We start from the raw sequence: 55,185 nt of genomic DNA on the forward strand, positions 1-55,185 counted from the left end.
GGGGTGCACGCAGGCCCCGGCGCCCTTGGTGCGCACGGCTTCCGCGAAGGCCCGCGCGCGGGAGGGCTCGGCCCGTACGGTCTCCCAGGCCCGCCGGATCCGGGCGTAGTCGACGTCGTTCATCCGCCCGGCCCCGACCTCCCCCCCGAGCACCTCGGCCACCTCCCCCATCCCGGCCTCCCGCACCTCGGGCCATCCGGCCGGGTCCTCGGGGCCGCCCGCCTCGGGCGCCCGGGGGGCCGGGACGGCCGCCTTCGCGGCGCGCAGGGCGCGGCTGCCGAGCAGGCGGCCGCCCAGCTCGGGCCAGCGGCCCAGGCGCCCGAAGCCGATCAGCAGGGTGACCGCGACGATGGCGTACCAGGTGTACGCGGCCACGACGGACGGGAGCGTCCCGGCCCAGGAGTCGGGGGTGAACATGTACAGCGGCCAGAGCCAGAACCCGCCGAGGTAGCCGTTCCAGAGCAGCGACCACAGCAGCAGCCCGGCCAGCAGTGCGATGAGCGCCCCGCTGACCAGCTGGCGGGTCGGGGTGCGCTCGGGCTCCTCGGCGGCGCGCGGCACGTGTCCGTAGGACCAGACGCCCGGCCCGTCGGAGGTGCGCGGGGTCCGCAGCCAGGCGGCGAGGGTCGGGCCGGTGTTCGGGGCGCGGGAGGGCTTCGGGGGGAGGCCGGGCGGGGGGCCGGCCGGGCGGGGGACGTGCCCGGCGCCCGGCGCCCGCCTCGCGTCGGTGCCGTGCGTGCCGTCGGTGTCCATGAAACCCCTGCCCCCTGCCCGTAACTGCGCTGCGCTGCGCGCTCAATCTAGTGGCCGGGGGCGCCGGCGGCCCGTACCCCGGCATGATCCAAGAAGGCACGTGCCGCGTCCTTCCTATGGCCGTCACGGACAAGGACACGCGGACACCACTCCCGAACGGAGCATGCCTTACCCCCTCCCCCGGGCCTAGCCTGCGGACAAAGACACAAGTGCGTCCGAAAACACCCCCCAGGAGCCCTCTATGACCGCTGTCCCGCAGGAGCGCCGTATCGTCACCGCGATCCCCGGCCCCAAGTCGCAGGAGCTGCAGGCCCGCCGCCTCGGCGTGGTGGCAGGCGGCGTGGGCTCCGTGCTCCCCGTCTTCACGGCCCGCGCGGGCGGCGGCATCATCGAGGACGTCGACGGCAACCGCCTGATCGACTTCGGCTCCGGCATCGCCGTGACCTCGGTCGGCGCCTCCGCCGAGGCCGTCGTGCGCCGCGCCTCCAGCCAGCTCGCCGACTTCACCCACACCTGTTTCATGGTCACCCCGTACGAGGGCTACGTGGAGGTCTGCGAGGCCCTCGCCGAGCTCACCCCGGGTGACCACGCGAAGAAGTCGGCGCTGTTCAACTCCGGCGCCGAGGCCGTCGAGAACGCCGTCAAGATCGCCCGTTCGTACACCAAGCGCCAGGCCGTCGTCGTCTTCGACCACGGCTACCACGGCCGTACGAACCTCACGATGGCGCTGACCTCGAAGAACATGCCGTACAAGCAGGGCTTCGGACCGTTCGCCCCCGAGGTCTACCGCGTCCCCGTCGCCTACGGCTACCGCTGGCCCACCGGCGCCGAGAACTGCGGCCCCGAGGCCGCCGCCCAGGCGATCGACCAGATCACCAAGCAGATCGGCGCCGACAACGTCGCCGCGATCATCATTGAGCCGGTCCTCGGCGAGGGCGGCTTCATCGAGCCCGCCAAGGGCTTCCTCCCGGCGATCGTGAAGTTCGCCAACGAGAACGGCATCGTCTTCGTCGCCGACGAGATCCAGTCCGGCTTCTGCCGCACCGGCCAGTGGTTCGCGTGCGAGGACGAGGGCATCGTCCCGGACCTGATCACCACCGCCAAGGGCATCGCGGGCGGCCTGCCGCTCGCCGCCGTGACCGGCCGCGCCGAGATCATGGACTCCGCCCACGCGGGCGGCCTGGGCGGCACCTACGGCGGCAACCCGGTGGCGTGCGCCGGTGCGCTCGGCTCCATCGAGACCATGAAGGAGCTCGACCTCAACGCCAAGGCGAAGAAGATCGAGTCCCTGATGAAGACCCGCCTGACGGCCATGCAGGAGAAGTACGAGATCATCGGCGACATCCGCGGCCGCGGCGCCATGATCGCGATCGAGCTCGTCAAGGACCCGGTCTCCAAGACCCCGTTCCCGGAGGCGGCCGGCGCGCTCGCCAAGGCCTGCCACGCCGAGGGCCTGCTCGTCCTCACCTGCGGCACCTACGGCAACGTGCTCCGCTTCCTGCCCCCGATCGTCATCGGCGAGGAGCTGCTGAACGAGGGCCTGGACCTCATCGAGGCCGCGTTCGCGGCCATCGGCACGGACATCTGAGCGAGCGATTGAACACAGGACCCTATCGGTACCGCCGGTAACGGTCGGGCACTGTGAAGAAGATGTGGGGGGCCGATGGCAGGACCGCATTCCTGCTGTCGGTCCCCTTTTCGCTGCCGTACGGTTTCTGCAGATGAGTGAGACACCCCGCTCCCGGGAGACCGGGGGCGACACCAGTACCGGGCTTCCCCAGCGCCGCACTGGGCATGCGTTCGCGCACACTCCTCACCGATCGGACAGCCGTCCGCCCCAAACCCCCCGGGGCGCACGGCAACCCGATCCGGGCGGCCGTCCCGGAACCATCCCCCCTGTTCCGGGACGGCCGGCCACTCTCCTCCTCCTCGCGGCCCTGTGTGCGGCCCTCTTCGCCCTGATCACCTGGCAGGTCCTCGTGTCGGGGCCGCTGCTGACGCCGGATCACGAGCTGAGCCGCGCCCTCGTGCGCAGCGTCCCCGACGCGGTCACCGAGCGCCTCGCGGACCTCGGCAACATCCCCGTCGCGCTGCCCGTCCTGCTGCTGGCCATGGCCCACGCCCTTCGGCGCGGGGCCCGCAGGGGCGTGCTCGCGGCGGCTTCGGCCATGGCCCTGGTGCCCGCGCTGGTCGTCCCGTTCAAGGAGTGGACGGCCCGTCCGGGGCCCCTGGAGCCCTGGGCCGCCGGGTACTTCCCCTCGGGCCACACCGCGACCGCCTTCGTCGCGTACGGGTGCGCGGCCCTGCTCGTACGGCCGTACGCGCGCCGGAAGTGGCGGACGGCCGCGACGGCCGCCGCCCTCGTCCTCACGGGGGCCACGGCCGTCGGGCTGGTCCTGCGGGGCTTTCACTGGCCGCTGGACGTGGTGGCCAGCCTCCTGATGTGCACGCCCCTGCTGCTCGCGGTCAGGTCGTCCTGCCGTAGTAGCCGTCGAAGTTCTTCGAGAACTCCCAGGAGCCGAACCGGTCCCAGTTGATGGACCAGGTCATCAGGCCGCGCAGGGCGGGCCAGGTGCCGTGGGTCTGGTAGCTGCCGCAGTTCGCCTGCTTGGTCAGGCAGTCCAGCGCCTTGTTCACCTCGGCGGGCGTCGTGTGGCCGTTGCCCGCGTTGGTCGTCGCCGGCAGGCCGATGGCCACCTGCTCCGGGCGCAGCGCCGGGAAGACGCGGGAGGCGTTGCCCGCGACCGGGAAGCCGGTGAGCAGCATGTCGGTCATGGCGATGTGGAAGTCGGCGCCGCCCATGGAGTGGTACTGGTTGTCGAGGCCCATGATCGATCCCGAGTTGTAGTCCTGGACGTGCAGCAGGGTGAGGTCGTCGCGCAGGGCGTGGATGACCGGGAGGTACGCGCCCGCGCGCGGGTCCTGGCCGCCCCAGGGGCCGGAGCCGTAGTACTGGTAGCCCAGCTGCACGAAGAAGGTCTCCGGGGCCATGGTCAGGACGAAGCCGGCGCCGTACTTGGCCTTGAGGGTCTTCACGGCCGAGATCAGGTTGACGATTCCGGGCGTGGTGGGCGCCCGGAAGTCGGTGTCGCCCGTGGCCAGGGAGAGGGAGTGGCCCTCGAAGTCGATGTCGAGGCCGTTGAGCCCGTATTCGTCGATGATCTTGCTGACGGAGGAGACGAAGGTGTCGCGGGCGGCCGTGGTCGCGAGCTGCACCTGGCCGTTCTGGCCGCCGATGGATATCAGGACCTTCTTGCCCGCCGCCTGCTTGGCCTTGATCGCCGCCTTGAACTCCGCGGCGGTCTCCACGTTCGGGCACTGCGCGACCGGGCAGAGCTGGAAGCGGATGTCGCCCGAGGTGACGGAGGTGGGCTCGCCGAAGGCGAGGTTGATGACGTCCCAGGAGGCGGGCACGTCGGCCATCCGGACGTAGCCCGAGCCGTTGGCGAAGCTCGCGTGGAGGTATCCGACCAGGGCGTGGGCGGGCAGGCCGCCGCCGCCTCCGCCGCCGCTCGTGGTGGTCACCGTGACGGGCGCGCTCCTGGGCGACTCCCCTGCCGCATTCACGGCGCTGACCTGGAAGGCGTACGCGGTGGACGCTGTCAGGCCGGAGACCGCCGCGGAGGCCGCGGTGACGGAGAGTGGCGCGGCGCTGTCCCGGTGCACCGTGTACGAGGTGGCTCCGGGCACCGCCGACCAGGACAGGGACACCGAGGTCGACGAGACGGCGTGGCCCGTCAGGCCGGTGGGGGTGGCTGGGGGCTGGGGCTGGCCGGGGCCGCCGGGGTCGGGGCCGACCAGGGTGAGGTCGTCGGTGAGGTGGGCCGGCTGGCCGTACCAGCCGTGCGTGTAGACCGAGACGGAGGTCGTGGAGGGGCCGGTGCGGAAGCTGGTCGTGAGCTGCTTCCAGGCCCCCGGGCTCTGGGTCCAGGCCGAGACGTCGGTGGTCCCCGTGCCGGAGGCTCCGAGGTAGACGTACGCGCCCTGCACCCAGGCAGTGAGCGTGTACGCGGAGTCGGGCTTGACGGTGACGGTCTGGGAGCAGCGGGCGTTGTCCTGGCCCGCCGGGGTGGCCTTGAGGGCGGAAGTCCCGCCGTGGACGGGTGTGGTGACGAGGGCTCCGCTGCCGGCGGAGCAGCTCCAGCCGTCGAGGCCGGACTCGAAGCCGCCGTTGCGGATCAGGTCGGCGTCCGCCGCCGCGGCGGGCGGTCCCGCGGCGAGGAAGCCGGCCACCGCGAGCGCGGCGGCCGTGAGGAGGGACGTGGCTCTGCGCACAACTGCCTCCGGAACATGGGGGGGATGGAGCCAGACCGCTGGGGATCGAGCAGCGGCGCCCAAGATGGTCCAGACCAATGCTCCTGTCAAGACCTGCGGTCCCCGCGTGCCACCACGCGCGCCGCCGCCTCGTGCATCGCGAGCTCCAGCACCACCGGATCGGTCAGCGTGCCCTGCCCGTCCGGGAGCACCAGCCAGCGGACCCCGCCGGTCGCCCGGCCGGGGTACGGGACGACGATCCAGGTCCCGCGCCCGGCTCCCCGTACGCCCGTGCCGATCCAGCGGGACGCCGTGCCCGGGGGTACGAAGAAGCCCAGCCGGCCGAACACGGTGTCGCCGCGCCGCGTGGTGCCGAAGTCGGCGAGCACCGGGCCGGGCCGCTCCAGGAGCAGCTTCAGCACGTCGAGGGTGGCCTGCCCCAGCTCCCCCGGCAGGATCAGCACGTCCCATTGCCGGCCGGCGGGCAGGAGCACGACCCCCAGGGGGTTGCGCTCCCACTCCCACCGGCAGACATCGGGGTCCGGCGCCACCGACACCAGCCATTCCACCGCCGCTTTGGCCCCCGGGATCGCCATCGCCCGGCCTCCGTTCCCTGTCCGTAGGTGAGGGGTTCTCACCTGGAGAGAGCGGGGCCGGGCGGGGCTATGACGCGGGTTCCTCTACTCCGTGGTGGTGAACCGGGTCACACGGTGATCAAGGGTGTGCGCCGGGGGCGCGTGCCCGTCGGACGGGTCAGCTGTCGAAACCGAGCCCGAAGCGGTCCAGCGTCCTGAGCCACAGGTTCCGGTGCCCGCCGCGCGCGTCCGCGCGGGCCAGCGACCACTTCGTCAGCGCGATCCCGGTCCAGGCGAAGGGCTCGGGCGGGAACGGCATCGGCTTGGACTTCACCATCTCCAGCCGGGTGCGCTCTGTGTCGAGCCCGTCCAGCAGGTCCAGCATCACCTCCGCGCCGAAGCGGGTGGCGCCCACTCCGAGCCCGGTGTACCCGGCCGCGTAGGCGACCTTCCCGGCGTGCGCGGTGCCGAAGAAGGCGGAGAAGCGCGAGCACGTGTCGATCGCGCCGCCCCAGGCGTGGCTGAACTTCAGGCCCTCCAGCTGCGGGAAGGCGGTGAAGAAGTGCTCCGCGAGCTTGAGGTAGGTCTCGGGGCGGTGGTCGTACTCGGAGTCGAGCTTCCCCCGGTACGGGTAGATCGCGTCGTAGCCGCCCCACAGGATCCGGTTGTCCTTGGTGATCCGGAAGTAGTGGAACTGGTTGGCGCTGTCGCCCAGCCCCTGCCGGTTCTTCCAGCCGATGGCGGCCAGCTGCGCCTCGTCCAGCGGCTCGCTCATCAGGGCGTAGTCGTAGACGGGGACGGTGAAGGGGCGGATCCGGCGGACCAGCGACGGGAAGATGTTGGTGCCCAGGGCGACCCGGCGCGCGAGGATCGTGCCGTACGGGGTCTGCACGGTCATCCCGCGGCCGGCCGCGGCCAGCTTCAGGCCGCGCGTGTTCTCGTAGATCCGCACGCCCAGGTCCAGGCAGGCCTGCTTGAGGCCCCAGGCCAGCTTCGCCGGGTTGAGCATGGCGACGCCGTCACGGTCCCACAGGCCGGCGAGGAAGGTCGGGGAGTCCACCTCGGCGCGCAGCGCCTCGCCCTCCAGCCACTCGGACCCGCCCGCGAGTCCGAGGCGCAGCGCCTCCTCGTGGAGTTCGCGCAGCTCCTCCACCTGGTGCGGTTCGGTGGCCACGTCGATCTCGCCGGTGCGCTCGAAGTCGCAGTCGATGCCGTAGCGGGCGACCGCCTCCTCGATGGCGTCGAGGTTGCGGGCGCCCAGCTCCTCCAGCCTGGCGAGCTCTTCGGGCCAGCGGGCCAGCCCGTTGGACAGGCCGTGGGTGAGGGAGGCGGCGCAGAAGCCGCCGTTGCGGCCGGAGGCGGCCCAGCCCGCCTCCTTGCTCTCGATCAGCACGACGTCCCGGTCCGGGTCGCGCTCCTTGGCCAGCAGCGCGGTCCACAGCCCGCTGTAGCCGCCGCCGATGACCAGCAGGTCGCACCGCTCGTCGGTGGTGAGCGCCGGCTGCGCGGCGGGCTTGCCGGGGTCGTCCAGCCAGTACGAGACCGGCTTCGCTTCGGAAAGGGATTTCGCAACACTACGCATGGCGACTGGGGCCATGGCTTCCAACTCCCTACAGGGGTCTACTTCGGTTGTGCCTTCTTGCGGCGGTTGCCGACCATCTGGCCGGCCAGGACCACCAGCACCGCGATGACGAACATCGCCGTGCCGATGACGTTGATCTGCACGGGCGTACCGCGCTGGGCCGATCCCCACACGAACATGGGGAAGGTGACGGTGTTGCCCGAGTTGAAGTTGGTGATGATGAAGTCGTCGAACGAGAGCGCGAAGGAGAGCAGCGCGCCCGCCGCGATTCCGGGGGCCGCGATCGGCAGGGTGACCCGTACGAAAGTCTGCACCGGTCCGGCGTAGAGGTCGCGCGCGGCCTCCTCCAGCCGGGGGTCCATGGACAGCACGCGGGCCTTGACGGCGGCGACGACGAAGCTGAGGCAGAACATGATGTGGGCGATCAGGATCGTCCAGAAGCCCAGCTGGATGCCCATGTTGAGGAAGAGCGCGAGCAGCGAGGCCGCCATCACGATCTCGGGCATGGCCATCGGCAGGAAGATCAGCGAGTTGACCGCGCCGCGCCCCCGGAACCGGTAGCGCACCATCGCGAACGCTATGGCGGCGCCGAGCACGGTCGCGCCGAGGGTGGCCCAGAGCGCGATCTGGAGGGAGAGCGAGAGGGAGCCGCACATGTCGGCGACCCCGCACGGGTCCTTCCAGGCGTCGAGCGAGAACTCCTGCCAGGCGTAGTTGAACCGCCCGGTGGGGTTGTTGAAGGAGAAGACGGTGACGACGACGTTCGGCAGGATCATGTAGGCGAGCGTGCCGAGACCGGCGATCACCACGAGGTTGCGGCGGAGCCAACGCATCAGACCAGGTCCTCCGTCCCCGCTCGGCGGATGTAGATGGTGACCATGATCAGCACGATGGCCATGAGGATGAACGACAGCGCGGCCGCCGTCGGGTAATCGAGGATCCGCAGGTACTGCGACTGGATGACGTTGCCGATCATCCTGGTGTCCGTGGAGCCGAGCAGCTCGGCGTTGACGTAGTCGCCGCTCGCCGGGATGAAGGTGAGCAGGGTCCCGGAGACCACGCCCGGCATGGACAGCGGGAAGGTCACCTTGCGGAAGACCGTGGCGGGGTGGGCGTACAGGTCCCCGGCCGCCTCGTGGAGACGGGTGTCGATGCGCTCCAGCGAGGTGTAGAGCGGAAGGATCATGAAGGGGAGGAAGTTGTACGTCAGACCGCAGACGACCGCGAGCGGCGTGGCGAGCACGCGGTCCCCCTCGGTCATGCCGAGCCAGCTGGTGACGTCCAGGAAGCCGATGTTGTTGAGGACGCCGACGACCGGGCCGCCGTCGGCCAGGATCGTCTTCCAGGCCAGGGTGCGGATCAGGAAGCTGGTGAAGAACGGTGCGATGACCAGCACCAGCAGCAGGTTGCGCCAGCGGCCCGCCTTGAAGGCGATCAGGTAGGCCAGCGGGTAGCCCAGCAGCAGGCACAGCACGGTCGCGGTGCCCGCGTAGAGCAGGGAGCGCAGGAACTGCGGGAGGTAGTCGGTGAGGGCGTCCCAGTAGGTCTGGAAGTGCCAGGTGACCTTGAAGCCCTCTTCGAGGGAGCCGGTCTGCACCGAGGTGGAGGCCTGGTAGACCATCGGCAGTACGAAGAAGACCAGCAGCCACAGGATGCCCGGGAGCAGCAGCCAGTACGGGATCAGGCGCTTCTTCAGGGACGGCTTGTGGACCGGGGGTTCGGCCGCCACCGCGACCTCGGGCAGTGCGGCGGGGGCGGTCATGCGCTCTCCTCGACCGTCTCGATCCCCGCGTCGATGGCCTGGGCCGCGTCCAGTCCGAAACTGTGCTCCGGGTTCCAGTGCAGGATCACCTCGGCGCCGGGCACCAGGCGGGAGTCCCGCTCGATGTTCTGGACGTACACCTCCAGCTCGGGGCACACCTGGCTGTCGATGACGAACTGGGTGGAGACGCCGATGAAGGAGGAGTCCGCGATGCGGCCGGCCACCTTGTTGAGGCCCGCCGCGATGGAGTCCTCCTCGTCCGCGCGGACCAGGGAGATCTTCTCGGGACGCACCCCGACCAGCAGCTTTCCGCCGGCGCGGGGTGTGGTCGCACAGCGCGCGGCGGGCAGCCGGAGCTTGGTGCCTGCCGAGCTGACGATGACGTCCGCGGAGCCGGCCTCCAGGACCTCCGCCTCGATGAGGTTGGAGGTCCCGAGGAAGTTCGCGACGAAGGTGGTGCCCGGGTTCTCGTACAGCTCCGCGGGGGCGCCCAGCTGCTCGACGCGGCCGCCGTTCATCACGGCGACCGTGTCGGCCATGGTCATGGCCTCCTCCTGGTCGTGCGTGACGTGCACGAAGGTGATGCCGACCTCGGTCTGGATCCGCTTGAGCTCCAGCTGCATCTGGCGGCGCAGCTTGAGGTCGAGGGCGCCGAGCGGCTCGTCGAGGAGAAGTACCTGCGGGTGGTTGATGAGCGCGCGGGCGACGGCGACGCGCTGCTGCTGGCCGCCCGAGAGCTGGTGCGGCTTGCGCTGGGCGAACTGGCCGAGCTGGACCAGCTCCAGCATCTCGTCCACCTGCTTCTTGACGGACTTGATCCCGCGGCGGCGCAGCCCGAAGGCGACGTTCTCGTAGATGTTCAGGTGCGGGAACAGTGCGTAGCTCTGGAAGACCGTGTTGACCGGGCGCTTGTACGGGGGCAGATGGGTGACGGCCCGGTCGCCGAGGTGGACCGTACCGGTGGACGGCTCCTCAAGACCGGCGATCATGCGCAGGGTGGTGGTCTTCCCACAGCCCGAGGCGCCGAGCAGGGCGAAGAAGGAGCCCTGGGGGATGGTGAGATCGAGCGGGTGCACTGCGGTGAAGGAGCCGTAGTGCTTGCTGATCCCGGCGAGGCGGACGTCGCCGCCCGCGGTCTTGTCAGTCATGGGCCTGGGCCTTCGGTGGTGGTGTCGTCGGAAGAGTGCGGTGCGGGTGCGGGCCCGGTACGGGGTCCGTCAGGCTCCGATGAGCTTGGCGAACTTCTCTTCGTACGCGGTCTCTTCCTCGCTGGTGAGGGAGCGGAAGGAGTGGGCCTTGGCGGCCATCGCCTTGTCCGGGACGATCAGGGGGTTCTCCGCGAGGGCCGGGTCGATCTTGGCCAGCTCTTCCTGGACGCCCTCGACCGGGCAGACGTAACTGATGAAGGCGGCCAGCTGCGCGGCGATCGGCGGCTCGTAGTAGAAGTCGATGAGCTTCTCGGCGTTGGCCTTGTGCCGGGCGTGGACGGGGACCAGCAGGTTGTCGCTGGAGGTGATGTAACCGGGGGCGGGGATCGCGTACTTGATGTCCGGGTTGCCCGCCTGGAGCTGGATGACGTCGCCCGCCCAGGCGAGACAGGCCGCGAGGTCGCCCTTGTCCAGGTCCGCCGTGTAGTCGTTGCCGGTGAAGCGGCGGATCTGCTTGGTGTCCACGCCCTTCTGGAGGCGGCCGATCGCCCCGTCGAAGTCCGCGGTGGTGAAGTTGGCCGGGTCCTTGCCCTGGTCGAGCAGGGTCATGCCGACGCTGTCGCGCATCTCCGTGAGGAAGCCGACCCGGCCCTTGAGGGAGGGGTCGTCGAGCAGCTGGGTGACGGAGTCGACCTTCTTGCCGTCGGTGGCCTTGGAGTTGTAGGCGATGACGGTGTCGATGCCGGTCCACGGGTAGCTGTGGGCGCGGCCCGGGTCCCAGTCCGGGTTGCGGAACTGCGGGATCAGGTTGGTGTAGGCGTGCGGCAGGTTCGAGGGGTCCAGCTTCTGCGCCCAGCCGAGGCGGATGATGCGGGCCGCGAGCCAGTCGGTGACGACGATCAGGTCGCGGCCGGTGTCCTGGCCTGCGGCGAGCTGCGGGCGGATCTTGCCGAAGAACTCGACGTTGTCGTTGATGTCCTCGGTGTACTTGACCTTGATTCCGGTCCGCTTGGCGAACTCCTCCAGCGTCGGACGGGTCTTCTCGTCGTCGCTGATGTCCATGTACTCGGTCCAGTTGGAGAAGTTGATCTCCTTCTCCTGGGCCGAGTGGTCGTCGGAGGCCACCGCCGTGTCACCCGGCCGCTTGGCCGCCGGGATGCCGCAGGCGCTGAGGGTGGAAAGGCCGCCGAGGGTGAGCGCTCCGACTCCGGAGGCGCGCAGCAGCGAACGGCGGGTGAGGGCGCCGCGCCCGCTGGTGAGGCTGCGCCGCATCGCGGCGTACTGCGCCGCCGAGAGGCGGTCGGGCTCGAACTGCTCCATGCGCTGTGCCCTTTCGGGAGGTGTACCGCTGGTCGGGCGGTGGTCTCTATCGGTCCCCGAAGATCGTGCGGTGCCAGTCCTTCGCGGCGACCGCGGTGTTGTCGTACATCACGTGCTTGACCTGCGTGTACTCCTCGAAGGAGTACGAGCTCATGTCCTTTCCGAAGCCACTGGCCTTGTAGCCCCCGTGCGGCATCTCGCTGATGATCGGGATGTGGTCGTTGACCCAGACGCAGCCCGCCTTGAGCTCGCGGGTGGCGCGGTTCGCCCGGTAGAGGTCGAGGCTCCAGGCGGAGGCGGCGAGTCCGTACGGGGTGTCGTTGGCCAGCTCGATGCCCTCGTCGTCGGTGTCGAAGGGCAGGACGACGAGGACCGGGCCGAAGATCTCGGACTGGACCACCTCGCTGTCCTGGGCGGCGCCGGCGATGAGGGTGGGCCGGTAGTACGCGCCTTCGGCCAGGTCCCCGCCGGGAACCTCGCCGCCGGTGACCACCGTGGCGTACGCGCGGGCGCGCTCGACGAAACCGGCGACGCGGTCGCGGTGGGCGTGCGACACCAGCGGGCCGAGGTCGGTGGTGGGCGCGAAGGGGTCGCCGACCCGGACGCCGTCCATCAGTTCGGCCACCCGGGTGACGAAGGCGTCGTGCAGGGGGCGCTGGACGTAGGCGCGGGTTGCGGCGGTGCAGTCCTGGCCGGTGTTGATCAGGGAGGCGGCGACGGCGCCGTGCGCGGCGGCCTCCAGGTCGGCGTCGTCGAAGACGAGGAAGGGGGCCTTGCCGCCGAGTTCCAGGTGGAGGCGCTTGACGGTGGCGGTCGCGATCTCGGCGACGCGCTTGCCGACGGCCGTGGAACCGGTGAAGGAGGTCATGACCACGTCGGGGTGGCCGACCAGGTGTTCGCCCGCGTCCCGGCCGGCGCCGGTGACGATGTTGACCACGCCGTCGGGCAGGCCCGCGTCCTTGGCCGCCTGGGCGAACATCAGGGAGGTCAGCGGAGTGAGCTCGGCGGGCTTGAGGACGATCGTGTTGCCCGCCGCGATGGCCGGGAGGATCTTCCAGGCGGCCATCTGGAGCGGGTAGTTCCAGGGTGCGATGGAGCCGACGACGCCGATGGCCTCGCGGCGCACGTAGGAGGTGTGGTCGCCGGAGTACTCGGCGGCCGCCTGCCCCTGGAGGTGGCGCGCGGCGCCCGCGAAGAAGGCGGTGTTGTCGATGGTCCCCGGTACGTCGAACTCCGTCGACAGCTTGATCGGCTTGCCGCACTGGAGCGACTCGGCGTAGGCGAAGTCCTCCGCCTGCTCCGCCAGTACGGCCGCCAGCCGGTGCAGCGCGTCGGAGCGCTCGCCGGGGGTGGCCGCGGACCACGCGGGGAAGGCCCGCTTGGCGGCGGCGACGGCCGCGTCGACGTCCGCCGTGCTCGCGAGTTCGTAGGTGAGGACCTCGTCCCCGGTGGCGGGATCGATCACGGTGTGTGACTGCCCAGAGGTCCCGGCCCTGAGCTGCCCGTCGATGTACTGCGCGCCGTCCGCGAAGCGGTCTTTGACCTGGAAGCGGTTGCCCATCACGCTCTCACGCTCTCCGTAGCTACAGTTCGAGCTACAGCTCGAATTGAGTGCCGATCCTGACAGAGGTGGTGCCCTCGGCCAAGTGATTCCGTTGTTGCCTTTTGATTACGCGACGGAATCGGTCGACCATGTGTCGAGGCACACCGAAAATCCCGTACGAAGTGTCAGTGGCGACTGCCAGACTCGCGTGCATGGAGATGATCGACAAGCTGATCAAGCAGGTCAACCGTGGTGAGCGGGTGAAGTTCCTGCCGTTCTGGGGACACCGGCCGCGACCCGACGGGACGCTCGGACCGAGCTGCCTCAGCCAGTGGTGGCCGTCCGCTTTCACTGTGGGTGATGTCCGGTACGCCACGGCCGAGCACTGGATGATGGCCGGAAAGGCCCGGCTGTTCGAAGACCCGGAGGCGGAGCGGGCCGCGCTGGAGGCCAGCAGTCCGGCGGCCGCGAAGAAGGCCGGGCGGCTGGTGCGCGGCTTCGACGACGCGATATGGGAGCGGGAGCGGTTCGCCCTGGTGGTGGAGGGCAGCGTGCACAAGTTCGCGTCCGACCCGGCGCTGCGCTCGTACCTGCTGTCCACGGGGAGCCGGGTACTGGTGGAGGCCAGCCCGCTGGACCGGATCTGGGGCATCGGTCTGGCGGCCGACGACGAGCGGGCCCTGGACCCGGCCCGCTGGCGCGGGCTGAACCTGCTGGGCTTCGCGCTGATGGAGGCCCGGGAGCAGCTGCGCGAGGGCGCCGCATGACGGAGCGGCGCCGGGTGGCGGCCGTGATCCTCCGGGACGGCTGCGTGCTCATGGTCCGCGAGCGGGACAAGGGGCCCACCGGCCGGCACGACGGGCCGGAGTACTGGACCCTGCCCGGCGGCGGGCTGGAGGAGGGCGAGCTGCCCGAGGACGGGGTCCGGCGCGAGGTGGCGGAGGAGACCGGCCTGCGGGCCCTGGGGGTGCGGTACGCGTACGAGGCGCCGTACCCCTCGGGCTGGACCTCCTGCTACCGCGTGGAGGTGGCGGAGGGCGAGCCGCGGCTGGGAGTCGATCCCGACCTGGAGTGCGACTGCCCGCGCATGGTGGGGCTGATCTGGGTCCCGCTGTCGCGCGGCACCGACGGCGAATCGGTGATGGTGCCCACGCTGTTGTCGGCGGCCGCCGTTTAATTGCTTGGCGGTCGCCGAAAGCGGCCGCCTAAGGTGGGACTCGTCCAGGTGCGAAGGCGAGACCTACTTCCACTGTCAATGGGGCGGCCGCGGGTTCGAGTCCCGTCATCGGCTTCGGGCCGATGTAGCTCAGTCGGTAGAGCACCTTGTCGGTTTCGCCGGCTTCGATCTCTGGACACCTGTTTCACGCACCTCCCGGTGCGCAGGCTGCGGCTCCTTCTTTTGCAAAGAAACCCAGGCCGCCGCCACCTTGATCTCGGGAGGCCGCGTGCGGGGCGCCCGGTGCGCAGGCGACGGTTACTTCTCCGGATCAGCGGGTCGCGGGTTCGAATCCCGCCCGGCCACGGCCGGTAGCTCAGTCCGGTGAGAGCAGCTGACACAAGTCCGTCTCCGACTTCCGATCTCGGGCGATCCCGCACGTCCCGCCTCCCCCGCTCTTCCTTGAATTCGGGGGGATTCACATGGCTCGTTTCAACCTGCGCCGGTCCAAGGCCGCGCCCGCACCGGTCGCGTCCGCCCAGGCCGCCTCGCCCGTACGGTCCACCGGCCGCCGGGCCGCCAACCACCACGGCAGCAGCGGCTTCGTGCGCGACCCGCGCTCGGAGCTCTTCCTGCTGGCCGTCGCCAACTTCGTGTCCCAGCGCACCGCGTACGAGAGCGGCGAGGCCCGCGACGACCGGTTCGCCGCCCTCGTGCGCACGCTCGCCGTCGAGGACCCGGAGTGGACCGCGGGCCTGCTGGGCTGGCTGCGGGGCGACGGCAACATGCGTACCGCCTCGCTCGTCGGCGCGGCCGAGTACGTCAAGGCCCGGCTCGACGCGGGCGCCACCGGCGGGCCCTCCAACCGGCAGGTCGTGGACTCCGTACTGCGGCGCGCGGACGAGCCCGGTGAGCTGCTCGCGTACTGGACGGCCACCTACGGGCGCAACGTGCCCAAGCCGGTCAAGCGCGGGATCGCGGACGCCGTGCGCCGGCTCTACTCCGGCACCTCGCTGCTGAAGTACGACACGGCCTCGAAGGGATACCGCTTCGGCGACGTCCTCAACCTCGTGCACGCCTCCCCCGACCCGGCCAAGGCCTGGCAGGGCGAGCTGTTCCGTCACGCCCTCGACCGCCGGCACAACCCGGAGACCGCCGAGCCCCCGGCCGGCAACCGCACCCTCGTCGCCCACCGGGCGCTGATGGAGCTGCCGGTGGCGCGGCGCCGGGCCGTGGTCACCGCCAAGGACGGCGCCGAACGGCTCGCCGAGGCGGGGATGACCTGGGAGGCGCTGGCCGGCTGGCTCCAGGGCCCGATGGACGCGGCCGCCTGGGAGGCGGTCATCCCGTCCATGGGTGCGATGGCGCTGCTGCGCAACCTGCGCAACTTCGACCAGGCCGGGGTCTCGGACGAGGTGGCCGCGCAGGTGGCGGCCAAGGTCAGTGATCCCGAGGTCGTCGCGCGGTCCCGGCAGTTCCCCTTCCGCTACCTGGCCGCCTACCAGCACGCGCCCTCGCTGCGCTGGGCGTACCCGCTGGAGCAGGCGCTCGGCCACTCGCTGGCCAACGTGCCGGCGCTGCCCGGCCGCACGCTGGTGCTCGTGGACCGGTCCGGGTCGATGTGGTCCCCGCTGTCGGAGCGCTCCCAGCTCAACCGCGCGGACGCGGCGGCAGTCTTCGGCACGGCGCTCGCGCTGCGCGCCGAGAACGCGGACCTGGTGCAGTTCGGCACCGGCAGCAAGGCCGTGCCGTACCGCCGGGGCGAGTCCGTGCTGAAGGTGCTGGAGCGTTTCGAGGACCTCGGGGGCACCTACACGTCGGAGGCCGTGCGCAAGCACTACAAGCAGCACGACCGGGTCCTGATCGTCACCGACGAGCAGGCCTCCTACCACTCGGGCGGCGACCCGACGGCCCTGGTACCGGACACGGTCCCGGTGTACACCTGGAACCTGGCCGGCTACCGGGTGGGCCACGCGCCCGCCGGCACCGCCTTCCGCCACACCTTCGGCGGCCTGACGGACGCCGCGTTCCGCATGGTGCCCCTGATCGAGAACGGTCAGGACGCCGACTGGCCCTGGACGGACCGGGTCTGACGGGTGCCCGGGGTCGGACTGCCCTGCGCTCTAGACCTTCTCCCGGAACTGCGAGCTGGAGGGCGGGTCGTACCCCGCGTCCTCGTCCGAGTTCGCCTCCGAGCTCAGGAAGCCGAATATCGCTATCACCAGCATGAGACCGCCCAGGACGATGCCGACGGCGCCCAGGATGATGCCGGCCAGCGCCATCCCGCCGTTGGTGGACTCGCCGCGGTTGGCCTTGCCCCGGCCCAGGGCGCCGAAGACGACCGCGGCGATGCCGATCGCGATCGCGAAGAAGCTGGTGATGCACGCGACCACCGAGATGATGCCGAGGACGAGCGCGGCGGTGCCGAAGCCGTTGCTCGGCTGCGGCCCGTAGGGCCCGTACGGGGCCTGGCCCGGGTACGCCGCGTAACCGGGCTGGCCCTGGTACCCGTACCCCTGCGGGGCGGGCGGCGGTCCGGGGTACGCGTACGCCGCCGGGTCCGGCTGGGCCGGGTACCCGTACGCGGGCGGGGTCATGGACTGGGTGACCGGGGCGGGTCCGGGTCCGGATCCGGGCGCCGGCGTCTGCACCCCCGGCATTCCGGCCATTGTCTGCTGCTCGTGCACGGACGGCGCGGGCCGGTCCCCCGGCGCGCCCGTCGCGGCGCGGTCCTTGCCCAGGTCCACGGCCGCCTGCTCCGGCGGAGCCCACGGGTCCCTCGGCTCAGGGCTCTGATCGGTCATGCGGCGCCCCCCTCTCGTACAGCCATGCTAAGGCGTGCCGCCGACAGCCGAGGTCCTGCCTACGATGATTGCCGAACTGCCCGCACCAGCGTCCCCCGGAGGCACTTCCATGACCGACCTGCACCCCTTCATCGCGGGGCTGCCCAAGGCCGAACTGCACGTCCACCACGTCGGCTCCGCCTCCCCGCGCATCGTGGCCGAACTCGCCTCCCGCCACCCCGACTCGAAGGTCCCCACCGACCCCGAGGCCATCGCCGACTACTTCACCTTCACCGACTTCGCGCACTTCATCGAGGTCTACCTCTCCGTCGTCGACCTGATCCGCACTCCGGACGACGTGCGCACCCTGACCTTCGAGGTCGCCCGTGACATGGCCCGGCAGAACATCCGCTACGCCGAACTGACCATCACCCCGTACTCCTCCACCCGCCGCGGCATCGACGAGCACGCCTTCATGGCGGCCATCGAGGACGCCCGCAAGGCCGCCGAGGCCGAACTGGGCGTCATCCTGCGCTGGTGCTTCGACATCCCCGGCGAGGCCGGCCTGGAAGCCGCCGCCGAGACCACCCGCCTCGCCGTGGACCTGCGCCCCGAGGGCCTGGTCTCCTTCGGCCTCGGCGGTCCCGAGATCGGCGTACCGCGCCCGCAGTTCAAGCCGTACTTCGACGCCGCCCGCGCCGCCGGCCTGCACAGCGTGCCGCACGCGGGCGAGACCACCGGCCCCGAGACCGTCTGGGACGCCGTCCGCGAGCTGGGCGCCGTCCGCATCGGCCACGGCACCAGCGCCACCCAGGACCCGGAGCTCCTCGCGTACCTCGCGGAGCACCGCATCGTGCTGGAGGTCTGCCCGACCTCGAACATCGCCACGCGCGCGGTGAGCGACCTCGACCTGCACCCCGTCAAGGAGATGGTGCAGGCCGGCGTGCTCGTCACCATCAACAGCGACGACCCGCCGATGTTCGGCACCGACCTGAACAACGAGTACGCGGTGGCCGCCCGCCTCCTCGACCTCGACGAGCGCGGTCTCGCCGCGCTCGCGAAGAACGCCGTCGAGGCCTCCTTCCTGGACCCGGCCGGCAAGGCGAAGCTCACCGAGGAGATCGACGCGTACACCGACCAGTGGCTCGCGCGCTGAACTCCCCCTGATCGCCGCCGCCCCCGAGAATGGGGCGCATGCGCACTCTGACTGCCGTCGGGCACCGCGGCGATCCCTACCGTGTCCGTGAGAACACCCTGGCCTCGATCCGCTCCGCCTTCGCCCGCGGGGCGGACGCGGTCGAGATCGACGTACGGCTGACCCGCGACGGGACGGCCGTCCTGCTCCACGACGACACGCTGCAGCGGCTGTGGGGCCATGACGTGCGGATCGACGCCGTCACGGCCCCGCAGCTCAAGGAGCTGACGGAGGGCGGGGTGCCGACCCTGCGCGAGGCCCTGATGGCCGCCGGCGCGGGCCGGGTGATGATCGACCTGCCGGGCGCGACGCACGAGGCCGTGCGTACGGTCGTCGGCCAGGTCCGCGAGTGCGGGGCGCGCGAGCGCGCGTACTACTGCGCGGGGCCGAACAGCATGCTGGCGGTGCGCGCCGCCGATCCGGGCGCGGAGATCGCCCTGACCTGGACCACGCTGTCGCCGCCCCGCCGGGTGCTCATCGACGCGGTCGCCCCGACCTGGCTGAACTACCGCTTCGGGCTGGTCAGCCGCGAGCTGGTGGACGCGGTCCACCGCGACGGGCTGCGCGTGTCGGCCTGGACCCCCGACACCAAGCGCGCGATGCGCGCGCTCGTCGCGGCCGGGGTGGACTCCGTGACCACGAACCGGGTGGACGCGCTGACCGCCGTGCGGGCCGAGTACGGGCGGTGATACGCACCTTCGGCGAGCGGATCCGCCGCGCCGGTGCGCGGTGGCAGGACCTCGGGCTGACGCTGCTGGTCCAACTGGCCGTCACCATGCCCTTCGTGGTGCCCCGTTCGGCCGAGCTGCCGCCCGCGGACTGGGCCTCGTACGGGGCGACCACGCTCGGAGTGCTGCCGCTGGTCTGGCGGCGCCGGGCTCCGGTGGCGGTGCTGGCCGCCGTCCTGGCCGTCGGCGGCGCGTACAAGATGACCCTGGACGGGCCGGGGCAGCCGCTGCCGTACGCGGGCCTCATCGCCTTCTACACCGTGGCACTGCAGTGCACGGCCCGGGTCCGGGTCGGCGTGGGGCTGCTCTCGGCCGCGGTGGTGGCCCTGTCGGTGGGCTGGAACACGGGGACGGCGCGCGAACTGCTCTTCACGCTCTTCGTCTCCGCCGCGGCCTACGCGCTGGGCCGGCTGCAGTACACCCGGCAGGCGTACACCTCGGCCGCCCTGGACCGGGCGGCGCATCTGGAGCGGGCCAACCGGATAGAGGCGGAGCAGGCGGCCGCGCGGGAACGGGCGCGGATCGCGCGGGAGATGCACGACATCCTCTCGCACGCGGTCAGCATCATGATCGTGCAGGCGGAGGCCGGTCCGGTGGCGGTGCGGCGGGCCCCGGAGCGGGCCGAAGCCGCCTTCGACGCGATCGCGGACACGGGCCGGGAGGCGATGGCGCAGCTGCGGGGCATGCTGGGCGTGCTGCGGGAGGACGGTCCCGCACCGCGCGAGCCGCAGCCGGGGATCGCGGGGCTGCCGGCGCTGCTGGACCGGGTACGACTGGGCGGGCCGGAGATCTCCTACGAGGAGACGGGCCGGGTGCGGGCGCTGTCGGCGGCGGTGGACACGACCGCGTACCGGATCGTGCAGGAGGCGCTGACGAACGTGGTGAAGCACGCGGAGGCCCGGCGCGTGGCGGTGCGGCTCCACCACACGGCGCGGGACCTGACGATCACGGTGACCGACGACGGGCGGGGGCCGGCGGCCCGGGACGGGCAGGGCGGCCGGAGTGGGCAGGGCGGTCCGAGTGGGCAGGGCGGTCCGAGTGGGCAGGGCGGTCCGAGTGGGCAGGGCGGTCCGAGTGGGCAGGGCGGTCCGAGTGGGCAGGGCGGGCACGGGCTGATCGGGATCCGGGAGCGGGCCGCGGCGCACGGCGGCACGGCGGTCTGCGGGCCCGGGCCGGGTGGCGGCTTCGAGGTGCGCGCCGTCCTTGTAGCCTCGCCGCTGGAGGTGGGGAGTTGACGATCCGTGTGGTGGTGGCCGATGACCAGGAGCTGGTGCGCAGCGGGTTCGCGATGATCCTGGACGTCCAGGACGACATCGAGGTCGTGGCGGAGGTCGGGGACGGGGCGGCGGCCGTCGAGGCGGTCCGCGCGCTGCGGCCGGACGTGGCGCTGCTGGACATCCGGATGCCGGTGCTGGACGGGATCGAGGCCTGCCGCACGATCTCGGCGGAGACTGCCTGCCGGACGGTGATGCTGACGACCTTCGACTCGGACGAGTACGTGTACGAGGCGCTGCACGCGGGAGCGAGCGGGTTCCTGCTCAAGGACGTGCGGCGGGACGATCTGGTTCATGCGGTACGGGTCGTGGCGGCGGGCGAGTCCCTGCTGGCGCCTTCGGTGGCGCGGCGGGTGATCGAGGAGTACACGGCGGCGACGGCGCGGCCGACGGCCGGGCAGGCGCTGTCGGCGGAGCGGCTGGCGGTCCTGACGGCGCGGGAGCGGGAGACGCTGCTGCACCTGGGGCGGGGGCTGTCGAACGCGGAGATCGCGGCCGCGCTCGTGGTGAGCGAGCACACGGTGAAGTCGCACGTGGGGAACGTGCTGGCGAAGCTGGGGCTGCGGGACCGGATCCAGGCGGTGATCTGCGCCTACGAGACGGGCTTGATCGCTGCGGGTACTCCCTCTGGGGAGTGAGAAGGGGCGTGTCGGCTCCCTCTGGGTAGTGAGTAGTCGTACCGGTGAAGACCACTCTTGATGGTGATCCGCAACTACCCCTCTGACCAGGAGCATTGAGGTCATCGGGGCAGCAGGGCCCCGGGGTCTCACAGGGGGAGCACCATGAAGGCACGTACGCGCACACTGATCGCCGCGGCTCTGGTCCTGGGCGTCGTCTCCGGACCGGCGGTCACCGCCCAGGCCTCCCCGGCCGCCGGGGCATCCGCGGCGGTGTCCGCGGCAGCTTCGGGCGGGGCCGCCGCGCCCGCCGTCGCCACGCCGCCGAACGCCGCGGCTCTGGAGGGGGCGATCGCCGGCCTCGGGGCGGGGAACAAGGACGCGACGGCCGCTCTGGTCCGCGTGGGCGGTACGAGCGGCTCCTGGAGGGGCAGTTCGGGCGTCGCGGACATCCGCAGCGGCCGGGAGGCCGTCGAGCAGGGCCGGTTCCGGGCGGGGTCGGTGACCAAGACCTTCACCGCGGCGGTGGTGCTGCAACTCGCGGCCGAGGGCCGGGTGGACCTGAACGGGCCGGTCCGGCAGTACCTGCCGGGGACCGTGCCCGAGGCCTACGGCGCCGTCACCGTCCGGCAACTGCTCAACTACACCAGCGGCATACCGGCGGCGGACGGCCCGGGCGACTCGTTCGAGGCGCAGTGGGAGCACCGCTTCGATGTGACCGATCCGCGCGACCAGCTCGCCAACGCCTTCGCGAAGCGGCCGGAGTTCGCGCCGGGGGCCGCGCAGCACTACCTCAACATCAACTACACGGTCCTGGGCGTGCTGATCGAGAAGGTGACGGGCACGGCCTACGAGGAGGCGGTGGGCCGGCGGATCCTGGCGCCGCTGGGGCTGCGCCACACCTCGTTCCCCGGCCGGACTCAGACGAAGATCCACGGGCCGCACAACCGCGGCTACCAGGCGGTGGCGAAGGCCGACGGCTCGACCGAGCTGCGCGATGTGACCGAGTGGAACTCCTCGGACCGGTGGGCGGCCGGCGACATCATCTCGACGACCGCCGATCTGGAGCGGTTCACGATGGCCCTGTTCGGCGGGCGGATCGTGCCGGAGGCGCAGCTGGAGGAGATGTTCACGGTGCCCGATGTGAAGAACTTCGCGGGCGGCAAGGCCGCGACGCTGACGGCGGGACTGTCCCGGCTCGTCCTGCCGGACGGCACGGTCGCCTGGGGGAAGACGGGAGGCCGGCACGGTTACAACACCGCGATAGGCGCGACCCGTGATCTCTCGCGCACCCTGGTCTACTCGGTCAACTCGACGAACGCCAAGGGGGAGGACATGAACCCGGTGGCCCTGGGCATCGTGATGGCGGCCTTCGCGAAGTAGCGCTCAGGCGGGCAGCGCCTCCAGGCGCTTGATCATGCGGCGCAGGACCAGGAGGGGGATCACTCCGAAGACGCCGAAGGACATGTCGATGAGGCTCCACCAGATGGGGATCTCGCGGATGGGCCCGCATATCAGGGCCAGCGGGATCACTCCGGCGCAGGCGATCATGCCGGCTTCGACGATCCAGATGTTGCGTACGGGGTCGCGGTGGACTCCGTAGAAGAAGACGGCGATCACCAGGTGGGCGAAGGCGAGCCAGTCGGTGCCGTACAGCAGGAAGGGGTACTCCGCATCGGCCCTGTCCAGCCCGTCGCCCACGCGTCGCAGCCACTCGTTGTCCACCAGGGCGTTGGCCCAGTGGAGCTCACTGACCAGGGGGAAGGCGGTGAGTCCACTGAGCACCAGGCAGACGAGGAACAGGGTCAGCCAGGCACGGATCCGCCGCTCAAGGGCGCTTCTCTCGCTCATGGAAGGAAGCGTACGCGGATTCTTGAACACGTTCAGTCGAATCTCTGAACATGTTCAACTCTGTGGCCGGACCGTGATCATCGCGGGTGTCCGCACGCGTCAGAGGCCGACGATGGCGTTCCAGCGCTTGGCGAAGGAGGGCCGCTCGGCCGTGGAGATGTCCCGTGAGACGACGAGGCGCTTGCGCATCTCGCCGTCGGGGAAGATCAGCGGGTTCTCGGCGAGGGCGGCGGTCTCCTTGTCGTCGGATCCGGCCAGGACCTCACGGGCTGCCGGGACCGGGCAGACGTAGTTGACGGAGGCGGCGAGCTCCGCGGCCACCTCCGGCGCGTAGTAGTGGTCGATCAGACTCTCGGCGTTGGCCTTGTGCCGGGCGAGGTTGGGGACGAGCAGGCTCTCCGCCCACAGCTCGGCCCCCTCCTCGGGGACGACGAACTCGATGTCGGGGTTGTCGGCCTGGAGCTGGATCGCGTCGCCGGAGTAGGCCTGACAGGCCAGGACGTCGCCCTTGCTGAGATCGGAGGTGTAGTCGTTGCCGGTGAAGCGGCGGATGTGCTTCTTCTTCACCATGCTCTCCACGCGGTCGCACATCCGGTGGAAGTCGGACCCGGTCCACCGCGTGACGTCCACCCCGTCGCCCTGCATGAGCAGGGAGAAGGACTCGTCGAGACCGGAGAAGAGGGTGACCTTGCCGGCCAGGTCCGGGTGCCACAGGTCGCCCACGGACCTGATCTCGCGGCCGAGCGCCTTGCGGTTGTAGGCGATGCCGGTGATCCCCGACTGCCAGGGCACGGTGTGCAGCCGGCCCTCGTCGAAGGCGGGGGAACGCAGCTGGGGATCGAGGTACTTGGCCACGTTGGGCTGCGCCGAGCGGTTCATCTTCTGGGCCCAGCCCAGATGGACGAACCGGGCGGCCATCCAGTCACTGACCACGAACAGGTCGTGGCCGGTCTCCTGGCGGTTCATCAGGGCCGGGCTGACCTTGCCGAAGAACTCGTCGTTGTCGTTGATGTCCTCGGTGTACCGGATCTCGATGCCGGTCTTCTCCGAGAAGGCGTCCAGCGTCGGCCGGCGACTCTCGTCCTCGTCGTCGGTGTCGATGTAGAGCGGCCAGTTGGAGAAGGAGATGCTCCGGTCCCGCTCGGAGCGGTCCGGGCCCTCCCGCCGGCCCTCGGGCACGTAGGCGGCGGGCACGCCGCAGCCGGCGAGGGCGGCCAGCAGGCCCGCGGCGCCGAGGCCGCGGATCGCCGAGCGGCGGGAGAAGGCGAGTTCAGGCATGGCCAAAGCCTCGGCGAACGCGAAGGGGCGGGCAATAGACATGTTGTCTACTGCCCGCCCCGTTCGGGCGGATCAGCCGTCGAGCGAGGTCATCACGTGCTTGATGCGGGTGTAGTCCTCGAAGCCGTAGGCGGAGAGGTCCTTGCCGTAGCCGGACTTCTTGAAGCCGCCGTGGGGCATCTCGGCGACGAGCGGGATGTGGGTGTTGATCCACACGCAGCCGAAGTCGAGGTTCCTGGACATCCGCATCGCGCGGCCGTGGTCCTTGGTCCACACGGAGGAGGCGAGGGCGAACTCGACGCCGTTCGCGTACTCCAGGGCCTGGGCCTCGTCCGTGAAGGACTGGACGGTGATGACGGGTCCGAAGACCTCGTTCTGGATGATCTCGTCGTCCTGCTTGAGGCCGGAGACCACGGTCGGGGCGTAGAAGTAGCCCTTCTCGCCGACCTGGTGGCCGCCCGCCTCGACCTTGGCGTGGGCGGGGAGGCGCTCGATGAAGCCCGCGACCTGCTTGAGCTGGTTCGGGTTGTTCAGCGGGCCGTACAGCACGTCCTCGTCGTCCGGCTGGCCGGTCTTGGTGTCGGCGGCGGCCTTGGCCAGCGCGGTCACGAACTCGTCGTGGATGGACTCGTGCACGAGCACGCGCGTGGCGGCGGTGCAGTCCTGGCCGGCGTTGAAGTAGCCCGCGACCGCGATGTCCTCGACGGCCTTGGCGATGTCGGCGTCCTCGAAGACCACGACCGGGGCCTTGCCGCCGAGCTCCAGGTGGACGCGCTTGACGTCCTTCGAGGCGCTCTCGGCGACCTGCATGCCCGCGCGCACCGAGCCGGTGATGGAGGCCATCGCCGGGGTGGAGTGCTCGACCATGGCCTTGCCGGTCTCGCGGTCACCGCAGATGACGTTGAAGACGCCCTTGGGCAGGACCGAGTCGATGATCTCCGCCATCAGGACGGTGGAGGCCGGGGTGGTGTCCGAGGGCTTGAGGACCACGGTGTTGCCCGCGGCGATGGCCGGGGCGAACTTCCACACGGCCATCATCATCGGGTAGTTCCACGGCGCGACCTGGGCGCAGACGCCGACCGGCTCACGGCGGATGATCGAGGTCATCCCCTCCATGTACTCGCCGGCCGAGCGGCCCTCCAGCAGACGCGCGGCGCCGGCGAAGAAGCGGATCTGGTCCACCATCGGCGGCAGCTCCTCGCTGGCCGTGAGGCCCAGCGGCTTGCCGGTGTTCTCCGACTCCGCGGCGACGAGCTCGTCCGCGCGCGCCTCGAAGGCGTCCGCGATCTTGAGCAGGGCCTTCTGGCGCTCGGAGGGGGTGGTGTCGCGCCAGCCCGGGAAGGCGGCCGCGGCGGCGGCCATGGCCGCGTCCACATCGGCCTGGCCGGAGAGCGGGGCGGTGGCGTACGCCTCGCCGGTCGCGGGGTTGACCACCTCGGTGGTCCGCCCGTCGGCGGCGTCCTTGAACTCCCCGCCGATGTAGTTACGCAGACGACGCAGTTCGCTGGTCACTCCAGCCACACTCCTGATCACATGTCCAATGGTTGAGACAACAACCCAGCCTAGCCCCTTGTGCGCCGTTTTCGACAGGGCCACGCACCACGAACTACGAAATCAGTGCTATCCGAGTCACCAAACAACGGATTTCATCGATTCCGTCTTGCGGAACTGTCGACTCCTCGTGCACAGTGAGGTCGTGGTCAGTCGAAGCGCAGATTCCAGGAACAGACAACCGTCCCCTTCGGTCGATGCTGTGTCCCTGGCGATCATCGAGCAACTGCAGGAGGACGGTCGCCGTCCCTACGCGGCCATCGGCAAGGCCGTGGGCCTTTCCGAAGCGGCCGTGCGACAGCGCGTCCAGAAGCTGCTCGACCAGGGCGTCATGCAGATCGTCGCCGTCACCGACCCGCTCACCGTGGGCCTGCGGCGCCAGGCAATGGTCGGCATCAACGTCGAGGGAGACCTCGACCCGGTGGCCGACGCCCTGACCGCGATGGCCGAGTGCGAGTACGTGGTGATGACCGCGGGCTCGTTCGACCTGATGGTGGAGATCGTCTGCGAGGACGACGACCACCTGCTCGACACGATCAACAAGAAGATCCGCGCGCTCCCCGGCGTGCGATCAACCGAAAGCTTCGTTTACCTGAAGCTGAAGAAGCAGACCTACATGTGGGGAACGAGATAGCCCGTGAGCCAGGACCTCTCCAAGACCGCGTACGACCACCTGTGGATGCACTTCACCCGCATGTCGTCGTACGAGAACTCTCCCGTCCCCACCATCGTGCGGGGTGAGGGCACCTACATCTTCGACGACAAGGGCAAGCGCTACCTGGACGGTCTCGCCGGACTGTTCGTGGTCAACGCCGGTCACGGCCGCAAGGAACTGGCCGAGGTCGCGTACAAGCAGGCCCAGGAACTCGCGTTCTTCCCCATCTGGTCGTACGCGCACCCCAAGGCCGTCGAGCTCGCCGAGCGCCTCGCGCACTACGCTCCGGGCGACCTGAACAAGGTCTTCTTCACCACCGGCGGCGGCGAGGCCGTCGAGACCGCCTGGAAGCTCGCCAAGCAGTACTACAAGCTTCAGGGCAAGCACACCAAGTACAAGGTCATCTCGCGTGCGGTGGCCTACCACGGCACCCCGCAGGGCGCCCTCTCCATCACCGGCCTGCCGGCCCTCAAGGCCCCCTTCGAGCCGCTGGTCCCCGGCGCGCACAAGGTGCCGAACACCAACATCTACCGCGCCCCGATCTACGGCGACGACCCCGAGGCCTTCGGCCGCTGGTGCGCCGACCAGATCGAGCAGGAGATCCTGTTCGAGGGCGCCGACACCGTCGCCGCCGTGTTCCTGGAGCCGGTGCAGAACGCCGGCGGCTGCTTCCCGCCGCCGCCCGGGTACTTCCAGCGGGTCCGCGAGATCTGCGACGAGTACGACGTCCTGCTCGTCTCCGACGAGACGATCTGCGCCTTCGGCCGCCTCGGCACGATGTTCGCCTGCGACAAGTTCGGCTACGTCCCGGACATGATCACCTGCGCCAAGGGCATGACCTCGGGCTACTCCCCGATCGGTGCCTGCATCATCTCGGACAAGCTCGCCGAGCCGTTCTACAAGGGTGACAACACCTTCCTGCACGGCTACACCTTCGGCGGGCACCCGGTGTCCTCCGCGGTGGCGCTCGCCAACCTCGACATCTTCGACAAGGAAGGCCTCAACCAGCACGTGCTGGACAACGAGGACGCCTTCTTCTCGACGCTGAAGAAGCTGCACGACCTGCCGATCGTCGGCGACGTCCGCGGCAACGGCTACTTCTACGGCATCGAGCTCGTCAAGGACAAGGTCACCAAGGAGTCCTTCTCGGACGAGGAGACCGAGCGCGTGCTCTACGGCTTCCTCTCCAAGGCGCTCTTCGAGAACGGCCTGTACTGCCGGGCCGACGACCGCGGCGACCCGGTCATCCAGCTGGCCCCGCCGCTGACCGCCGACCAGGGCACCTTCGACGAGATCGAAGGCATCCTGCGCTCGGTGCTCACCGAGGCGTGGACCAAGCTGTAAATAGTCCGACCACACGGCCCGGATCGCCCGTTCGAGTGAGAACGAGGGGGTCCGGGCCGTGTGCTGTCACCATCCAAGACGTTCATCTCTTTACATCTCCTTGCGGCGCCAGTGACCAAGCAGGCTCCGCTTCGTTCCCCCGGACGGAGGTGTACGCCATGGTGGCTCCCCCGGACAGCGCCCCGCCAGACAACGACGTCCTCTGGGCACGGTCCCTTCACTACTCCCACAGCGGTTCGCCCGGCCTCATCGGGGTCTCGCTCGGTGTCCGCGAGGGCGAGATCCTCGCCGTCACCGGCCCGCGCGGCAGCGGCAAGACCACGCTGCTGCGCTGCCTTTCCGGACAGCTGGCGCCCGAACAGGGCGAGGTCTGGTTCAACAGCGTGCCCGTGCACACCATGGGAGCCCTGGCCCGCGAGCGGCTGCGCCGCGACCGCTTCGGCTGGATCGGCCCCACGCCCCAGCTCCTGCCCGAACTGCGGGTCTGGGAGAACGCGGCCCTTCCGCTCCTGATCGCCGGCGCCCCGCACCGCACCGCCAAGGACGCCGCCTGCGAATGGCTGGAGCGCCTCGACATCGGCGGCTTCGCCCGCAAGCGCCCCGGCGCCCTCAACCGGGCCGAGTCGCAGCGCGTCGCCCTGGCCCGCGCCCTCGTCAACCGGCCGGCCGTGATCTTCGCCGACGAGCCGACGGCCCCGCTGCACCGCGCCGAGCGCGCCCTGCTGCTCCGTACGCTGACCACCGCGGCCCGCTCGCACGACATCACCGTCCTGCTGGCCACCCACGACGAGGAGACCGCGGCCGTCGCCGACCGGCGGGTCGCCCTGCTCGACGGCCGGCCGGCCGGAGCGGCGGCCGCCGCCTCCCCGCAGACCCCGGAGGACCAGGCCGCGTGCTCGCTCTCCGCCTAGCCCGCGGCTCCCGGCCGCTCGTCCAGCTGCGCCGGCTGCTGGTGGCCGCCGCCTCGGCCGGTACCGGGTTCCTGCTGCTGTACGTGCTCGCGCAGGCCGTAGCCCGGCCTGCCGGATCGTTCCCCCGGCTGCTGTGGGCCCTGGTCCCGCTCGCCGTCACCGTGCAGTTCGCCGTCGCCGTGGCCCGTACCGACCCGGCCACCCGGCCCCGGGAAGGGCTGGACGCGGCCGGGCTGGGACCCGTTCGGATCACCCTGGTCGCGGCGATCTCCACCGCCGTCGCCTGCACCCTGGGCAGCGCCGTCGCCCTGGCCGCCTTCCTCCACCTGCGCGGGGACGTCGCCGGGCTGCCCTTCGACGGGGCGGGGGCCGAACTGCTCCACGCCGACCGGCCGCTGCCCGTGGCGGCCGCCCTCACCCTGCTGTCCCTGCTCCCCCTGGCCGCTTCGGCCGCCACCGCCCTCGCGCTGCGGCCGCACCCGCCGACCGCCCCGCAGACCGGGCTGCCCTGGGGCATCGCCCTCACCGCCAGCGGGCTGGCCGTGGAGGCCTACGCCGGCCGCGGCGGCGCCGGCGCCGTCACCGGCTGGGCGCTGACCGCCCTCGGGCTCGCCCTCGCCGGGCCGGGCGTGGCCTACGCGTGCGGGGCGCTGGTGCAGGCCGTCCGCCCGGGCGCGCTCCGGCTGCTCGCCGGGCGGACCCTGCAGGAGGAGGCGCCCCGGCTGGGCCCGCCCCTCGGGGTGCTGTGCGCCGTCGGCGCGGGCGCCCTCACCTCCCTGGCCCTGCGCGACCGGGGCGGGCTCGACGTCCCGCTCGGCCCGCTGACCGGGCCGGCCGTCGCGCTGGTCGCCCTGTGCGCGGCCGCGACGCTGCTCACCTCGGCGGTGGAGGTGCACCAGGCCCGCGCCGCCGCCCGCGAGGCCCTCGCCGGCCTCGGCGCCCCGGGCGCGGTGCTGCGTACCGCCGCGACCCTGCGGGCGACCGCGCTGGTGGCCGTGTGCGTACCGCTCAGCTGGTGTGTGGCACAGCTGACGTCGCTGGCATTGACCCGCTGAGGCAGGCAGCCCTTAGGGTGGGCCGAATGGTCAACGGATACATCGACACCGAGATCGAGACGCTCGCCGAATTCGACCGGGTGGTGGCCCGCGGCTCGCTCAGCGGATACCGGATCCAGTCGGTCAACCTGCTGCAGCGCACCTTCGCGCTGCTGTCGGCGGACACCTCCTCGGCCGTGTTCCTCGGCTGCGCCATGGAGCCCGACGCCTCGGTCAAGGTCCGCGCGGACGGCGCGCTGGTCTTCCCGCCGGTTCCCGACCTGCCGTTCGACCCGTACCGCGGTCTGCTGTACACGGCGGACGAGCTGTTCGCCGGGCTGGCGGAGGGCTACGAGACCACCCCGGACGCCCTGGCCTACGCCTGGTTCCAGGAGACCAAGGCCGACGGCGACATCTTCTCCTCGATGCTCCGCTCCATCCACGACGACGCCATCTCCGACGCACTCGACGAGCACCTCGTGGGCGCCCGCGTCGTCGGCGTGATGGGCGGCCACGCGATGGCCCGCGGCGGTACGGACTACCGGGGCGCGGCGGAACTGGGCCGGGCGCTGAGCCGCTCCGGGCTGACGGTGGCCACCGGCGGCGGACCGGGCGCGATGGAGGCGGCCAACCTGGGCGCCTATCTGGCCCCGTCCCCGGACGAGGCCCTCGCGGAGGCGCTGGACATGCTGGCGAAGGCCCCGTCCTTCGCCCCCTCGGTCTCCGACTGGGCACAGGCGGCCTTCGCCGTACGCGGCCGGTGGCCCGGCGGCGGCAACTCGGTGGGCATCCCGACCTGGTTCTACGGGCACGAGCCGCCGAACGCCTTCGCGGGCCACATCGCCAAGTACTTCGCGAACGCCACCCGCGAGGACGGGCTGCTCGCCCGGTCCAACGCGGGCGTGGTCTTCCTGCCGGGCGCGGCGGGCACGGTGCAGGAGATCTTCGACAACGCGACGCCGAACTACTACGAGTCCCGGGGCGAGCCGACGCCGATGATCCTGGTCGGCCGCGCCCACTGGACGGAGCGGCTCCCGGCCTGGCCGCTGCTCCAGGCGCTGGCGGCGGGCCGTCCGCTCGCGTCCCGGATCGCGCTGGTCGACTCGGTCGACGAGGTTCCTGCGGTACTCGCCTCAATGACCTGAGTCCGGGAGGCAACTTCCGGCCCCGTTCTCACGTCTGGCATAGGTACACAAGACCTGCCAGAAGTGAACGGAGCCTTTGGTGCTCATAGGCCTGCTGACCGCAATCGCGGCGTCCATCTGCTACGGCACGGGATCCGTCCTGCAAGCCGTCGGCTCGCGCCGGGCGGCCCGTATGTCCCCGGCCGCGGCCGGAGTGACCGCGCACGGCGGGCCGAACCTGTCGTCGACCGCGAAGGCCGCGATGACGTGGGAGTTCATCGTCGGCACGATCCTGGACTTCGTGGGCTTCGGCCTCGGCGCCCTCGCCGCCCGGCTGCTGCCGCTGTTCCTCTCCCAGACCGTGATCAGCGCCAACCTGGTGATCACCGCGGTGCTCAGCGTGAAGATGCTGGGCATCCGGCTGACCCGGAAGGAGTGGGCCTCGATCGGGGTCGTCTGCACGGCGCTCGTGCTGCTGGCGACGGCGGCCGGCCACGAGGGCGGCCACCACGCCCCGATGTCCACCCACTGGTGGCTGCTCGCCGTGACGCTCCTGATCATCGTCGGCGGCACCGTGGCCGTACGGTTCCTCGGCGGCCGGGCGGCGATTCTCGCGGGCCTGCTGTCGGGTCTGGCCTTCGGCGCGCTCGGTGTGGGCGTGCGCATCCTGAACGGCGTGGACCCCTTCGACCTGGCCTCGCTGCTGTCCGACCCGGCGCTCTACGCGATCCTGGTGGCGGGCTTCGGCGGCATGTACCTGCACACGGTGGCCCTGCAGATCGGCTCGGTGAACGGCGCGACGGCAGCGCTGGTGGTGGGCGAGACGGTGCTGCCCGGCGCCATCGGCGTGCTCTGGCTGGGCGATGCCTCCCGACCGGGCCTGGCCTGGCTGGCGGTGCTCGGCTTCGTCCTGGCGGTGACCGGCGCGGTGGCGGTGGCCTGGTACGGCAACCACGACGGCGCCGAAGCGGAGGCCGAGGCGGCCCCGGAGCCGGTCCCGGTTCCGTAGCACCGCCCGGTCCGGTGGAGGCTCTTCCTCACTCTCTCGGCCCGCCCCCGATGGCGTCCGCGCGGCGGCTGCCGCTAGCTGGACGGGGGCGGGGGAGAGAGCGAGGGTGCATGGAGCCCACGAGTGCGCGGCTGCGCACCCCCCGGGCCGCCGGGACGGCCGGGATCGTCTTCGCGGTGCTGCTGGCGGCGGCGATCGTCCTGATGCGGATCGCCATCCCGTCGGGTGACGGCGCCGACGCGGTGGTCGACCCCGGGAATCGCTGGGCGGTGCGCCTCGCCCTGGAGATCGTGCCCTTCGCCGGGATCTCCTTCCTCTGGTTCATGGGCGCGCTGCGCGCGCACGCGGGCGAGGCCGAGGACCGGTTCGTCTCCACCGTCTTCCTCGGCAGCGGCTTCGTGTTCGTCGCCACCCTGTTCGTCGCGGCCGCCGCGGCGGGCACCGTGCTCCAGGACGGCGCGGACGCCGGCTTCGGGCGCCACTACGCGTACACGGTCCTGACGACGTACGCGATGCGGATGGCCGCCGTGTTCGTCTTCGCGACCTCCTCCATCGGGCGCCGCCTGGGGATCTTCCCGCGCCCGCTCGCCCTGCTGGGCTATCTGACCGGGCTGGTCCTGGTCGTCGTGGGTTCCGGGGTCCCCTGGTCCGAGCTGATCCTGCCGGCCTGGGCGCTGGTCGTGGGCCTGCACATCCTGCGGGCGACCCTGCGGTAGCGGCCCGCCGTGCGCCGCGCCGCACCCGCGCGCATGCTGGTGATGGGGAGGGGACGGGACGGGGCGGGGGGCTCGGGGCACGGGGACTCGGGGCACGGGGAGCATTCCGGCCACCGAAAGGCTGATCCCTCATGAGGCTTGTCGTGGACCTCAATCGCTGCCAGGGATACGCACAGTGCGCGTTCCTCGCTCCCGGCGTCTTCGCCATGCACGGGGACGAAGGGCTGCTCTACAACCCGGAGACCGACGAGGAACAGCGTGAGCACGTCGCACGTGCCGTCGCCGCCTGCCCGGTCGGGGCGATCCTCGTCGAATACGACGCGGCGGACGAACCCGCACTCACCGCGGAGGTGCGCGGTGAGCGGTGACGGCGCCCTGGAGCGCCTCAAGCGTGAGGGCCGCATCGTCGTCGTCGGCGCCTCGCTGGCCGGACTGCGGGCGGCGGAGACCATGCGCGAGGAGGGCTTCGCCGGTTCGCTGACGATGATCGGCGACGAACCCTACGAGCCGTACGACCGGCCCCCGCTGTCCAAGCAGGTCCTGCTGGGAAAGGCGACCGCGGACCGTACCGCGCTCCCGCGCCGCCGGGACATCGACGCCAAGTGGCGCCTCGGCGTCCCCGCCACCGGCCTGGACATGGCGGGCCGACGGGTGCTCCTCGCCGACGGTGACGCGGTGGAGTACGACCGGCTGCTGATCGCCACCGGAGTGCGGGCCCGGCCGTGGCCGAACGAGGAGGAGGGCGCGCTGGACGGCGTCTTCGTCCTGCGCACCCGGGACGACGGCGCCGCTCTGGCACGCAGTCTCGCCGCCGGCCCGCGCCGGGTGCTCGTCATCGGGGCCGGATTCACCGGATCGGAGATCGCGTCCGCCTGCCGTGAGCGCGATCTGCCCGTCACCGTCGCCGAACGGGGCGACGCGCCCCTGGTCGGCGCGCTCGGCGGGGTCATCGGGGAGGTCGCGGCCGGAATGCACCGCGAGGCCGGAGTGGACTTGCGCACCGGTGTCATGGTGACCGGGCTGGAGGGCGATCCCTCCGGGCGGTTCCGCGCCGCGCACCTGTCCGACGGCGCCACCGTCGAGGCCGACGTGGTGGTCGTCTCGCTCGGCGCGCAGCGCAACACCGAGTGGCTCTCCGGGTCCGGTCTGGGTGCGGGTCCGCGCGGCATCGCCTGCGACGCGGGCTGCCGGGCCTTCGACATCTGGGGCATCGTCACCGACGACATCTACGTGGCGGGTGACGTGGCACGTTCCCCGCACGCGCTCTTCGGGTACCAGTTCCTGTCCCTGGAGCACTGGGGCAATGCCGTCGCCCAGGCCGAGACGGCGGCGCACAACATGCTCAGCGAGGGCATGGACCGCCGCCCCCACGTGTGGGTCCCGGCCTTCTGGTCGTCCCAGTTCGGCGTGAACATCAAGTCCGTCGGGGTGCCCTCGATGGGGACGGAGATCCTCATCGCACAGGGCTCGCGCGACGAGCGCAGGTTCACCGGCGTGTACGGGTACCAGGGGCGGGTCATCGGCGCGGTCACCTTCGACCATTCGCGCTGGCTGCCGTTCTACCAGCACCTGATCGAGACCACCGCGCCGTTCCCGCCGCCGTTCGCCACCGTGGACCGCAGGCCGGAGGGCCACAAGCCGATGCCGGCGGACTTCCCCGACCCGTCAGTGCCCACGCACGGCCCGACGATCACCCTCAGCGGCTACTCGCCGGCCGACCGGCGGATGACGTTCACCCCCGCGCACCACTGATCGAGGACCTGTCATGACACAAGCCATCCTGCGGGAGATCATCGACTACGCGAACCGTGCCGATCCGTATCCGCTGTACGAGGAGCTCCGCAAGACGCCGGTGTCCCACGAGGGCGACGGACCGTACGTCGTCAGCACCTACTACGAGATCCAGAGCCTCCTCCACGACCCGCGGATCAGCTCCGACCGCCGCAATCTGACGCCGACGGCGGCCGACCCGCTGGCCCAGGCCGAGGAGGAGGACACGGCGCTGCCGCCCGCCTTCCTGAACCTCGACCCCCCGGAGCACGACCGGCTGCGCCGGATGACGAACCGCCCGTTCGGCCCGCCGCACACCCCGCACCGGGTCCACGACATGCGCGGCGAGCTCGGGGGCATCGTCTCCGGGCTGATCGACGGCATCGCCTCCGCGGACGGTCTGGACCGGATCGACCTGGTCGACCAGTTCTCCTACCCGTTCCCCGTCTCGGTGATCTGCCGGCTGCTGGGCGTGCCGCCCGAGGACGAGCCGCGTTTCCACGTGTGGGCGGACGCCCTCGCCGCGAGCCTGGACCCCGACCCGGACGCCGACCCCTCGCAGCGCCACAAGGGTTCCACCGATGTGCGGATGGAGCTCGGCATGTACCTGGCCGGGCTGATCGAGGAGCGCCGCAAGAGCCCCGGTGACGACATGCTGTCCCATCTGGCGACGGCGGACGGACCGGACGGCGCGATGACGACGATGGAGGTGCTCAGCACCTCCGCGCTCCTGCTGATCGCGGGCCACGAGACCACGGTCAACCTCATCACCAACGGGATGCTGACCCTGCTGCGCCACCCGGACGTGCTCCAGCGGCTGCGCGAGGACACGGGCCTGGCCGTCCCCATGGTCGAGGAGCTGCTCCGCTACGAGCCTCCGGTCCAGCTCCTGCCCCAGCGCAGCACGCTGGCCGACATCGAGGTCGCCGGGGTCTCCATCCCCAAGGGCGCGTCCCTGTGGCTGATCCTGGCCTCCGGCAACCGCGACCCGAAGCGGTTCGAGGACCCGGACCGCTTCGACCCGGACCGCAAGGACATCCAGCACCTCGGACTCGGCAGCGGCATCCACAGCTGCTTCGGGGCGCCGCTGGCGCGGCTGGAGGCCCAGCTGGCGCTGAGCGAGCTCGCCCGCCGGCTGGACAACCCCCGGCTCCTGGAGGACCCGCCCCCCTACCGGCAGAACGCGGTCCTGCGCGGCCCGCGCCACCTGCCGATCGCCTGCGACCGCATCCTCGACTAGTTCGCGGCCGGGAGCACGACCACCTCGGACGGGGTGAAGGTCACCGCGACGCGGTCGCCCACCGACGGCGCCCCCGCCAGGCCGCACTCGGCCTCCAGCACGGGACCCGCCTCCGGGCGCAGCAGCAGCGCGACGTGCGTGCCGCGGAAGGTACGGGACTCCACCACGCACGCGAGGCCCTCCGGCCCCAGGACGACCCCGGCGGGCCGGATCAGCAGCCGCTGCTCCCCCTCCGGGGACCCGGGCGGCACGGGGACCTTGCCCCACGCGGTGGCCGCGGCGCCGCCGGACACCACGGCCGGGACCACGTTCTCGAAGCCCAGGAACCGGGCCACGAACTCGGAGGCCGGCCGCTGCCACACCTCCAGCGGGGTCCCGGCCTGCGCGATCCGCCCGTCCCGCATCACGATCACCCGGTCGGCCAGTGCGAAGGCCTCCCCCTGGTCGTGCGTGACGGCCAGCACGGTGGTCCCCAGCCGGGAGAACAGCCCCTGGAGCTCCACGACCAGCCGCTCCCGCAGCCCGCGGTCCAGCTGTCCCAGCGGCTCGTCCAGCATCAGCAGCCGCGGCGACGGGGCCAGCGCCCGCGCCAGCGCCACCCGCTGCTGCTCTCCCCCGGACAGCGAGGCCACGGCCCTGCCCCGGGCTCCGGGGAGCCCGACCAGCTCCAGCAGCTCCGCGACCTGGGCCTCGTACGCCCCCTTCGAGGAACCCCGCATCCGCAGGCCGAAGGCGACGTTCCCGCCCACGTCCCGGTGCGGGAACAACTGGTGGTCCTGGAACATCAGGCCGACTCCGCGCCGGTGCACCGGTACGCCGGCCTGGTCGGCCCCTCCGAGCAGGACGCGGCCCCCGGACACCTGCTGGAGCCCGGCGACGACCCGCAGCAGCGTCGACTTCCCGCTGCCGCTCGGGCCCAGCACGCACACGATCTCGTGCTCGGCGACCTCCAGGTCGACGGAGTCCACGACGGCGCGCTCGCCGAAGCGGACCGACACCCCTTCCAGCCGGAGCAGCGTCATCAGAACTCTCCCGAGGTCTTGTCGGGTCGCAGTCGCTCCAGCACCAGCAGGGACACCGCGCACACCAGCATCAGAATCGTGCTCAGGGCCATCGCCTGCCCGTAGTTCATCTCCCCCGCCCGCCCCAGCAGCCGCGCCACGGCCACGGGCAGCGTCGGGTGGTCCGGCCGGGCGATGAAGACGGTCGCCCCGAACTCGCCCAGCGACACCGCGAAGGCGAACCCGGCGGCGATCAGCAGCGCCCGCCGCACCAGCGGCAGGTCCACCTCCCGCCACGCCCGCAGCGGGGACGCGCCGAGCACGGCGGCGGCCTCCCGCAGCCGCCCGTCCACGGCCCGCAGCACCGGGAGCATGGTCCGTACGACGAACGGCACCCCCACCAGCGCCTGGGCCAGCGGCACCAGGATCCACGAGGTCCGCAGGTCCAGCGGCGGCTCGTCCAGGGTGATCAGGAAGCCGAAGCCCACCGTCACCGCCGACACCCCCAGCGGCAGCATCAGCAGCGCATCGAACCCGCGCACGAACCGGCCCCCGCGCCGGGTCAGCGCCGCGGCCGCGAGCCCCCCGATCACCAGGGCGATGGCGGTGGCGGCGAGCGCGTACTGCAGGGAGTTCCAGATCGCCTCCAGCGGCGGCACCAGGAACGTTCCGCCGCCCGCACCCACCTCCTGGAGCGCCCGGTAGAAACCGAACCCGTACCCGCCGGGCGCGTCGAAGGACCGTTCCACCAGCACGCCCAGCGGCAGCACGATCAGCAGCGCCACCGTCAGCAGCACCGCGCCCAGCAGCCCGCGCTGCGCGAGCCCGCGCGGCCGGTGCGTCGTGCGACCCGGGTCCACGAGGCGCAGCGCGGTCTCCCGCTTGCGCACGGTCCAGGCGTGCACCCCGAGGATGGCGCCGACCGCCGCGAACTGAACCATCGTCAGGACCGCCGCCGTCGGCAGGTCCAGGAGCTGCGCGGTCTGCCGGTAGACCTCCACCTCCAGGGTGGAGTACGAGGGCCCGCCGAGGATCTGCACGACCCCGAAGGAGGTGAAGGTGAACAGGAAGACCATCAGAGAGGCGGCCGCCACCGCCGGGGCCAGCGCGGGCAGCGTCACCCGCCGCCAGGCCGCGAACCGCCCGGCCCCCAGCACCCGGGCGGCCTCCTCCTGACGCGGGTCGAGCTGCGCCCAGAGCCCGCCGACGGTGCGTACGACCACGGCGTAGTTGAAGAAGACGTGCGCGAGCAGGATCGCCCAGACGGTGGTGTCCAGCCGGATCCCCCACAGCTCGTCCAGCAGACCGTTCCGCCCGACGAGCGCCAGGAAGGCGGTGCCGACCACCACGGTCGGCAGCACGAACGGCACGGTCACCAGCGCCCGCAGCAACTGCTTGCCGGGGAACTCGAAGCGCGCGAAGACGTACGCGCCGGGGAGCGCGATCAGGAGCGTGAGCGCGGTGGACGCGAGCGCCTGCCAGGTGGTGAACCAGAGCACGTCGGCGATGTCGGGCCGGGCCAGCACCTCTCCGATCCGGCCGAACTGCCAGCCGGTGTCGGTCCTGAGCCCGCGCCCGACGATCGCGGCGACGGGATACGCGAAGAACAGCCCGAAGAAGGCGAGCGGGACGGCCATCAGGCCCAGCCTGACGGCCGTGGCCCGGACGCTCTCCTTCGGGCTCTCCCGTACTACTTCACGACGAGCGAGGACCATGCCTTGACCCACTGCTCACGGTTCTTGGCGATGCTGTCCGGCGCGACCGTCTCCGGCTTCTCGATCACCACTCCGTGCTTCGTGAACAGCTCCGGCAGCTTCGCGTCCTTGACCACCGGGTTCACGAACATCTGCAGCGGCATGTCCTCCTGGAACTTCTTGCCGATCAGGAAGTCGAGGAGCGCCTTGCCGCCCTCCTCGTTCTTGGCTCCCTTGAGCAGACCCGCGAACTCGACCTGGCGGAAGCAGGTGCCGGTGGCGACGCCCGTGGGGGCCTCGGCCGGCTGCGGCTCGCCGTAGAGCACCTCGACCGGCGGGCTGGAGGCGTACGAGACGACCAGCGGCCGGTCTCCCTTGGCCTTCTTGCCGCCCGCGGAACCGGAGAAGCGCTCGTTGTAGGCCTGCTCCCAGCCGTCGACGACCTCGACGCCGTTGGCCTTGAGCTTGCTCCAGTAGTCCTTCCAGCCGTCGTCGCCGTACTTGCCGACGGAGGCGAGGAGGAAGCCGAGGCCGGGCGAGGAGGTGGCGGCGTTCTCGGTGACCAGCAGGTTCTTGTACTCCGGCTTGATCAGGTCGTCCAGCGTCTGCGGCGGGGCGATCTTCTTCTCGGCGAAGTAGGCCTTGTCGTAGTTGACGCAGATGTCGCCGGAGTCGATCGGGGTGACCCGGTGCTCCTTGTCGAGCACGTACTCCGCCTTGACCTCGCCCAGGCCCTTGGCCTCGTACGGCGTGAAGATGCCGTTGTCGAGGGCGCGCGAGAGGAGCGTGTTGTCGACACCGAAGAAGACGTCGCCGCGCGGGGAGCCCTTGGTGAGGATCTCCTGGTTCAGCGCCGCGCCCGCGTCCCCGGACTTCAGCACCTTGACGGTGTAGCCGCTCTGCTGCTCGAACTCCTTGAGGACCGTGTCGGTCACGTTGAAGGAGTCGTGGGAGACGAGGGTGACCGTCTTGGACTTGGGGGCGTCGCTCGCGCCCGCGGACTTGTCCTTGGCGTCGCCGCCGCCGCAGGCGCTGAGCGTGGTGACGCCCAGCGCGGCCGCGAGCGCGGCACCCGCGATCTTCTTGGTGGTGCTCACTGGTGATTCCTCCTGGGATGACCAGGAGAAGACGCGGCCCCGCCCGGCGCTCTCTCGGAGCGGACGCCGGGCAGGGCGCAACAGCTTGAGTGGTGACCGAACTTCCTACCCCGAATGACCGGGGCGAGGTTCAGAGGGTCTGCGGATGACGGATACCGCACTCTCAGCGCTGTGGCGCTCCCCTGTCGGAATATGAAATTGGTTCGGCCACAGGGTACCCCGTGGCCGAATACGAGCGCTGTTGACCGAAACCTAGCGCTCGGAGGCGGCGAGCTGTCCGCACGCGCCGTCGATCTCCTGGCCGCGGGTGTCGCGTACGGTCACCGGCACGCCGTGGCGGGCGATGGCCTCGACGAACGCCTTCTCGTCCTCGGGCCGCGAAGCGGTCCACTTCGAGCCCGGGGTCGGGTTCAGCGGGATCAGGTTGACGTGTACGCGCTTGCCCTTGAGCAGCTTGCCGAGCAGGTCGCCCCGCCAGGCCTGGTCGTTGATGTCGCGGATCAGGGCGTACTCGATGGAGATCCGGCGGCCGGACTTCTCCGCGTACTCCCAGGCCGCGCCGAGCACCTCGCGGACGTTCCAGCGGGTGTTCACGGGGACCAGCGTGTCGCGCAGCTCGTCGTCCGGCGCGTGCAGCGAGACGGCGAGGCGGCACTTGAAGCCCTCGTCGGCGAAGCGCAGCATGGCCGGGACCAGGCCGACGGTGGAGACGGTGATGCCTCGCTGGGACAGGCCCAGGCCGTCGGGCTCCGGGTCGGTGAGGCGCCGGATGGCACCGACGACGCGGTTGTAGTTGGCGAGCGGCTCGCCCATGCCCATGAAGACGATGTTCGACAGCCGGGCCGGTCCGCCCGGGACCTCGCCGTCGCGCAGGGCGCGCATGCCGTCGACGATCTGGTGCACGATCTCGGCGGTGGAGAGGTTGCGGTCGAGGCCCGCCTGGCCGGTGGCGCAGAACGGGCAGTTCATGCCGCAGCCGGCCTGCGAGGAGATGCACATGGTCACCCGGTCGGGGTAGCGCATCAGCACGGACTCGACGAGCGTGCCGTCGTGCAGCTTCCACAGGGTCTTGCGGGTGGTGTCGTCGTCGCACGAGATGTGCCGGATGACCGACATCAGGTCCGGCAGCAGCTCCTGCTGGAGCTTCTCGCGGGAGCCCGCCGGGATGTCGGTCCACTCGGCCGGGTCGTGCGCGTACCGGGCGAAGTAGTGCTGCGAAAGCTGCTTGGCCCGGAACGGCTTCTCACCGATCGCGGCGACCGCCTCGCGGCGCTCCTCGGGAGTGAGGTCGGCGAGGTGCCGGGGCGGCTTCTTGGCTCCGCGCGGTGCGACGAAGGTGAGCTCTCCCGGAACAGGGCGGGCCATGGCAGGTACTCCTTGTAAGACGAAAGGCGCGCCGCAGAAGCAGCGCGCCTCTCAAGAGTAACCGCCCGACCTGTACGGACGCCTTTCCGCAGGTCAGCCGGTGCCGACGAACGCCGCCAGCAGCAGCCACACCACCGGTGCGGTCGGCAGCAGCGAGTCGAGCCGGTCCATGATCCCGCCGTGGCCCGGCAGCAGCGTGCCCATGTCCTTGATGCCCAGGTCCCGCTTGATCATCGACTCGCCGAGGTCTCCCAGCGTGGCGCTGACCGCGACCGCGAGGCCCAGCAGCAGGCCCTGCCACCAGGAGCCGCCGTCGATCAGGAACTCCATGCACAGCGCGCCGGCGACCATGGCGAAGGCCACCGCACCGAACAGGCCCTCGCGGGTCTTGCCGGGGCTGATGCGCGGAGCGAGCTTCGTCTTGCCGAAGCGCCAGCCCACCGCGTACGCCCCGGTGTCGCTGACCACGGTCAGGACCAGGAAGGTGACGACGCGCTGCGGCCCGTCGTCGGCGGTGAGCAGCATCGCGACGAACGTGGCCAGGAAGGGCACGTAGAACGCCGCGAAGACACCCGCCGTGACGTCCTTGAGGTAGTCCTCGGGCGGTTCGGTCATCCGCCAGACCAGGACCGCCAGCGCGGTCAGGGCCATGGCAACCCAGGCGCCCTCGGCCCCCCGGACGTAGCCGGCGATGACCATCGCCGCGCCGCCGACCGCGAGCGGTACCAGCGGCGCCTTGACGCCCTTCTTCTCCTGGAGCCGGGAGGTCAGCTCCCACAGGCCCACGACGACCGCGACGACGATGACGCCGACGAAGACCGCCTTGACGATGAACAGCGAAGCGAAGATCACTGCGCCCAGGCCGACACCGACCCCTATGGCGGCACGCAGGTCCCGCCCGGCGCGCTTCTTCTGCGGCGGGGGCGAGGCGTCCTGCGGTGCCTGCGAAGGCGGGGGCGGGGGGCTGGGCATGGGCTCCTGCGGCGGCGTCTCGGCGCGGAACGGGGGGCCGCCGTCAGCGGCGGCCCCCCGATCGCGTGCTTCCCGGTCGTCGAAGTCACGGCCGGCGGCATCGGGCACGATGGGCATGGGCCGAGTCTGCGGGCCCACCAGCGCATCGTATGCGGGACCCGCCGGAACCGGCTCCGTGGCCCAGGGAGAGTCGTTCATCAGACCTCGAGGAGCTCGGCTTCCTTGTGCTTGAGGAGCTCGTCCACCTGCGCGACGTACTTCGCGGTGGTGTCGTCGAGCTCCTTCTCGGCGCGGCGCACCTCGTCCTCGCCGGCTTCCTTGTCCTTGACGAGCTTGTCGAGGGCGTCCTTGGCCTTGCGGCGGACGGCGCGGATCGAGACCTTGGAGTCCTCGGCCTTGGTGCGCGCGACCTTGACGTACTCCTTGCGGCGCTCCTGCGTCAGCTCGGGGAAGGTCACCCGGATGATGCTGCCGTCGTTGCTGGGGTTGACGCCCAGGTCGGAGTCGCGGATGGCCTGCTCGATGTTGCGCAGGGCGCTCTTGTCGAACGGGGTCACGACGGCCATGCGCGGCTCGGGCACCGAGAACGAGGCGAGCTGGTTGATGGGCGTGATGGCGCCGTAGTACTCCGCCACGATCTTGTTGAACATCGCCGGGTGCGCACGGCCGGTGCGAATCGCGGCGAAGTCTTCCTTGGCGACGACGACGGCCTTTTCCATCTTCTCCTCGGCCTCGAGGAGGATCTCTTCGGTCACCACGTGCTCCTGCATGTCAGATACGGATGGTTCAGGCGGGCGGTACGGGCTCGGCCCTGCAGGCCGCGGCCCGGCAGCGACGGGCTCAGGCCCGGGTGCCCTGGTCGCTCACGAGCGTGCCGATCTTCTCACCCTTGACGGCGCGGGCGATATTGCCCTCGGCGAGCAGCTCGAAGACCAGGATCGGCAGCTTGTTGTCGCGGCACAGGGTGATGGCGGTGGCGTCGGCGACCTTGAGGTCGCGGGAAAGCACCTCGCCGTACTCCAGGGCGTCGAACTTCACCGCTTCCGGGTTCTTCTTCGGGTCGGAGTCGTAGACCCCGTCGACCCCGTTCTTGCCCATGAGCAGGGCCTCGGCGTCGATTTCCAGGGCGCGCTGGGCGGCCGTGGTGTCGGTGGAGAAGTAGGGCATGCCCATGCCCGCGCCGAAGATCACGACGCGGCCCTTCTCCAGGTGGCGCACGGCGCGCAGCGGGATGTACGGCTCCGCGACCTGGCCCATGGTGATGGCCGTCTGGACGCGCGAGTCGATGCCTTCCTTCTCCAGGAAGTCCTGGAGGGCGAGGCAGTTCATGACCGTGCCGAGCATGCCCATGTAGTCGGACCGGGCCCGGTCCATGCCGCGCTGCTGGAGCTCGGCGCCGCGGAAGAAGTTGCCGCCGCCGATCACGACGGCGATCTCCGCGCCGTCGCGGACCACCGCGGCGATCTCACGCGCGATGGCGTGGACGACGTCGGGGTCGACGCCGAGTCCTCCGCCACCGGAGAAGGCCTCGCCCGACAGCTTCAGCATGAAGCGGCGGCCCTTCTTGTCCTGGTCGCTCTTGTCGTCGGAAGCGGTGTGGGGGTCCACGCCCTGATTCATGGAGATCTCCTCGTGCACATACGAAGAAGGCCATTGCCGGTGGGTCCTTGCGGTTCCCTCTACGGCAATGGCCTCCTCGTCAGATCTGCGGTCGCCTCGCGCGAGCGCGGACGACTGCCTCAGACCCTACCGGGGTCCGGTGTCCGTCGCGTACGGACGGACTCAGATGCCGACCTTGATGCGCGAGAAGCGCACCAGGGTGACGCCGGCCTCGTCCAGGACCTTCTGGACGGACTTCTTGGCGTCCAGGGCGTACGCCTGGCCAAGGAGCGTGTTGTCCTTGAAGAAGCCGTTGACGCGACCCTCGACGATCTTCGGGAGCGCGGCCTCGGGCTTGCCCTCGGCGCGGGTGACCTCTTCGGCTACGCGGCGCTCGGACTCGACGACGTCGGCCGGGACGTCTTCCTTGGAGAGCCAGCGCGGGGAGAACGCGGCGATGTGCTGCGCGATGCCGCGGGCGACCTCGGCGTTCTCCTTGTCGAGCTCGACCAGGACGCCGATCTGGAACGGCAGGTCGGGCATGGTGCGGTGCATGTACGCCGCGACGTAACCGCCGGTGAACTGCGCGAAGCGGTCCAGGACGATCTTCTCGCCGAGGTTGGCGTTGGCCTCGTCGACGAAAGCGGTGACGGTCTTGCCGGGCTCGATCTCGGACGCCAGCAGCGCCTCGAGGTCGGCCGGGGAGGTGGCGGCGACGTGCGCGGCCAGCTGGTTGGCGACGGCCAGGAACTTCTCGCCCTTGGCGACGAAGTCCGTCTCGCACTTCAGCTCGACGATGACACCGGAGGTGTTGTCGTCGGCGATCAGGGAGACGACGGCACCGTTCTCGGCAGAACGGCCCTCGCGCTTGGCGACGCCCTTCTGACCCTTGATACGGAGCGCCTCGACGGCCTTGTCGACGTCGCCGTCGGACTCGACCAGCGCGTTCTTGCAGTCCAGCATGCCGGCGCCGGTGAGCTCGCGGAGCTTCTTGACGTCAGCGGCGGTGTAGTTCGCCATGAGTCTGTGATTCTCTCTCGAAGTCGTAGATCTACGGGTGCGACGGGGGGCCGCGCTCGTGGCGCGGCGCCCCCGCCGTCATCGTCCGTGCTGTGAGTGCCCGGCGCGTGAACGCCGGGCGCTCTCAGTGGGTCAGGCCTGCTCGGCGTCGGCGGCCGGAGCCTCGGCGACGACCTCGGCCTCGGCGGCCGGGGCCTCGGCCGGAGCGGCCTCGGCGGCGTCGTCAGCCTTCTTGTCGCCCTCGAGCAGGTCGCGCTCCCACTCGGCGAGCGGCTCGGCAGCGGCCTTCTCGCCCGGCTTCGAGTCGCCGGTCGCAGCGCCGGAGCGGGCGATGAGGCCCTCGGCGACGGCGTCGGCGATCACGCGGGTGAGCAGGGTGACGGAGCGGATCGCGTCGTCGTTGCCCGGGATCTTGTAGTCGACCTCGTCGGGGTCGCAGTTGGTGTCGAGGATCGCGACGACCGGGATGTGGAGCTTGCGCGCCTCACCGACGGCGATGTGCTCCTTCTTGGTGTCGACGATCCAGACGGCGCTGGGGACCTTCGACATCTCGCGGATACCACCGAGGGTCTTCTCCAGCTTGGCCTTCTCGCGGGAGAGGACCAGGAGCTCCTTCTTGGTGAGACCCGAGGCGGCGACGTCCTCGAAGTCGATCGCCTCAAGCTCCTTCAGACGCTGAAGGCGCTTGTAGACGGTGGAGAAGTTGGTGAGCATGCCACCCAGCCAGCGCTGGTTGACGTACGGCATACCAACGCGCGTCGCCTGCTCGGCGATGGCCTCCTGGGCCTGCTTCTTGGTACCGACGAACATGATGGAGCCACCGTGCGCGACGGTCTCCTTCACGAACTCGTAGGCGCGGTCGATGTACGACAGCGACTGCAGCAGGTCGATGATGTAGATGCCGTTGCGCTCCGTGAAGATGAAGCGCTTCATCTTCGGGTTCCAGCGGCGGGTCTGGTGACCGAAGTGGACGCCGCTTTCCAGCAGCTCCCGCATCGTTACGACGGCCATGGCCATCTCCTTGGTTTCTCGGTTTGGTTCCTGACGCCCCGCCGCGTCCTGCCCCGCTGAGGGACCGAGAGACGCTGTCACCAGGCCTTTTCGGGCCGGTGCTGGGGCGTGCGAAGTCGACCCGGTGACCCGGATCGCCACAAGAAGTGTACGGGACCCGGCGGTATGCCGGGTGACGCCGTTGTCCACACCCCCGGCGTTGTCCACAGGGGCCGCCGGCCGCGGCCCGGCCGCGGGACGCTGAGGGCCATGACGACACTGCTGATCAGCCTGCTGCTGACCCTGCTCCAGGCCGCCGCGCCCGGGGCCCGCCCGCTGCCCCCGCCGCTGTCGGTGGCGCGCTGGTGGGATCCTCCGCCGGGCCCGTACGCGGCCGGCCACCGCGGGGTGGACCTGTTCGCGCCGGTGGGCGCGGAGCTCCGCGCGGTCGGCCCGGGCCGCGTGCACCACGCCGGGCAGGTCGCGGGGCGCGGGGTGCTCTCGCTCACGCTCCCGAACGGGCTGCGCACGACGTACGAGCCGGTCCGCCCGCTGGTCGCGGAGGGTGAGCAGGTCAGCACCGGGCAGGTGGTGGCGGTGCTGACGGAGGGCTCGCACTGTCCGGCCCCGTGCCTGCACTGGGGGCTCCTGGCGGGCGAGGTCTACCTGAACCCGCTGACGCTCGTCCCCCGCCCGACGCCGCGCCTGCTGCCGGACCCCGGTCCGCTCTGAGGCGCGGGTGCGGGTCGGAGCCGCAGGTCGGAGCCGCAGGTCGGAGCCCGGGCCTCAGCCCCGGACGCCCCGCAGCGCCATGGCGACGGCCGCCTCAGTGACCACGGCCGGGTCCTCGGCCGCCCCGAGCTCGATCCGCCGGACGGCCGCGTCGACCACTCCCTGGAGCAGCATCGCGGCCAGCTTCGGCTGCTGCTGTCCGAGGGCGGCCAAGGCCTCCACGATCATCGCGACGAGCCCGCCGTGCGCCGCGCGGATCTTCTCGCGCGCCCCGGCGTCCAGCTCGCTGGCGGAGATCGCCACCACCGCGCGGTGCCGGCGGTCCCCCACCAGCCCCAGCTGGCTCCGCACGTACGCCTCGATCTTGGCCTCCGGCGTCTCGGCCTCGGACATCGCCGCCTCGATCTCGGCCGCCCACACGGGGAAGTCCACCGCGCACAGCTCTTCGACCACGGCCGCGCGGGACCGGAAGTACTCGTACACGGAGGACCGGGCGAGCCCGGTCCGCTCCGCGAGGGCGGGGAAGGTCAGCGCTTCCGTCCCGCCTTCGGACAGCAGGGAACGCGCGGCGTCCAACAGGGCGCCGCGCTGCATCGACCGGTGCTCGGCCACGGAGGCCGCTCGAATCCTGGGCACGCATCCACTCTACGGAGGTACCGCAAGGCCGGTGCGCGTCAGCGCCCGACATCCGCCAGCTTCGCCCGCAGTTGCAGCACCGACTTGGTGTGGATCTGGCTGACGCGGCTCTCGGTGACGCCCAGCACGTTGCCGATCTCCGCCAGCGTGAGGCCCTCGTAGTAGTAGAGGGTGACCACCGTCTTCTCCCGCTCGGGCAAGGTGTTGATCGCCCGGGCCAGGAGCCTGCGCAGTTCGCGGTCCTCGGCCACCGCCACCGGATTGTCCGCGGCGGTGTCCTCCAGCGTGTCCATCAGCGAGAGGCGGTCGCCGCCCTCCCCGCCGACGTGCAGCAGCTCCTCCAGCGCGACCACGTTCGCCAGCGACAACTGGCTGAAGACCGTGTGGAGTTCCTCCACCCCGATCCCCATCTCACCGGCGACCTCGCTCTCGGTCGGGGTGCGGCGCAGCTGGGCCTCCAGCGTGGCGTAGGCCCGCTCCACGGCCCGCGCCTTCTGCCGGACCGAGCGCGGGATCCAGTCCAGCGCCCGCAGCTCGTCGATCATCGCGCCCCGGATGCGGGTGATCGCGTACGTCTCGAACTTGATGGACCGTTCGATGTCGAACTTCTCGATCGCGTCGATCAGTCCGAACACCCCGGAGGAGACGAAGTCGGCCTGTTCGACATTGGGCGGCAGACCGACGCTGACCCGGCCGGCCACGTACTTCACCAGCGGCGAGTAGTGCAGGATCAGCTGCTCCCGCAGCCGCTCGTCACCCGAGTCCTTGTACGAGCGCCACAGCACCTCCAGGGACGAGGGCGCGGTCGACCGCACGCTGCCGCGGGCAGCGGGGGGCACCGCAGCGCGGTCAGACCCTGAGGTGTGCTGGGGCATGCTTCGCCTTTGCCGGAGCGGGATTCCTTGGGAGCGTAGCGTGACGGAAGTGTCGCGGTGCGCGAAGAGTACGGGATCGCGCAGGGCCGCAAGGGCGCCCGGACTCGCGCGGGCCACCCGGGACCGGCGCCTGGCGCACGGTCCCGGCAGGTGCCACCGGGAAGGCCGCGTCTCTCATCGGCTTCACTCTTTCACCGGAACGCCCCAGGTCAATGACCGCCTCGCCGGGTGACACCGGTTCGTGTGCCTCCTCCAGGTGATTGTCGGGTCAACTGCCAGCCGTCGCCCTGCCGTTCGACGAACCCCAGAGAGTGAAGTTCGTACAGTCTGCCGATGACTTCATCGGTGCCGGTGCCCGCGGCGAGGGCCACCTCCTCCAGGTTCGCGAGGCGGCCCGCCGGGAGGGCTTCGAGGACCCGGGCGGTGTCCCGGCCCAGGAGGTCCCGGGCGATCACCGGGCCGCGGCGCGCCGGTGCCAGCTCGCCCATGGTGCCGACGAGTTCGATGACCTCGGCGGCGTCGGTGACGAGCACCGCTTCGCCGCGCAGCAGTTCGTGCACCCCGGCGGAGAGTCGGCTGGTGGCGGGTCCCGGGACGCCCATGGTGAACCGGCCCAGTTCCCGGGCCCGGCGGGCGGTGACCAGGGACCCGCTGCGGTGGGCGGCTTCCACCACGACCGTGCCCCGGGTGAGGGCCGCGATGACGCGGTTGCGCAGGACGAACCGGCTGGGCGTGGGGTGGCTGCCCGGCGGCAGTTCCCCGATGACCAGCCCCTGGGCGGCGATCCGGCCGAGCAGCTCGGAGTGCCCCCGGGGGTACGCCACATCCACCCCGCAGGCGAGCACCGCGGCCGTGGCCCCGCCCGACGCGATGGCCCCGCGATGGGCGGCGGCATCGATCCCGTAAGCCGCGCCGGAGACGACCACCCAGCCCCGCTCGGTGAGCCCGGCGGCCAGGGTCTGGGCCATGTGTGCCCCGTATGGTGTGCAGGCGCGGGCCCCGACCAGGGCGACGGAGCGCAGCGCCCAGGTGCGCAGGTCCGGCCGGCCCCGCAGCCACAGCCCCACGGGCCGGGCGTCGCCGAGGTCGTCCAGCTGGGTCGGCCACTCCGCGCAGCCCGGGCGGACGAACCGGCAGCCCGCCTCGGCGGCGGCCTCCAGGTCGCGCCGGGGGTCGGCCAGGGCGGCCCGTCTGCGGTACCCGGCGAGCCGCTCCGGCGCCACCCCGGCCGGCACCCCCGGCCCGGCCTGCGCCTCGGGCCCGGTCAGGAGCCGTATCAGCCCGACGGCCCCGTGCTCCCGCAGCCAGCGCCCTCCGAGCTCCTCCCCGGGCTCCAGCACCCGGGTCAGCGCGACCCGCGCGAGCACCTCCCGGTCGTCGGCCCCGGCCACCGCCACGGGCTGCGGGCCGGGCGCCTCGGCCCCCGTCATGGCCCGGCCCCCGCCGCCAGCACGGCCCCGCGGGCGATGCCGGTCCGCAGTTCCAGACCGACGGCCACGTCCAGTGCGTCGGGCCGGTCCCTGCCCCGCAGGTCGGCCACGGTCCAGGCGACCCGCAGCACCCGGTCGAGGCCGCGGGCGGTGAGCAGTCCCCGCTCCAGGTCGCGCTCGGCCTGGGCGAGCGCACCGGGGGCGGGCTGCCAGCGCGTGCGCAGCTCGCGCCCCGGGACCTCGCTGTTGATCCTCCAGGGGGTGTCGCCGAGGCGGCGGGCCGCGCGGGACCGTGCCTCGCTGACCCGCGCGGCGACGGTGGCGCTGTTCTCGCCCCGCCCCCGTTCGGCGAGCAGGTCGGACCTGCTGACCGGCTCGACCTCGATGCGAAGGTCCACCCGGTCCAGCAGCGGACCGGACAGCCGGGCCTGGTAGCGCCTGATCGACGAGGGCGCGCAGTCGCAGCCCGCACCGTGCAGGGTGTGCCGCCCGCACGGGCAGGGGTTGGCTGCCAGCACCATGAGGAAGCGTGCGGGCAGGCACACCACCCCGGCCGCGCGTGCCACCACGATCTGCCCCGACTCAAGGGGTTGGCGCAGCGCGTCCAGCACCTGGGGACGGAACTCCGGTGCTTCGTCGAGGAAGAGCACCCCTCTGTGCGCGAGCGAGACAGCGCCGGGCCGGGGCAGTCCGCTGCCACCGCCCACCAGGGCCTGCATCGTCGCCGAATGGTGGGGCGCGCAGTACGGCGCGGTCGTCACGAGCGGCTCGCCCGGCGGCAGGATTCCCGCGACGGAGTGCACGGCCGTGACTTCCAGGGACTCCTGTTGTGTGAGCGGGGGCATGATCCCGGGCAGCCGCTCGGCGAGGAGCGTCTTGCCCGCTCCGGGAGGGCCGCTCAAAAGGACGTGATGGCCCCCGGCCGCGGCCACCTCCAGGGCCCGGCGGGCGAGGTGCTGCCCCGCCACGTCCGCGAGGTCCAGCCCCTCCCCGCTCCCGGCCGCGCTCACGGCACCGGAGCCGCGGCCCGCCCCCGGGAGGATCAGGCCCGCCAGTATCGGATCGGGACGCCCCGGCGGGTCCGGTGGCTCCTCCTCCGGGACCACGCCGTCGGTCAGGACCGCGATGAGCTGACGCAGGCTGCGGACGCCGAGCACCGAGACGTCCGGGACGAGAGCGGCCTCGGCGGCGCACTGCTGCGGCACCACCACCTGCCGGTAGCCCGCCTCGGCGGCGGCGAGGACCGCCGGCAGGACCCCCCGGACGGGCCGCACCCGGCCGTCCAGGCCCAGCTCCCCGATGAGCACGAGATCGGCGATGACCGCGGGGTCGACCACCTCGGCGGCGCCCAGCACCGCCGCGGCCACGGCCAGGTCGAAGCCGGCGCCGGATTTCGGCACCGAGGCCGGACTGAGCCCGACCGTGAGCTTCTTCTGCGGCCAGGCGGCGCCCGAGTTCACCACGGCGGCCCGCACCCGATCGCGGCTCTCGATCAGGGTCTTGTCGGGCAGTCCCACCAGGGTGAAGGCGGCGACGCCCGGTTCCAGATCGGCCTGTACCTCCACCACCACGCCGTCGACGCCCACCAGGGCGACCGAGCAGGCCCGCGCGAACCCCATCAGGCCGCCCCCCTGACGTGCTCCACCACGGGCGCACCGCGCCGCGGCAGCAGGACCCCGACGAGGTCGATGCGCACCCCGCCGGAGGGCGGTCCGCCGTGGTCGGCGAGCCAGCGCCCGGCGAGCCGGCGAAGCCGCTCGGCCTTGCCCGGCCGGACGGCGGCCATGGGATGCTCGAACTCCCCCTCCCGCCGGGTCTTGACCTCGCACACGACGAGGGCGTCCCCGTCCCGCGCGACGATGTCGATCTCCCCGCTGCGGCACCGCCAGTTCCGTGCGATGACGGTCATCCCGGCCTCGGTCAGCCGCCGGACCGCGAGCTCCTCGCCGTACCGCCCCAATGCCTGCTGTGCCACGCCCTTCGCGTTCATCCGGCACCACCTCCGGCACCGACGATCCCGCGTCCCCTCCCACCTTGTGGATCTTGGTGGACAACCGTGGCGTTGTGGACAACGCCATCACCCTTGCGGGGGAATGTGAGGGAATCGGCCGCTCAGCCGCCGCTCGGCCGCGGTTCAGCTGCCCGGAAGTTCGAGATCGCTCTTGTTGAGCTCCTCGATGTTCACGTCCTTGAAGGTCAGCACCCGCACCTGCTTCACGAAGCGGGCCGGCCGGTACATGTCCCAGACCCAGGCATCGGCCATCGAGACCTCGAAGAACACCTCCCCCTGGACCGAGTGCACCTGCATCTCGTAGTCGTTGGTGAGGTAGAAACGACGTTCGGTCTCGATCACATACTTGAACAGCCCGACGACGTCGCGGTACTCGCGATAGAGCTTCAGCTCCATCTCGGTCTCGTACTTCTCGAGGTCCTCGGCACTCATGGCATGTTCCCCTTCAGCCGTGCGTCCCCCTATTGTGCGCCAGGCACTCTCGCCCCTAAACGATTTCCGGGGCCAGGATCACCGGCGCACCCGGAGGCCCGTCGACGAGCAGCGTACGGAGCAGCTCGGCGAGTCTGGTCGGGTACACCGTCTCACGTGCTGTGAGAAGTTCCTCGGAGGTCCACCACCTGGCTCCGGTGACGCTGCGCCGTTCCAGCTCGGTGAGCCCGAGCGGCTCGGTCGCCGTCTGCGCGGTACGGGCCAGGAAGTACCACTCGTCCTGCTCCCAGCGCCGCCCGTCGAAGGGGAAGGAACAGTACCGGTGCCACAGCACCGGCCCCAGCTCCACCTCGGTGATGCCGGTCTCCTCGGCCAGCTCCCGCAGTGCGGCCTGTTCCCGGCTCTCGTCGCCCTCCAGGCCGCCGCCCGGGGTGAACCACCAGTCGTCCGCCGGGTCCGCCGGCTCGAAGCCGTGCAGCAGCAGGATCCGGTCCGCCGGGTCCAGCAGGATCACCCGCGACACCTTCCGCGGGCCCGGACCGCTCTGCGCGTGCTCCGGGTGCCCCGCGTGCTCCGGGTCAGCTGACACCGGCCCGCTCCCGTCGCCGCCCGCGCCCCAGGACCCGTACGACCGGCCCGTAGGCGGCCCCCAGCACCACCAGGGCGGCTCCGGCCACGACGGCGGTCAGCTGCAGCCGCAGCGGGCCGTGCCCCGAGATCCCGCCCGGCAGGGCGGCGTACGTCTTCGGCCGCTCCACCATCGAGAAGGAGGGCCAGGCGAGGGCGTCGACCCTGGCCTTGACCGCCGCCCGGGCGACCGTCCCCTGTCCGGCCTCCTGAAGGTGCGCCCGGGAGTCCAGCGAGGCGCCCCGCCGATCGCCCATCAGGAAGATGTTGCCCTCGGGCACGGTCACCTCGAACGCCGTCCGCGAAGCGCCGCCGCTGGGCGCGCCCGCCACGTCGAGCCTGTCCTCCTCGATGTACGGCTCGTCCAGCTCCTTGCCGTTCACCGTGAGCCGGCCGCCGTCGCCGCAGCACTTGACGGTGTCCCCGCCGACGCCGACGACCCGCTTGACCATGGGCGAATCGCTCCACGCGGTATCCGTGAAGATCACCACGTCGCCCCGGCGCACCTCACCGCCCTCGATCCGCTGCGCCAGCACCCGGTCCCCGGGCTTGACCGTCGGCATCATCGAGTCGGTCGGCACCGTGTACGGCTGGTACACGAGCGCTCCCCACACGAAACCGCCGAGGAACAGCACGAAGCCGATGGCCACGACGATCCCCGACAACACGTTGCCGAGGCCGCCGCGGCCATCGTCGCCACGTATCGCTCGCCCTGCTTCTGTTCCGCCCATTGCAGCAACCCCAACTCGGAGATCGTCGACCTGGGCGGCACCCTACCCGGCGGTACGCCCGCTGGTCAGCCTCCGTCGGCGCCACAGTACGACGGGCACCGCGCCGGTGAGCCCCAGCGCGGCCGGAGCCAGCCCGACCGGCCCCAGCCCGGAGGCACCGAGGCCGGCCGCGGTGGCCTTGGCCTGGTTGCCGATGCCCGGCTGGTCGAAGGTGTCCGGGACCGGGAGGGTGGACCAGCGGGTGACCGGCCAGGCGACGACGATGGCCCGGCCGACGACCTTGTCGACCGGCACGAAGCCCTGGGTGGAGTCCTGCATGTGGTAGCGGGAGTCCTGGGAGTTCTGGCGGTGGTCGCCCATCACCCAGATCTTGCCCTTGGGCACGGTGATCGGACCGAACGGGGCGTCGTCGCACGGGGTGTTGCCGGGGAAGATGTACGGCTCGTCGAGCTCCTTGCCGTTGACGACGACCGGTCCCCCCTTCTTGCACTCGACCGTGTCACCGCCGATGGCGATCGTCCGCTTGATCAGGTCCTTCTCCGCGGCGTCCGGCATCAGGCCGATCTTGCTGAGGATCTGCTGGGCGAGGTTCGGCTCGGGGGTGGGCTCTCCGGACAGCCAGTTCGCCGGGTCGTGGAAGACGACGACCTCGCCGCGCTCGGGCTCGGAGCCGAACCACGGCGTCAGCTTGTCCACCAGCACCCGGTCCCCGCGCTGCAGGGTGTTCTGCATCGAGTCGGACGGGATCGAGAACGCCTGCACGAGGAAGGTCTTGATCAGCAGGGCCAGCAGCAGCGCGATACCGACCAGGAGCGGAAGCTCCTTCCAGAACGAGCGGTGCGGGCGCGCGGCCTTCTCGCCGTCCGCCGCGTCCCCGTCCTTGGCCTCGCCCTCGGCGGCCTTGCGCTCGAAGGCATCGTCCGGCCGCTCATCACCCTCGTCGCGTCCGGATCGCGCGCCTACCGCCACATCCCCCACATCCACTCCTCACTCGGATTCGCCGCCCGCACCGGATCAGACACGGGCCCTCCCCTCCCATAACGAGCGGGAGTTCCCGAAGGCGCGGGAGCCGAGGACACACTATGCGAACGACGTGCCCCGGCGGCGCCGACGGGGCGCGCGCCGTCCGCGCCGCGCCTGATCGGGCACCATGCGGAAGGTGGCGGGCTGTTCCAGCCGGCTCCAGTGGCCGAAGGGCCAGGCGATGACCACGGCCTCGCCCACCACTTCGCCCTCGTCGATGGTGCCCTGGAAGGCCTCGTCGAGGTGGTAGCGGGAGTCGGAGGAGTTCGCCCGGTGATCGCCCATGACGAACAGCCGGCCCTTCGGTACCTGCACCTCGAAACGGATGTCCGAGGGGGAGTTGCCGGGGTTCACGTACGGCTCGTCGAGCGGGGAGCCGTTGACGCTGACCCGGCCCCGCGCGTCGCAGCACTTGACGGTGTCCCCGCCGACCGCGATGACCCGTTTGATCAGGTCCTGCTCGTCGGCCGAGGGCAGCAGTCCGATGAAGGTCAGGGCCTGCTTGATCTGCTTGACCACGACCGGGTCCGGTGCGGGGCGCGCCGCCTCGCCCTTGAGCCAGCCCCCGGGGTCCTTGAACACGACGACGTCGCCACGCTCGACCTTGGAGCCGAACCACGGCGTCAGCTTGTCCACGAGCACGCGGTCCCCGATCCGGATCGTCTGCTCCATGGAGCCCGACGGGATGAAGAAGGCCTGCACGAGGAACGTCTTGAGGAGCAGGGCGATGCACAGCGCGACCACCACCAGCAGGGGCACCTCCCCCGCCCGGCGGGTACGCCGGCGCCGCCGGACCCGGCGCGCCAGCCTGCGCCGCTCGGCCCGGCCGCCGGTCTCCGCCGGCGCGACGGGCTCCGGCTCCGGATCGGGCTCCCGTTCGGCCCTCGGCCTGCCCCGGCTACCCACGTCCGCCGCCCGCGGAGCCCCAGCGCGAAACCGGCCAGCCGATCCAGTCGGCCCGCCCGATCACCTTCTCCACCGGCACCATCCCCCCGCCCGGTTCCCCCAGGTGGTCCCGGGAGTCCCGGGACTGGGAACGATGATCACCCATGACCCACAGGGTCCCAAGGGGTACGACGATCCGGAACGGCACCTTCGAGGGCGCGTCGCCGGAGAACAGGTACGGCTCCTCCAGCGGAACCCCGTTGACCTTGATCCGGCCACCGGCGTCGCAGCACACCACGTCATCGCCCCCGACGCCCACGACCCGCTTCACGAAGTCGGTGTCGGACGGCTCCGCGAGCCCGAGCGCCGAGGCCGCGCCGTTCAGGGCCGTGCCGATCGGGTTGTCCGCGCCGCCGTTCGCGCCCTCCCGCACGAAGGATCCGGTGCCGTCGAAGACCACCATGTCGCCCCGCGCCGGCTGGTCGCCGAAACGGTACGCCAGCTTGTTGACCAGCACCCGGTCCCCGACCTCCAGCGTCGGCTCCATCGACCGGCTCGGGATCAGGAACGGCTGGACGACGAAATTGCTGAGCAGCAGCAGGAAGGCGGTGCAGGCCACGCCGAGCAGCCCCGCCCGCCGCCAGGTCAGGAACGCACGGGCCCGGGGAAACGCAAAACGCGACCGCCCCTCCCCCTCGCCGGGGGAAGAGTGGCCGCGCTGCGTGTGAGGTGCTTCGGTGTCCATCGGGAACGAGCCTATCCGGCCAGCCCCGGACCCCGGAGGGGACCTCAGTTGTCGCGCTTCTCCTTGATCTTCGCGGCCTTGCCGCGGAGCTCACGGAGGTAGTACAGCTTCGCGCGACGCACGTCACCGCGGGTGACGAGCTCGATC

At 71.4% G+C, this 55,185-nt stretch carries 54 protein-coding genes, 1 pseudogene and 1 riboswitch (2 of these 56 running past the window's edge); of the genes and pseudogenes, 21 read left to right on the top strand and 34 right to left on the bottom strand.

Annotation, left to right across the window (positions count from 1 at the left end; genetic code table 11):
- Positions 1 to 753 carry the start of an ATP-binding protein gene (locus AB0M99_RS05910; RefSeq protein WP_365917432.1) on the bottom strand. Its footprint begins 1,362 nt before the window's first position, so only the first 753 of its 2,115 coding nucleotides appear in the window; the start codon lies at positions 751 to 753; its stop codon lies beyond the left edge, outside the window.
- A 241-nt stretch (positions 754 to 994) separates the two neighbouring features.
- Between AB0M99_RS05910 and gabT the strand changes: the two genes are divergently transcribed.
- The gene (gene gabT, locus AB0M99_RS05915) at positions 995 to 2,341 is read left to right on the top strand and encodes a 4-aminobutyrate--2-oxoglutarate transaminase (RefSeq protein WP_365917433.1); all 1,347 of its coding nucleotides are present in this window, start codon (positions 995 to 997) and stop codon (positions 2,339 to 2,341) included.
- A 133-nt stretch (positions 2,342 to 2,474) separates the two neighbouring features.
- A complete protein-coding gene (locus tag AB0M99_RS05920; RefSeq protein ID WP_365917434.1) occupies positions 2,475 to 3,290 on the top strand; it encodes a phosphatase PAP2 family protein in 816 nt (271 codons plus the stop codon).
- Here AB0M99_RS05920 and AB0M99_RS05925 read toward each other — a convergent pair.
- The 8 genes from AB0M99_RS05925 to AB0M99_RS05960 all read right to left on the bottom strand — a co-directional run bounded on the left by AB0M99_RS05925 (position 3,220) and on the right by AB0M99_RS05960 (position 12,955).
- Positions 3,220 to 5,028, bottom strand: coding sequence for a glycoside hydrolase family 18 protein (locus AB0M99_RS05925; protein ID WP_365917435.1), 1,809 nt, complete (start codon positions 5,026 to 5,028; stop codon positions 3,220 to 3,222). The two genes, AB0M99_RS05920 and AB0M99_RS05925, sit on opposite strands and share 71 nt — an antisense overlap.
- An 86-nt stretch (positions 5,029 to 5,114) precedes the next feature.
- On the bottom strand, positions 5,115 to 5,603 hold the full coding sequence (locus AB0M99_RS05930; protein ID WP_365917436.1) for a hypothetical protein: 489 nt from the start codon (positions 5,601 to 5,603) through the stop codon (positions 5,115 to 5,117).
- 157 nt (positions 5,604 to 5,760) lie between these two features.
- Positions 5,761 to 7,179 (bottom strand): FAD-dependent oxidoreductase, encoded by a 1,419-nt coding sequence (locus AB0M99_RS05935; RefSeq protein ID WP_365917437.1) that lies wholly within the window; start codon positions 7,177 to 7,179, stop codon positions 5,761 to 5,763.
- Between the two features lie 23 nt (positions 7,180 to 7,202).
- Positions 7,203 to 7,997 carry an ABC transporter permease gene (locus AB0M99_RS05940; protein ID WP_365917438.1) on the bottom strand — a complete coding sequence of 265 codons (795 nt, stop codon included), beginning with the start codon at positions 7,995 to 7,997 and terminating at the stop codon, positions 7,203 to 7,205.
- A complete protein-coding gene (locus AB0M99_RS05945) occupies positions 7,997 to 8,926 on the bottom strand; it encodes an ABC transporter permease (protein WP_365917439.1) in 930 nt (309 codons plus the stop codon). Before AB0M99_RS05945 ends, AB0M99_RS05940 begins: the two co-directional genes overlap by 1 nt.
- Positions 8,923 to 10,074: an ABC transporter ATP-binding protein gene (locus AB0M99_RS05950; protein ID WP_365917440.1), complete on the bottom strand. Its 1,152-nt coding sequence runs from the start codon at positions 10,072 to 10,074 to the stop codon at positions 8,923 to 8,925. Before AB0M99_RS05950 ends, AB0M99_RS05945 begins: the two co-directional genes overlap by 4 nt.
- 69 nt (positions 10,075 to 10,143) lie before the next feature.
- A complete protein-coding gene (locus AB0M99_RS05955) occupies positions 10,144 to 11,394 on the bottom strand; it encodes a spermidine/putrescine ABC transporter substrate-binding protein (RefSeq protein ID WP_365917441.1) in 1,251 nt (416 codons plus the stop codon).
- 46 nt (positions 11,395 to 11,440) lie between these two features.
- Positions 11,441 to 12,955 carry a gamma-aminobutyraldehyde dehydrogenase gene (locus tag AB0M99_RS05960; protein WP_365917590.1) on the bottom strand — a complete coding sequence of 505 codons (1,515 nt, stop codon included), beginning with the start codon at positions 12,953 to 12,955 and terminating at the stop codon, positions 11,441 to 11,443.
- Positions 12,956 to 13,149: 194 nt separating this feature from the next.
- On the opposite strand from AB0M99_RS05960, the gene AB0M99_RS05965 reads away from it, so the two are divergent.
- From AB0M99_RS05965 to AB0M99_RS05975, 3 genes are all read left to right on the top strand, one after another.
- Entirely contained in the window at positions 13,150 to 13,704 is a 555-nt protein-coding gene (locus AB0M99_RS05965; RefSeq protein ID WP_365917442.1) for an NADAR family protein, read from the top strand.
- Positions 13,701 to 14,114: an NUDIX domain-containing protein gene (locus tag AB0M99_RS05970; protein WP_365917443.1), complete on the top strand. Its 414-nt coding sequence runs from the start codon at positions 13,701 to 13,703 to the stop codon at positions 14,112 to 14,114. Before AB0M99_RS05965 ends, AB0M99_RS05970 begins: the two co-directional genes overlap by 4 nt.
- A gap of 461 nt (positions 14,115 to 14,575) precedes the next feature.
- Positions 14,576 to 16,186, top strand: coding sequence for a TROVE domain-containing protein (locus AB0M99_RS05975; RefSeq protein ID WP_365917444.1), 1,611 nt, complete (start codon positions 14,576 to 14,578; stop codon positions 16,184 to 16,186).
- A gap of 30 nt (positions 16,187 to 16,216) precedes the next feature.
- On the opposite strand, the gene AB0M99_RS05980 is transcribed toward AB0M99_RS05975, so the two are convergent.
- The gene (locus AB0M99_RS05980; protein WP_365917445.1) at positions 16,217 to 16,897 is read right to left on the bottom strand and encodes a DUF4190 domain-containing protein; all 681 of its coding nucleotides are present in this window, start codon (positions 16,895 to 16,897) and stop codon (positions 16,217 to 16,219) included.
- Positions 16,898 to 17,006: 109 nt separating this feature from the next.
- Here AB0M99_RS05980 and AB0M99_RS05985 point away from each other — a divergent pair, with 109 nt between their 5' ends.
- From AB0M99_RS05985 to AB0M99_RS06005, 5 genes are all read left to right on the top strand, one after another.
- Positions 17,007 to 18,032 (top strand): adenosine deaminase, encoded by a 1,026-nt coding sequence (locus AB0M99_RS05985; protein ID WP_365917446.1) that lies wholly within the window; start codon positions 17,007 to 17,009, stop codon positions 18,030 to 18,032.
- Positions 18,033 to 18,061: 29 nt separating this feature from the next.
- Entirely contained in the window at positions 18,062 to 18,760 is a 699-nt protein-coding gene (locus AB0M99_RS05990; protein ID WP_365917447.1) for a glycerophosphodiester phosphodiesterase, read from the top strand.
- Positions 18,757 to 20,034: a histidine kinase gene (locus tag AB0M99_RS05995; protein ID WP_365917448.1), complete on the top strand. Its 1,278-nt coding sequence runs from the start codon at positions 18,757 to 18,759 to the stop codon at positions 20,032 to 20,034. Before AB0M99_RS05990 ends, AB0M99_RS05995 begins: the two co-directional genes overlap by 4 nt.
- Positions 20,031 to 20,711 carry a response regulator transcription factor gene (locus AB0M99_RS06000; RefSeq protein ID WP_365917449.1) on the top strand — a complete coding sequence of 227 codons (681 nt, stop codon included), beginning with the start codon at positions 20,031 to 20,033 and terminating at the stop codon, positions 20,709 to 20,711. Before AB0M99_RS05995 ends, AB0M99_RS06000 begins: the two co-directional genes overlap by 4 nt.
- 144 nt (positions 20,712 to 20,855) lie before the next feature.
- Positions 20,856 to 22,073, top strand: coding sequence for a serine hydrolase domain-containing protein (locus tag AB0M99_RS06005; RefSeq protein ID WP_365917450.1), 1,218 nt, complete (start codon positions 20,856 to 20,858; stop codon positions 22,071 to 22,073).
- A 3-nt stretch (positions 22,074 to 22,076) separates the two neighbouring features.
- Here AB0M99_RS06005 and AB0M99_RS06010 read toward each other — a convergent pair whose 3' ends face one another.
- The 3 genes from AB0M99_RS06010 to AB0M99_RS06020 all read right to left on the bottom strand — a co-directional run bounded on the left by AB0M99_RS06010 (position 22,077) and on the right by AB0M99_RS06020 (position 25,331).
- Entirely contained in the window at positions 22,077 to 22,541 is a 465-nt protein-coding gene (locus AB0M99_RS06010; RefSeq protein ID WP_365917451.1) for a hypothetical protein, read from the bottom strand.
- Positions 22,542 to 22,640: 99 nt separating this feature from the next.
- A complete protein-coding gene (locus AB0M99_RS06015; RefSeq protein ID WP_365917452.1) occupies positions 22,641 to 23,819 on the bottom strand; it encodes a spermidine/putrescine ABC transporter substrate-binding protein in 1,179 nt (392 codons plus the stop codon).
- 72 nt (positions 23,820 to 23,891) lie between these two features.
- Entirely contained in the window at positions 23,892 to 25,331 is a 1,440-nt protein-coding gene (locus AB0M99_RS06020; protein ID WP_365917453.1) for a gamma-aminobutyraldehyde dehydrogenase, read from the bottom strand.
- A 169-nt stretch (positions 25,332 to 25,500) separates the two neighbouring features.
- On the opposite strand from AB0M99_RS06020, the gene AB0M99_RS06025 reads away from it, so the two are divergent.
- The 10 genes from AB0M99_RS06025 to AB0M99_RS06070 all read left to right on the top strand — a co-directional run bounded on the left by AB0M99_RS06025 (position 25,501) and on the right by AB0M99_RS06070 (position 35,173).
- Positions 25,501 to 26,004 carry an Lrp/AsnC family transcriptional regulator gene (locus AB0M99_RS06025; protein ID WP_037791052.1) on the top strand — a complete coding sequence of 168 codons (504 nt, stop codon included), beginning with the start codon at positions 25,501 to 25,503 and terminating at the stop codon, positions 26,002 to 26,004.
- A 3-nt stretch (positions 26,005 to 26,007) separates the two neighbouring features.
- Entirely contained in the window at positions 26,008 to 27,369 is a 1,362-nt protein-coding gene (locus tag AB0M99_RS06030) for an aspartate aminotransferase family protein (RefSeq protein WP_365917454.1), read from the top strand.
- Between the two features lie 158 nt (positions 27,370 to 27,527).
- Complete coding sequence (locus AB0M99_RS06035; RefSeq protein WP_365917455.1) at positions 27,528 to 28,280, top strand: ATP-binding cassette domain-containing protein; 753 nt, start codon at positions 27,528 to 27,530, stop codon at positions 28,278 to 28,280.
- Entirely contained in the window at positions 28,262 to 29,335 is a 1,074-nt protein-coding gene (locus AB0M99_RS06040; protein ID WP_365917456.1) for a hypothetical protein, read from the top strand. Before AB0M99_RS06035 ends, AB0M99_RS06040 begins: the two co-directional genes overlap by 19 nt.
- Positions 29,336 to 29,361: 26 nt before the next feature.
- Positions 29,362 to 30,459 (top strand): LOG family protein, encoded by a 1,098-nt coding sequence (locus tag AB0M99_RS06045; RefSeq protein WP_365917457.1) that lies wholly within the window; start codon positions 29,362 to 29,364, stop codon positions 30,457 to 30,459.
- Positions 30,460 to 30,538: 79 nt separating this feature from the next.
- Positions 30,539 to 31,447 (top strand): hypothetical protein, encoded by a 909-nt coding sequence (locus AB0M99_RS06050; protein WP_365917458.1) that lies wholly within the window; start codon positions 30,539 to 30,541, stop codon positions 31,445 to 31,447.
- A 110-nt stretch (positions 31,448 to 31,557) separates the two neighbouring features.
- Entirely contained in the window at positions 31,558 to 32,163 is a 606-nt protein-coding gene (locus AB0M99_RS06055; protein WP_365917459.1) for a hypothetical protein, read from the top strand.
- A 131-nt stretch (positions 32,164 to 32,294) separates the two neighbouring features.
- Positions 32,295 to 32,531, top strand: a complete 237-nt coding sequence (locus AB0M99_RS06060) for a ferredoxin (protein ID WP_365917460.1) — start codon at positions 32,295 to 32,297, stop codon at positions 32,529 to 32,531.
- Positions 32,521 to 33,915, top strand: a complete 1,395-nt coding sequence (locus AB0M99_RS06065) for an FAD-dependent oxidoreductase (protein WP_365917461.1) — start codon at positions 32,521 to 32,523, stop codon at positions 33,913 to 33,915. Before AB0M99_RS06060 ends, AB0M99_RS06065 begins: the two co-directional genes overlap by 11 nt.
- Positions 33,916 to 33,928: 13 nt before the next feature.
- Positions 33,929 to 35,173 carry a cytochrome P450 gene (locus AB0M99_RS06070; protein WP_365917462.1) on the top strand — a complete coding sequence of 415 codons (1,245 nt, stop codon included), beginning with the start codon at positions 33,929 to 33,931 and terminating at the stop codon, positions 35,171 to 35,173.
- On the opposite strand, the gene AB0M99_RS06075 is transcribed toward AB0M99_RS06070, so the two are convergent.
- The 9 genes from AB0M99_RS06075 to rpsB form a co-directional block, all read right to left on the bottom strand.
- On the bottom strand, positions 35,170 to 36,195 hold the full coding sequence (locus AB0M99_RS06075) for an ABC transporter ATP-binding protein (RefSeq protein WP_365917463.1): 1,026 nt from the start codon (positions 36,193 to 36,195) through the stop codon (positions 35,170 to 35,172). The two genes, AB0M99_RS06070 and AB0M99_RS06075, sit on opposite strands and share 4 nt — an antisense overlap.
- Complete coding sequence (locus AB0M99_RS06080) at positions 36,195 to 37,811, bottom strand: iron ABC transporter permease (protein ID WP_365917591.1); 1,617 nt, start codon at positions 37,809 to 37,811, stop codon at positions 36,195 to 36,197. The genes AB0M99_RS06075 and AB0M99_RS06080 overlap by 1 nt, the downstream gene beginning before the upstream one ends.
- Positions 37,812 to 37,864: 53 nt before the next feature.
- Positions 37,865 to 38,965, bottom strand: a complete 1,101-nt coding sequence (locus tag AB0M99_RS06085; protein WP_365917464.1) for a thiamine ABC transporter substrate-binding protein — start codon at positions 38,963 to 38,965, stop codon at positions 37,865 to 37,867.
- 84 nt (positions 38,966 to 39,049) lie between these two features.
- Positions 39,050 to 39,159, bottom strand: a riboswitch (TPP riboswitch).
- A 58-nt stretch (positions 39,160 to 39,217) separates the two neighbouring features.
- Positions 39,218 to 40,330: a 23S rRNA (adenine(2503)-C(2))-methyltransferase RlmN gene (gene rlmN / locus AB0M99_RS06090; RefSeq protein ID WP_365917465.1), complete on the bottom strand. Its 1,113-nt coding sequence runs from the start codon at positions 40,328 to 40,330 to the stop codon at positions 39,218 to 39,220.
- Between the two features lie 93 nt (positions 40,331 to 40,423).
- Positions 40,424 to 41,500, bottom strand: coding sequence for a phosphatidate cytidylyltransferase (locus AB0M99_RS06095; protein ID WP_365917466.1), 1,077 nt, complete (start codon positions 41,498 to 41,500; stop codon positions 40,424 to 40,426).
- Entirely contained in the window at positions 41,500 to 42,057 is a 558-nt protein-coding gene (frr, locus tag AB0M99_RS06100; protein ID WP_365917467.1) for a ribosome recycling factor, read from the bottom strand. Before frr ends, AB0M99_RS06095 begins: the two co-directional genes overlap by 1 nt.
- 85 nt (positions 42,058 to 42,142) lie before the next feature.
- Positions 42,143 to 42,922 (bottom strand): UMP kinase, encoded by a 780-nt coding sequence (pyrH, locus tag AB0M99_RS06105; protein WP_365917468.1) that lies wholly within the window; start codon positions 42,920 to 42,922, stop codon positions 42,143 to 42,145.
- A 162-nt stretch (positions 42,923 to 43,084) separates the two neighbouring features.
- Positions 43,085 to 43,921 (bottom strand): translation elongation factor Ts, encoded by an 837-nt coding sequence (gene tsf, locus AB0M99_RS06110; protein WP_365917469.1) that lies wholly within the window; start codon positions 43,919 to 43,921, stop codon positions 43,085 to 43,087.
- Between the two features lie 132 nt (positions 43,922 to 44,053).
- The gene (gene rpsB / locus AB0M99_RS06115) at positions 44,054 to 44,932 is read right to left on the bottom strand and encodes a 30S ribosomal protein S2 (RefSeq protein WP_365917470.1); all 879 of its coding nucleotides are present in this window, start codon (positions 44,930 to 44,932) and stop codon (positions 44,054 to 44,056) included.
- Between the two features lie 249 nt (positions 44,933 to 45,181).
- Between rpsB and AB0M99_RS06120 the strand changes: the two genes are divergently transcribed.
- Positions 45,182 to 45,643, top strand: a complete 462-nt coding sequence (locus AB0M99_RS06120; RefSeq protein ID WP_365917471.1) for a M23 family metallopeptidase — start codon at positions 45,182 to 45,184, stop codon at positions 45,641 to 45,643.
- Between the two features lie 54 nt (positions 45,644 to 45,697).
- On the opposite strand, the gene AB0M99_RS06125 is transcribed toward AB0M99_RS06120, so the two are convergent.
- From AB0M99_RS06125 to rplS, 12 genes and pseudogenes are all read right to left on the bottom strand, one after another.
- A complete protein-coding gene (locus tag AB0M99_RS06125) occupies positions 45,698 to 46,255 on the bottom strand; it encodes a helix-turn-helix domain-containing protein (protein ID WP_365917592.1) in 558 nt (185 codons plus the stop codon).
- Positions 46,256 to 46,317: 62 nt separating this feature from the next.
- On the bottom strand, positions 46,318 to 47,154 hold the full coding sequence (whiG, locus tag AB0M99_RS06130) for an RNA polymerase sigma factor WhiG (RefSeq protein ID WP_365917472.1): 837 nt from the start codon (positions 47,152 to 47,154) through the stop codon (positions 46,318 to 46,320).
- 209 nt (positions 47,155 to 47,363) lie between these two features.
- On the bottom strand, positions 47,364 to 48,584 hold the full coding sequence (gene dprA / locus AB0M99_RS06135; RefSeq protein ID WP_365917473.1) for a DNA-processing protein DprA: 1,221 nt from the start codon (positions 48,582 to 48,584) through the stop codon (positions 47,364 to 47,366).
- Positions 48,581 to 50,203 (bottom strand): YifB family Mg chelatase-like AAA ATPase, encoded by a 1,623-nt coding sequence (locus AB0M99_RS06140; RefSeq protein WP_365917474.1) that lies wholly within the window; start codon positions 50,201 to 50,203, stop codon positions 48,581 to 48,583. The genes dprA and AB0M99_RS06140 overlap by 4 nt, the downstream gene beginning before the upstream one ends.
- Positions 50,203 to 50,574, bottom strand: coding sequence for a YraN family protein (locus tag AB0M99_RS06145; RefSeq protein WP_365917475.1), 372 nt, complete (start codon positions 50,572 to 50,574; stop codon positions 50,203 to 50,205). The genes AB0M99_RS06140 and AB0M99_RS06145 overlap by 1 nt, the downstream gene beginning before the upstream one ends.
- Before the next feature lie 144 nt (positions 50,575 to 50,718).
- Positions 50,719 to 51,027, bottom strand: a complete 309-nt coding sequence (locus tag AB0M99_RS06150) for a DUF2469 domain-containing protein (RefSeq protein ID WP_005311352.1) — start codon at positions 51,025 to 51,027, stop codon at positions 50,719 to 50,721.
- A 55-nt stretch (positions 51,028 to 51,082) separates the two neighbouring features.
- Complete coding sequence (locus tag AB0M99_RS06155; protein WP_365917476.1) at positions 51,083 to 51,616, bottom strand: NUDIX hydrolase; 534 nt, start codon at positions 51,614 to 51,616, stop codon at positions 51,083 to 51,085.
- The gene (lepB, locus tag AB0M99_RS06160; protein ID WP_365917477.1) at positions 51,606 to 52,385 is read right to left on the bottom strand and encodes a signal peptidase I; all 780 of its coding nucleotides are present in this window, start codon (positions 52,383 to 52,385) and stop codon (positions 51,606 to 51,608) included. The genes AB0M99_RS06155 and lepB (AB0M99_RS06160) overlap by 11 nt, the downstream gene beginning before the upstream one ends.
- A gap of 42 nt (positions 52,386 to 52,427) precedes the next feature.
- Positions 52,428 to 53,354 carry a signal peptidase I gene (lepB, locus tag AB0M99_RS06165; RefSeq protein WP_365917478.1) on the bottom strand — a complete coding sequence of 309 codons (927 nt, stop codon included), beginning with the start codon at positions 53,352 to 53,354 and terminating at the stop codon, positions 52,428 to 52,430.
- Positions 53,317 to 54,314: pseudogene (lepB, locus tag AB0M99_RS06170) on the bottom strand (signal peptidase I). Before lepB (AB0M99_RS06170) ends, lepB (AB0M99_RS06165) begins: the two are co-directional and overlap by 38 nt.
- A complete protein-coding gene (gene lepB / locus AB0M99_RS06175) occupies positions 54,307 to 55,038 on the bottom strand; it encodes a signal peptidase I (protein ID WP_365917479.1) in 732 nt (243 codons plus the stop codon). The pseudogene lepB (AB0M99_RS06170) and the gene lepB (AB0M99_RS06175) overlap by 8 nt, the downstream one beginning before the upstream one ends.
- 44 nt (positions 55,039 to 55,082) lie before the next feature.
- Positions 55,083 to 55,185, bottom strand: partial view of a 50S ribosomal protein L19 gene (gene rplS / locus AB0M99_RS06180; RefSeq protein ID WP_365917480.1) — the end only. 248 nt of this gene lie beyond the right edge of the window; 103 of the gene's 351 nt are visible here — the last part of the coding sequence; its start codon lies off the right edge, out of view; its stop codon occupies positions 55,083 to 55,085.

This window comes from Streptomyces sp. NPDC051183 (genome assembly GCF_040682455.1).
In the GTDB taxonomy this organism is placed as follows: Bacteria; Actinomycetota; Actinomycetes; order Streptomycetales; family Streptomycetaceae; genus Streptomyces.

Excerpts from the sequence above, each read along its gene's own strand:
- gabT (WP_365917433.1), top strand. The coding sequence starts at position 995 with ATGACCGCTGTCCCGCAGGAGCGCCGTATCGTCACCGCGATCCCCGGC.
- AB0M99_RS05920 (WP_365917434.1), top strand. The coding sequence starts at position 2,475 with ATGAGTGAGACACCCCGCTCCCGGGAGACCGGGGGCGACACCAGTACC.
- AB0M99_RS05930 (WP_365917436.1), bottom strand. The coding sequence starts at position 5,603 with ATGGCGATCCCGGGGGCCAAAGCGGCGGTGGAATGGCTGGTGTCGGTG.
- AB0M99_RS05935 (WP_365917437.1), bottom strand. The coding sequence starts at position 7,179 with ATGGCCCCAGTCGCCATGCGTAGTGTTGCGAAATCCCTTTCCGAAGCG.
- AB0M99_RS05940 (WP_365917438.1), bottom strand. The coding sequence starts at position 7,997 with ATGCGTTGGCTCCGCCGCAACCTCGTGGTGATCGCCGGTCTCGGCACG.
- AB0M99_RS05945 (WP_365917439.1), bottom strand. The coding sequence starts at position 8,926 with ATGACCGCCCCCGCCGCACTGCCCGAGGTCGCGGTGGCGGCCGAACCC.
- AB0M99_RS05950 (WP_365917440.1), bottom strand. The coding sequence starts at position 10,074 with ATGACTGACAAGACCGCGGGCGGCGACGTCCGCCTCGCCGGGATCAGC.
- AB0M99_RS05955 (WP_365917441.1), bottom strand. The coding sequence starts at position 11,394 with ATGGAGCAGTTCGAGCCCGACCGCCTCTCGGCGGCGCAGTACGCCGCG.
- AB0M99_RS05960 (WP_365917590.1), bottom strand. The coding sequence starts at position 12,955 with ATGGGCAACCGCTTCCAGGTCAAAGACCGCTTCGCGGACGGCGCGCAG.
- AB0M99_RS05965 (WP_365917442.1), top strand. The coding sequence starts at position 13,150 with ATGGAGATGATCGACAAGCTGATCAAGCAGGTCAACCGTGGTGAGCGG.
- AB0M99_RS05970 (WP_365917443.1), top strand. The coding sequence starts at position 13,701 with ATGACGGAGCGGCGCCGGGTGGCGGCCGTGATCCTCCGGGACGGCTGC.
- AB0M99_RS05975 (WP_365917444.1), top strand. The coding sequence starts at position 14,576 with ATGGCTCGTTTCAACCTGCGCCGGTCCAAGGCCGCGCCCGCACCGGTC.
- AB0M99_RS05980 (WP_365917445.1), bottom strand. The coding sequence starts at position 16,897 with ATGACCGATCAGAGCCCTGAGCCGAGGGACCCGTGGGCTCCGCCGGAG.
- AB0M99_RS05985 (WP_365917446.1), top strand. The coding sequence starts at position 17,007 with ATGACCGACCTGCACCCCTTCATCGCGGGGCTGCCCAAGGCCGAACTG.
- AB0M99_RS05990 (WP_365917447.1), top strand. The coding sequence starts at position 18,062 with ATGGGGCGCATGCGCACTCTGACTGCCGTCGGGCACCGCGGCGATCCC.
- AB0M99_RS06005 (WP_365917450.1), top strand. The coding sequence starts at position 20,856 with ATGAAGGCACGTACGCGCACACTGATCGCCGCGGCTCTGGTCCTGGGC.
- AB0M99_RS06010 (WP_365917451.1), bottom strand. The coding sequence starts at position 22,541 with ATGAGCGAGAGAAGCGCCCTTGAGCGGCGGATCCGTGCCTGGCTGACC.
- AB0M99_RS06015 (WP_365917452.1), bottom strand. The coding sequence starts at position 23,819 with ATGCCTGAACTCGCCTTCTCCCGCCGCTCGGCGATCCGCGGCCTCGGC.
- AB0M99_RS06035 (WP_365917455.1), top strand. The coding sequence starts at position 27,528 with ATGGTGGCTCCCCCGGACAGCGCCCCGCCAGACAACGACGTCCTCTGG.
- AB0M99_RS06045 (WP_365917457.1), top strand. The coding sequence starts at position 29,362 with ATGGTCAACGGATACATCGACACCGAGATCGAGACGCTCGCCGAATTC.
- AB0M99_RS06055 (WP_365917459.1), top strand. The coding sequence starts at position 31,558 with ATGGAGCCCACGAGTGCGCGGCTGCGCACCCCCCGGGCCGCCGGGACG.
- AB0M99_RS06060 (WP_365917460.1), top strand. The coding sequence starts at position 32,295 with ATGAGGCTTGTCGTGGACCTCAATCGCTGCCAGGGATACGCACAGTGC.
- AB0M99_RS06070 (WP_365917462.1), top strand. The coding sequence starts at position 33,929 with ATGACACAAGCCATCCTGCGGGAGATCATCGACTACGCGAACCGTGCC.
- AB0M99_RS06075 (WP_365917463.1), bottom strand. The coding sequence starts at position 36,195 with ATGACGCTGCTCCGGCTGGAAGGGGTGTCGGTCCGCTTCGGCGAGCGC.
- AB0M99_RS06080 (WP_365917591.1), bottom strand. The coding sequence starts at position 37,811 with ATGGCCGTCCCGCTCGCCTTCTTCGGGCTGTTCTTCGCGTATCCCGTC.
- rlmN (WP_365917465.1), bottom strand. The coding sequence starts at position 40,330 with ATGGCCCGCCCTGTTCCGGGAGAGCTCACCTTCGTCGCACCGCGCGGA.
- AB0M99_RS06095 (WP_365917466.1), bottom strand. The coding sequence starts at position 41,500 with ATGAACGACTCTCCCTGGGCCACGGAGCCGGTTCCGGCGGGTCCCGCA.
- pyrH (WP_365917468.1), bottom strand. The coding sequence starts at position 42,922 with ATGAATCAGGGCGTGGACCCCCACACCGCTTCCGACGACAAGAGCGAC.
- tsf (WP_365917469.1), bottom strand. The coding sequence starts at position 43,921 with ATGGCGAACTACACCGCCGCTGACGTCAAGAAGCTCCGCGAGCTCACC.
- rpsB (WP_365917470.1), bottom strand. The coding sequence starts at position 44,932 with ATGGCCGTCGTAACGATGCGGGAGCTGCTGGAAAGCGGCGTCCACTTC.
- AB0M99_RS06120 (WP_365917471.1), top strand. The coding sequence starts at position 45,182 with ATGACGACACTGCTGATCAGCCTGCTGCTGACCCTGCTCCAGGCCGCC.
- whiG (WP_365917472.1), bottom strand. The coding sequence starts at position 47,154 with ATGCCCCAGCACACCTCAGGGTCTGACCGCGCTGCGGTGCCCCCCGCT.
- dprA (WP_365917473.1), bottom strand. The coding sequence starts at position 48,584 with ATGACGGGGGCCGAGGCGCCCGGCCCGCAGCCCGTGGCGGTGGCCGGG.
- AB0M99_RS06140 (WP_365917474.1), bottom strand. The coding sequence starts at position 50,203 with ATGGGGTTCGCGCGGGCCTGCTCGGTCGCCCTGGTGGGCGTCGACGGC.
- AB0M99_RS06145 (WP_365917475.1), bottom strand. The coding sequence starts at position 50,574 with ATGAACGCGAAGGGCGTGGCACAGCAGGCATTGGGGCGGTACGGCGAG.
- AB0M99_RS06150 (WP_005311352.1), bottom strand. The coding sequence starts at position 51,027 with ATGAGTGCCGAGGACCTCGAGAAGTACGAGACCGAGATGGAGCTGAAG.
- lepB (WP_365917477.1), bottom strand. The coding sequence starts at position 52,385 with ATGGGCGGAACAGAAGCAGGGCGAGCGATACGTGGCGACGATGGCCGC.
- lepB (WP_365917479.1), bottom strand. The coding sequence starts at position 55,038 with ATGGACACCGAAGCACCTCACACGCAGCGCGGCCACTCTTCCCCCGGC.